Genomic DNA, 57,671 nt, shown 5'->3' with positions numbered 1-57,671 from the left:
CGGCAGGCGCCGGAAGGTCGCGCAGACTCCAGCGCCGGGATTCTTCGGGATGGTCGTGGTGGACGACCAGGGCAGCTGGGACATTGGGGGCGAGAGAAACCTGGAAGGAGTTGGCTGGCTGGGAGAATCCGACTCCGGTACCTTTCAGGTAGGCTTCCTTGCGGGTCCAGCAACGGTAGAAGGCCGTGAGCTGTTGTGCGGGCTCCAGGGCAAAGAGTTCCTGCTGCTCTGACGGTGCGAAATAGCGCTCGGCCATGGGGCGAAAGTCAAGATCTCCGCGGATTTCCTCCAGATCGACCCCGACTTCGCTGCCTGCCGATACCGCGATTACCAAGTACTTTCCTGCGTGTGACAGGTTAAAGCAGAGCGAATCCGGCTCCAGGTGCTCCGACAGGTGCAACTTGCCGAACTCCCCCTCCGAAAGCAGCACCCTCTGTGGCACTTCCCCCAGATAGTTCCCCAGCAATTGACGCAGACGCCCCCGGCTGGCCATGGCCTGCTGACGTTTGAGCGGGTCGAGCAAGCGTTCGCAACGGGCACGTTCCGCCGAGGTGAGGAGATCCCTTAAACTGTTGAGTTCCTGGTCGGTGCAGTCGAGAGGCAGCAGGTGCAGGTGCACCTGGTTGGGGCGGGGGAGTGCCGGGAGGTGCTGCGCCACAGGCGCGGCCGGGATCAAGGTCCCTCCGGCCGGAAGCTCGCTTTGAGAATTTTGAGCCCTTCCTCGATGGAGATGCGCGGCTGGTAGCCCAATTCTTCCCGGGCGGCGGAGATGTCGAACCAGTGGGCGGTGGAGAGTTCGCTGGCAACGAAGCGGGTCATCGGCGGCTCGCCGGAGAGCCGCAGGGTCTTCCAGGCGATTTCGCAGATCGTGCCGATGGTGTGGGCCAGATAGGGCGAGATGCTGCCGGTGACCGGCGCCACGCCAGCGGCATCCAGGATCCGGTTCACCATGTCCCACAGGGGCACCGGTTCGCCGTTGGAAATGAAGTAGGCCTTCCCGCCGATGGGGCAGCCGGGTTCCAGGCGGTCTGCGGCGTTCAGGTGCGCCTCGGCCGCGTTGTCCACGTACACCGTGTCGACCAGGCAGGGGCGCTTGCCGATGCGGCGCAGTTTTCCCGCCTTTCCCTTGGCGACGATGCGCGGCACCAGGTGGTTGTCGCCGGGGCCCCAGATGAGGTGCGGCCTCAGCGCTACCGTTGCCAGGTGTGAAGAGTTGGCATCCAGCACGAGCTGTTCGGCAACTGCCTTGGTGTGCGGGTAGTGCGCCTCGTAACTCGCTGGGTAGCGCAGCTTTTCGTTGCCCCCCTCGATGTCGGAGCCGTCAAAGACCACGCTAGGCGAGCTGGTATAGACCAGGCGCTTGATCTTGAGCGAGCGGCAGGCCTCCAGCACGTTATGGGTTCCTTGCACGTTCGCCCGGAAAAAGTCCCGGTAATCCCCCCAGATTCCCGCCTTGGCGGCCACGTGGTACACGATGTCGCACCCTCGGATCGCCTCGTACACCGCCTCCGGGTTGGCGAGGTCCCCGTGGTACTGCTCGACCCCCAGGAACGAGAGCTGCTGGTACTTTCCGCGGGTGAAGGTACGGACCTCATCGCCACGTTGGCGCAACTGGCGGACGATCGCGGTTCCCAGAAATCCGCCACCACCGGTTACCAATGCCTTCATTGGAGCCTCCTCGCCGCCCAGACCGCCAGTTTCTCGCGGAAAATCTTGGCGTTGTGCCGGATGTCGACCGGAAATGCCGGGTGGAACAGGATGGTCTCGATATTGTGGGTATGGATGTGGTCGCGGGCGATGGTCAGAAGTTCGGCGCGCACCGCCTCCTGGTCGACCTTGATCCCTTTCTCCAGCTCGACGCAGAGTACCGGGCGCTGCTCGCCGCGGGGGCCGACCCCGACCAGCGCGCTGCGGAACACCGCCGGATGCGTGTTGAAGACGGCCTCGCAGGGGATGGTGAACAGTGTGCCGGAGGCGGTTTCCAGGCGGTGCGACTTGCGGCCGCAGAACCAGACGCGTCCCTCTTCGTCGCGCCCGCCCAAGTCTCCCATGCGGTGGAAGAACGAGCCGGTCTCCGGGTCGGCGATCTTGGAGAGATGGTCGGCGTCGGGGCGGTTGTAGTAGCCGCGGGTCACCTGGGGACCCTGGACGACGATCTCGCCGATCTTGCCGGTCGGTACGCGCAGGGATTCATCCCAGTAGTAGATCGGGTCGTCGGTGATCTCGATGACCTCGAGCCGGACCCCCTCGACGGGACGACCAACACAAACCCCGCCGCCGGCATCCGTGATGCCGCGGGTGCTTCCCAGGATCTCGCCAGAGCCGATGGAGCAGACCGGCAGCGCCTCGGTAGCACCGTAGGGGGTGAATACCTCGGTCCCCGAGGCAAGCAGCGAGGTGAATCGCTCCAGGACCGCGGCAGGAACCGGGGCGCCGGCCGAGATGGCGCGCTTGAGCGTCGGGAGTTTCACTCCGTGCTTCACCCCGAAGCGGCTCACCCGGTTGATGAGCGCGGGGGAGCCGAACATCGTGGTGACCCCGTAATCGTTGATGGCGTCGATGATGCTGCGCGGGTTGACCGAGCCGGGGCGGGTGAAATCCATCTCGGGAATTACCGCGGTCATTCCCAGGGCCGGCGCGAACAGGGCGAAGAGCGGGAAGGTGGGGAGGTCGATCTCGCCGGGCTGGATCCCGTACACCTGGCGCAGCGCCTCGACCTGGGCGGCGAAGTTGCCGTGGCTGTACACGGCACCTTTGGGGGCGCCCGTAGAGCCGCTGGTGAACAGGATAGCCGCGACGTCGTCGTGGCGGGTCGGCGCCGGGATGAACGGCTGGTCGGAGGCGTCACGGTTGATCAGGTCGTTCAGCGTGCAGCCCCCCCAGAAAAGCCGCGGTCCCACCGTCACCAGGGTCCGGATCGACCCCTTGCCCCAGCCGAAGAGGAGCCGTGCCAAGTGCGCCTTGGGGATGCCGATGAAGGCATGCGGCTCCGCCTCGGCGAAGCACTTCTTCAGGTTCTTGATCCCCAGCCCCGGATCGATGAGCACCGGCACCGCGCCCGCCTTGAACAGCGCGAAGGTGAGGGCGAAGAACTCCGGGCTCGGGGTCACCATGAGCACCGTGCGGATGCCGCGGCAGATGCCGACGCTCAGGAGGTTGCGCGCGATCCGGTCGCTCATCAGGTTCAGCTCGGCAAAGCTCAGCCGGCGTCCCTGCTTGGGGAAGATGATCGCGGTGGTGTCCGGTTGACGGCGCGCCATCTCGGGGAGATGGGCGGCGATATTGACCAGGGATTCGTTCAGCATCGGCTCTCGCTGGCGGGCACCGGGAAGGTGGTGTCCAGGAAGTTTTCGATAAGCGGGATGACCTCGTCTTTCATGTCTTCCAGAATGTAGTGGCCGGCATCGGGATAGCGGTGCACCTGGGCCTCCGGGAAGCGCCGGATCCATTCTTTCAGGAAGGTGGGGTCGAAAACGAAGTCCAGCTCGCCCCAGTAGATGGAGATCGGCAGACCGCGGAATTTTACCAGACTATCGGCCACCTGGCTCACCAGGTCGAAGTTGCGGTCGCCGGAAAACAGCGGGATGTCCTGCACAAAGCGCAGGGTCGCAATCCGGTTTTGCCAGGAGTCGTAGGGCGCGCGGTAGGCCTGCTGGAGGTCGCGGGGCATCGGGTTCTTTTTGCAGCCCACGATGGAGGCGCCCACGCTGAAGGCGTTGAAGCCGCGCACCAGGAAGCTCCCCAGCGCCGTGTCCCGGCAGATCTTGAGTCCCAGGGGGAAGGTCTTCTCCTTGGGGAGGTGGAAGGCGGCAGTGTTGAGGAGCACCAGTCGGCCGATCCGCTCCGGGTGCCGGGCCGCGTAGGTCATGCCGATCATGCCGCCCCAATCGTGCAGGACCAGGGTGATCTTTTCGGTGATCCCCAGGTGGTCGATCAGGCGTTCCAGGTCGTCGACCCGGCGCGAGAGGGTGTAGTCGTAGCGCTCGTCGCCGGGCTTGTCCGAGAAGCCGCAGCCGATGTGGTCCGGTACGATGCAGCGGTAGCGGTCGCGCAGGGCGAGCACCAGGTTCCGGTAGTAGAAGGACCAGGACGGGTTGCCGTGCACCATGACCACCGGGGCGCCGGTGCCTTCGTCCAGGTAGTGGTAGGAAAGCCCGTCGAGGTCGAGCCGGTTACCGGTGAACGGGTAGTAGTTTTTCAGCTCTGCGGTAATCACCAATCCACCCCTAACATCATGCAGTTAAGCCCGCTGCCGATCCCCAGCATGGCAACCTTGTCGCCCCTTTCCAGGATCTCGCGTTCGTCGGCTAGAGCCGCGGTGAGCGGCAGGGACACCGTCCCCATGTTCCCCAGGAACTCGTAGGTGGTGAAATCCTTGTCCAGCGGTATTCCCAGCGTCTTCAGGATGGCGCTTTGATGGGCGCTCCCAACCTGGTGGCAGACCACGCGATCCACCTCGGAGCTTTGCCACCCCATCTCCGGGAGGAAGCGTTCCCAGGTGCGCATGCCGAGTTCCACGCCGAAGTTCATCACGTTGACTGCGTCGGTGCTCATGGACTGCACGAAGCCCCCCTTGCCGTCGGGGGTGACCCCCCACAGGCAGAGGGCGTGGTGCTCAGGTGCTGCCAGCGTCATTCCGCCGCGCAACCGGCGGCGCTGCGAGCCCGAGAAGGAGCCGTCGGTGAGCAGCACCGCGACCGCACCGGAGCCTCCGGTCAGGGTGGCAAGTGAGGATGCGAAGTTTTCCATGCGCTGGTCTGCCAGCATGCGGGTGATCATGATGTCGTTGATGTCCCGGGCGCTTTCGCAGGAGACCACCAGGCCGGCGCGGATCTGGCCGAGTTCGATACGGTTTGCCACCTCGAGAATACCGTTCAGTACACCCAGGCAGGCGTTCGAGAGATCGAACACCGCGGTAGCGCCCGAGACCCCGAGCTTGGCGGCGACCCGGCAGGCGGTGGCGGGTTCGAACTGTTCCCGGCAGACCCCGGTGTAGACCAGGGCACCCAGGTCTGACGCGGCGATGCCGGCGGCGCTGAGCGCTTTCTTGCCAGCCGCTGCGGCACCCTTAGAGAGCGGGAAACCAGGTTCCCACCAGCGCCGCTCGCGGATGCCGGTCAGCGCCTGCAGCTGCCCAGGTGCGAAGTGAAGCGCCTTGTAGAGCGGTTCCAGCCGCGACTCGAGTTCAGCCGAGGTAACTACCACCGGGGCAAGCTCATAGCCGAAAGATTCGATATATACCTTGGAATACTTCATTGAGCACCTTAACTGCTGTAATGTCATTTGGTGTTAAATCACTTTAGAGCTAACTCTCCCCCTCCCTTGACGGGAGGGGGCAGGGGGTGGGTAAAGCTGCCACGTAGCGCTATGGCCAGTTCATGGGGTCTCCCCCGCTTTACCCCCGCACCACCTGCACGGTGAACTCGTTCATCTGGTAAATCGCCCTGCCGTCCACCAGGAGGAAACCGGCGGCGGTCAACAGGCGCTCTGCGTCGTCGGCAGCCGTGATCCAGCAGACCACCGTCACTTCCTTGTTGGTCGGCACCACCTGGCCGCGGTAGAGCCAGCGATGGCGTTTTTCCAATGCTACCGAGGCAAACTGGTCGCCTGCCTGCCAGCCCCAGCGTTTGACCGCCGCGAACTTCATGAGCTGCAGGAACGATTCGAGCCCCAGCGACCCCGGGGTTACCGGATCCTCGTAGAAGTGGGCCTTGAAGAACCACTCCTCCGGATTCACCACCTTGATCCCCTTGACATAGCCGAGCCCGGCAGGGCCTCCGTCCGGCACGTACATCTCGATGCGGTCGATCATGCGCAGCATCTGGTCCGGGAAAGGCGGTTCGACCGGGTAGGGGAGGCTCACGCCGCGCGCGACTTCCTCTGCCGTGGGCTGATACGGTACAGCCTCGCGGATGCCGATCTGGTTCGCCAGCGCCTCCTTGGCGAAGAACCCGAACATGGTCTCGCCCTCGTAGATGACGCCCAGTTGGTCGGCCACGCTGAAACCGAATTCCTGGATGATCATCCCGCCGCTGGTGGCGACCTTGGTGAGGGTGGCCGTGGCGCTCAGGGTGCCGCTTTGTGGCGTCACCGCACGGTGCTGTACCGCGTTGCCACCGAGGTTTCTGAACGAAATGTCGGTCGGGCTGTTGAGAGCCGAGCCGACGTAGGCGGCCAGCCAGCCGCAGGGCTGCAGCGCGGCCTCCAAAAGGACCGAGAAGGGCATGCGCGGCTGGCGCTCGACGGCGAAATACCACTCGTTGACCGGGATGTCGTACTGCGCCTCGGCCATGGCGCCGGAAACCATCTGCCACGGCTCGCCCTTAAGGGCAGTGACCCGGTCCATGAACTGAAACGGCGGACCGGGAAGACGGGCGATCTTACGCTCGGCATCGAAGATCCGGTAGCGCTCGCCGAACCCTTCCGAGGGTTTGCCGTTGCTGTAGGCGAGGATCTGCTCCTTGGTGTAGAGCGCCGGTTTGCGCTGGTACTGGCTGGCCGGCACTGCAGAGACCGCGGTCGCGACCGGCACTGCTGCCTGGCCTTTCCCCCAAAGCTGGAGTAGCAGCTCCCGGTTGGTGCCGGAGAGGCGTGCCGACATGTTGGTGATCTCGACAATCGGCTTGCCGTCGGCGTACATGAGGGCGTCCACGATGGCGTACGGCTCGGGGCGGAAGCCCAGTTCGCGCACGGTGACTTCGTAGCGCACCACCTTGGTGGACTCCAGGACCTGTCCACGGCAGCAGAGCTGGCTGGCGACACCGGGAACCGGTTGCCAGGTGGCACCCTGGGTCTCCGCCACCCAACCCATACGCAAAAGCAGGATGCGCAAGGTGTGCATGCAGCATTCGTACATGAGGGTGCCCGGCATCACTTTGTCGTCGACGAAGTGGCAGGTGATGAACCAATCCTGGGGATGGATATCCGCCTCCGCCTGGATGAAGCCCATCTGGTAGCGGCCGCCCTGAGGGTCCAGCTCCACGACCCGGTGCACCAACTTCATGGCGCCGCCCGGGATGGTGAGGGGATTACTGACCGGGATCCCGGCAAACGATGGACCGAAGCAGCCGGCCAGGTTCCCCTGGCGCAGCAGGTCGAGCTGGGCCGCACTGTAGCTCTCGCGAGCCATCGGCACCAGGTCGGTCCAGTCAGCCGGCCGCTTGCCGGTACGCGGCCGCAGGTCGAGGGCGCCGCGCACGATCCCTTTGCCGGCGTCCAGTTCCTCGGCACTGAAGAACCCGGCGCAGCCGTTACGCATCGACATGAGCGGCTCGCCGTTCACGGTCGCCTCGAAGTGGAAACGGAACAGGTAGGTCTCGCCCTGGCGGAAGAAACGTTCGATCCGGATGTCGTAGTGGATGGTCTCACCCGGTCCGGGTAGTTCCCGGTGGAAGGTGACCACGGCGTCGAGCAGTCGGTACACCGCCAGGCCGCGGGTGATGAAATCGATCCCGAGGTAGCCGGAGAGGAAGAGGTCAGCCTGACCAGCCTCTACCGCGATGCAGGTGGGGATACGGCCGCCGTCCAGGTACCAGGCGCCCGGCAGTACGTCGTGCTCGGTTACCACGCGGCCGCTGGTCATCGACTTCGGTTCGCCTTCAACCGACATGATGCGGTCTACCAGCATGAGCGGCTCGTCAGGGAGGCGCACGCGGGTGGGAAAACTGTCCGCCTCGGCAAAGGCCGGTCCGAGCATCTTGCCGACCGAGCCGCGTGCGAACTCGAAGCACATCTCACGGTCAAATGCCGGTGCAGGTCCGGCCGGCCGGGCCTGAGTAGCTGCGGTGAATATGGCTGCAGGAACACTCGTGCTGGCAACAGGAACCGCGGTCATTGCGCCAGCCTCGTTCCCGGCAGCAGGTAGTGCTGCCAGACCACCGCCTGCCAGAATCTGTTCCTGAAGCATGATCTGAAGTTTAAGCGCATGAGCCATTGAATCGGCGAGGTTTTCTGAAACTTTCAGGTATGCTTCGTGTGCCTTGAGACGGGCTTCCTGCGCTGCGGCAAACTCTGCCAAAAGGGGAGTGAGGGAAGCTGCCGGGGCCGCACCAAGGGGCGTAGCCGTGGCTACCGCGCCTGCTGTGCCAATGGCAATATGAGGCTGAGCGGTGGCTGCCACTGACTGAGACGCTGCTTGTGCCGGGGCAATGATAGATTCAACGGCAGTACCAGATTGGCTCGAGCCTGCTGCAATCGGAGCAGTTTTACTGCCGATAAGTATCAGTGCAGGTGGCGGGTTTACCTGTGTGTGGTGCGGTGTCGGAGCCTGATTCACCGGTGCTTCCATCCTTGTTGCGGTTAAGGTGCTGACGGTGTTAGTCGCAGACTCTGTCCCTGTAGCGGTGCCGGGGCTGGTCTCTCTTTCAGATCCGGATGCCAGACCGGAAGGTAGCGTCGGGGAGAAAGGTGCGTAGCCGGTGGCAAACCTGAGGCTGGCCTGGTTTGCGCTGCTGCTTTCCCCGACTTTCAGAGGGGTTGCCGCGTAGAGAGGCTCGAGGCTTACCGGTACCCGCTCGGCCACCAGGTGGGCCAGCAGGCGCAGGATGGCAGAGACGGGCTCCACGCCGGGAAGACACGCGGACCGGGCCAGGTGCGGCCGGCCAGCCAGGATCCGTCCGATCATCCTGCTGCAGGATCCGCCGGGACCCATCTCCAGGAAGTAGCGTACCCCTTCCTGGTAGGCAGCCTCGATCACCTTCGGGTAATCGATACCGTCGATGGCCTGGTTCAGGATCGACTCCGCGGCGCTACGCCGGTTCACCTGGTAGGCGCTGCCGGCGGCACCGCTGTAGAAGGTGAGGGCGGGATCGGGTTGCGTGGTGAACAGGTGCAGGTCGTGGTAAGCCTGCGCCACCTGGCGTGCCACCTCGCAGTGTACAGTGGTGACCCCCTGTAGCGGGAAGAACCGGCAGTCGAGCATGGCGACCAGGTGCTTCACCCACTTGCTGTCGCCGCCGATGATGCACTCGTCCGGGGTGTTCACGATGAGCAGGTAAACCCGGGAGGTTTTCTTAAGCGCGCGGCGCACCTCGCGAGCCGAGGCATCGACCACCCCGATGCTCCAGCTGATTTCCTTGCCGGCAGCTTCACCCCAAGCCCGACGTGCCGCCCGGCACTCGCCAGCCAGATCGTGGGTAAAGAGCGAGGAAGCGCGCATGCGGGCGAGCATCAGGTCGCGCTCTTGCCAGGTTCTCGAGGCGAAGAGTCCCGCGGACTCGCCCAGGCTGTAGCCGATGATCGAGTTGGGAGTGATGCCGAAGTTGCGCACCAGGTCGCTGACGGCACAACCGGTAGCAACCTGCCCGAAAATGACCGCAAGATGGTTCTCGTGGACCTGCTCGATGGGGGTGCCGTTCCAGAACTGTTCCGGTTGGAACTGATCCCTCAGGTAAAGGTTCTCAGCGTCCTGGCGGCGGAAGATCTCCGGCCAGCGCGCCGAAAGTTCCATCCCCATGCCGACGAAGTGGTTGCCGGAGCCGGGGAAGACGAAACCGATTTTGCCGGACTCACCAATGGGGTTTGCGCTGAAGAAAACCCGGTCGCGCAAGGCGGGAGGGATCAGCGCTTCGGCCTGGGCCGCGGTGGCGTTCAACAGGCGCTCGCCCTGCGAGATGAGTGCTGAGAGTTCCTCATGGTTGCGTGCAACCAGCGAGACCGCCAGGGGATGCTGGACTTCCTGCCGGTTCTGATGCCAGTTCGCAGCTACCTGGTACAAGTCGGCGGTCGCTGCAGCGGCAGCCTGACGGCGCAACGCGGCGAGTCCCTTCTCCAGTTCCTTCTGGTCCGCTCCGGTAATGCAGAACAGGCATTCCTTGAGCGGTCCCAGCGGGGCGACCCGGTCTGATGCCGAGGGGGGTGGTGCCGTGTCGCATCCTTCGAGCACCACGTGGCTGCAGCTGCCGTCCACGCCGAACACCGAGACGCCGGCGTGGCGAGCGCCTGCAGCGCGGTTTCTGAGCCAGTAGCGCGACCCGGAAGGGAGGAAAAGCGCACCGTCTCCGGACACCTTGGCAAGTGGCCTGGCAACCGCCTTGTGGGGCGCAGGGATGATCTCCTGGTACAGCGCGAGGCAAGCTCGCACCAGGCCAGCCAAACCGGACGCCGCACCGCTATGCCCGATCTCGGACTTCACGCTGCCGACTGCAATGCTGCGTTGAGCCGGCAGGACCACCGGTGCGTCTTGCTCGGATTCGGCGGGAACCGGCGCCTGGGCGCCTTTATCGAAGAAGGTCGAGAGTGCCGCCGCTTCCATGCGGTCCTCGGCGGCGTTGCCGCTGCCGTGTGCCTCGAGATAGCCGACCTGGGCCGGCTGGACCCCGGCCTCGCGGTACGCCCGTTTCAGCGCCTCGCCGTAGGCCGCCGCACCAGGCAGCATCGCGTTGCCGCTGGTGGATCCGACCCCCTTGATGACCGCGTAGACCCGGTCGCCGTCGCGCTCGGCATCGCTGAGCCGCTTCAGGACCAGGCAGGCGGCACCTTCACCGACGGTACTGCCGTCAGCGCGCTCGTCGAAGGGCGTTGCCGCTCCGCTTGGCGAGTAGGGGCGTCCGAGATGCTGGCCGAGTGCCGCACGCAGGTCGCCAGCCAGGTCGACGGCACCGGTAAGGGCACGGTCGATCTCACCGGCCTGCAGTTGGCGGACGGCAATCTCCAGGGCACGCAGGCCGGAACTCTCTTCGCTGGACATGGTGAAACTGGGGCCGCCGACCTTGAACTCGCGGGCTACCCGGCTCGCCACCACGCTCCCCAGGGCTCCCATGGTGCGGTTCGCGGTCAATGCCGGTCCGCTCTGTTCGCGCAGCTGGTCCACCCATTGCGCAAAGCCCTGCTCGTCGAGGTTGAGGCCCAACTCCTTGGCCCAGACTTTCGCTTTTTCGGCGATGGACCAGCGGAAGGCGAAGTTGGTGGAGTTAAGATCCAGGGCGATGCCGATGAACACGCCAGCGCGCAGGTTGTCGGTACGGTCCAGTCCGGCATCGGCCATGGCGGCGGCCGCGGACTGCAGCATAAGGAGTTGTTGCGGCAGCATCTCCTCCATCTCGCGCGGCGGGATCCGGAACGCGGTGGGGGATAGCTCAAACTCGTCCAGGTAATAGCCGGAGAACGGTGTTCCTTTCAGCTGTTCTTCGGCGAACCAGGTGCTCTTTTCCGCCCCCCACCAGTCTTTTGGTTTGGACGCAGGGACAGAGCTGTCGCCACCGAGGACCCGGCGCTGGAAGGCATCCAGGGACTGCCAGGAGCCAAATCGGGCGTCCATGCCGACCACGGCCACCGGTTCGAGCATGGAAATCTCGTGAACCTCGATACTTCCCGAGGTCGCAGGTTGCTGCGGCGCGGCCTGCGGCAGCCATTCCTCAATCAGCAGGTGAGCATTGATACCACCGAAACCGAAGGCGCTTATCCCGGCACGTCGCGGAGCGTTGGCTGAACGGCGCTTCCAGGTTTCGGTCCTCTGCAGCACCCTGAACGGGCTCTGCTCCAGGCCGAAACTGGCAGGGGCCGCCTGGAATCCAGCGGTAGGCGGCAGACTCTCTTGCGCCATGGCGAGGAGCACCTTGGTAAGGGCGGCGCCACCGGCTGCGGTCAAGAGGTGGCCGATATTGGACTTGACCGAACCGATAACACAACTGCGGCCGGCTGCCCCCTCTTTCCAGAGTTCCTTGAGACTTGCCACCTCGGTGGCATCGCCCACCGGGGTTCCCGTGGCGTGGCACTCGATGAGGTCCACGTCCTGCGGCTGCCAGCCAGCCTGTGCGTAGGCTGCACGCATGGCACGCAACTGCCCCTCCGACATCGGCGCGAGAAGGCTGCCACCCACGTCGTTGGAGAGACCGATTCCCCGAATGATCCCGTAGATGTGATCGCCCTGTGCGATGGCATCCTGGGTCCTCTTCAAAAGGAAGATGCCGGCCCCTTCGCCGACCACCAGGCCGTCGCCGGCCGCGTCGAAGGGCGAGCAGATGCCGCGCTTGGAGAGGGCGCGCAACTGGGAGAAGCCCATCTGGGTGTAGAGTGGATCGGGACGCGATACGCCGCCGGTCAGCATGGCGTCGGCGCGGCCGGAGAGGAGTTCTTCGGCGGCAAGTTTGATGGCGTAGAGCGAGGAGGCGCAGGCGGCGTCCAGGGTGCAGCAACCGCCGCCCAGCCCGAGTGCGGCCGCCAGGATGCCTGCGGGAAGCCCGGCTACGTAGCGGTTCAGGGGATCTACCGGGGCAGCGGGGAGTGCCCGACCGAGAAGCTTTTCCTCGAAGGTGCGCCCCAGGAACAGGCGGGAAAGCTCTGCCGATTTTTCGCTGGGCAGGGCAAGGTTGCCGATGACGACGCCCACCCGGGAGCGGTCCAAGCCGCTGGTCACGCCGGAGGCGAAGGCCCGGGACCCTGCGTGCAACAAGAGATGGAAGAGCGGGTCCAGCCCCTTAAGGAATGCCGGCTCCAACTGCAAACCGGGTATTTCGGTCGCCGAAGGGAGGTTGTCGATGAAACAACCGTGCCGGGAGTAGACGTGGTCCGCCTTTCCCGGCTCTGGATGGAAGGCCTGTTCAGCGGGGAGTTGCCAGCGCCCCGGGGGTACTACCCTGGTGGCGCTTCTGGCGTTACTGATGTTTTCCCAGAAAGTACTGAGCTCGGGCGCGTCGGGAAAAATCCCGCCGATGCCGACGATCGCAACGGATGGGGACTGCATGATCAGGCTGCCCCCAGGTTGACGGGAACGGGACGCGGCAGCTGGTTGCGCTGGAACGCTTGTTTAAGTGACGGATCGATGACGCACTCGTACCCTTCGAGGCGTGCCACCAGTTTCCCGGTGTTGCGGTCCAGGAATTCCATGTCGGCGGCGGCGCCGTGGGCGCTCTCCGAGGTAACGCGGATCACCACCTGGACTCCTTCGCGCGGGAAAGCCTCCTGGAACTGGCGGTAGCGGCCGGCGAAGCAGGGGAGGGAACCGGCGCCGAAGCGCTCGAAACTCCAGAGGATCATCATCTGGAAAGCGCTGTCGATGACCAGCGGATCGGTGAGCCAGGTGCTTCTTAGCGGTTGTTTGATCCAGGAACCCGGAGCCGGCGCCCCTTTGACGATCGCGGCGATTCCCTTGGCGGAGCAGCCGTCCACCTGCTCGATGCCGTGCAGGTCCGGGCCGTGGAACAGGCGCTCGCGGTTGTAGATCACACCGTTTTCCGGGTGGTACGGCGTGCTGGGAACTTCGGTGATGGAACGGATCCCTTCCGGGAGCCGGGTCGCCAGCACGATCTCGGCCTTGGCGTGCAACAGGAAACGGTCGTTGGGGCCGCGGCTGGAGAGCTCCACCGGAACCAGGAAGAACGACTCGCGTTTTACGGCGCGACCTGCCATGACGTTGAGGGTGAAGCTGCTGTTACCTTCAAAGACGACTCCCTTGCAGATGCGCAGGTCGTTGAAGCCGTGGAAGCGGAAGCCGGGGTTGCCGTGCAGCGCACCGTGGGCCAGCCACTCAACGATGACCGCCATGGGGAGCACCGCCTTGCCGTCCAACACGTGCGAGCGCAGGAACGGGTAGTCGGAGATCTTCAGGGTGAGCGAGAAGGCTTCCTGGAGGGTCTGCTGTTTGGTCGCGCTCGGCGCGGGAACCGCCAGTTCAGGAGTGCCCAAGGTGGCGAGGCAGACGATCTCCACGGGCGCATCGCCGGCGGCGATCTCGCGGGCCAGGAAGGCGCCCCCCTGCTCCAGGCCGATGACCCCGATCCCTTCTTCGGCGAAGACCTTCTTGAGGGCCGCGTTCACCATGCCACCGTCCCAGGGGCCCCAGTTGATGCTGACTGCACGGCAGTTCTCCCGGCGCCGCGCCTCGGCCTGGGCGACCTTGTTCAGTACCTCGTTGGCAACCGCATAGTCGACCTGGCCGACCCTACCGTAGCGGCCGGTGCTGGAGGAGAAGAGGGCGATGAAGCGCAGGTCGTCGTGGTGGGTCACGTTGAGCAGGGTACGCAGACCGTCCACCTTGGTGCTATAGACCTGCTCGAACTGCTCGGGTGTCTTGTCCACGATGAGGCGGTCGGCGAGCACCCCGGCGCCATGCACGGTGCCGCGGATCGGTCCGTGGCTGCGCCGCACCTCGTTGAGCAGGAGCTCCATGGCCCCTTCGTCGCGGATGTCGATCGAGCGGTAGCTCGCCTTGGCGCCAACCTTGGCGATGCGGGACAGGGTGGAGCGGAGTTCGCGGGCAGCGAGCGTGGCCCGGTAGCGTTCTTCAATTTCCCGCGGATGCAGTTTGCCGGTGGCGTTTTGCAGGATGGCGCGCTTGATCTCTGCTTCCTCGGAGAGACCGGAGAGCCACTGCGGCTCTTCCGCAGGTTCCGGGCTGCGCCCCAGGAGGACCAGGTAGGGACGGTAGGCCTCGGCGAGCGCGAGAGCGGCTTCTGCGGTGACCCCGCGACCGCCGCCGGTGATAACGACAACCTCGCCCTCTTTTACCGGCGCCGTAGCGGCATTGGGGGCCGCCGGCAGCACGGTCTGATTCAGTGCGTAACGACCGGTGGGCTGGAGACCGACTTCAAGCGGCCCGCGACGGAACAGCTCAACAGCGACCGCGCCGGCAGCTTGTGGGGCGTTGGGGAACTCACCCAGGTCGATCGCCTTGCAGCTCACCTCGGGCCACTCGCGTGCCGCGGTTTTGGTGAGACCGGCGAGACCACCAGAGAGCGGATCCTTGATTTTACTTCCCGGGGTGAAACCGAAGGTGCCGTCCAGCCGGGATACGGTGACGCAGACGGCGCCGTCGGATTCGGCGGACTGGTTCAGAGCCTTGGACGCGTTTTTGAAGAGCTGGAAGGCGTTTTTCAGGAATTCATCGTCGGTTCCGGTGACCGGGGCGCAGATCACCAGACCGGAGAGTTTTCCGGTGGGGACGATCTGGGTCACGTTGTGCGCGTCTATTTTGCGTACCGTGCAGCCGTGGTCCAAAAGGATGCTGCAGAGTTCTGCGGTGAAGGCGGAGTCGTCGTTGGTAACCCAAATTTCGCCGTCGTTGGCAAGGATCACCGCCTCCTGGTTGGCCTCTTCATCGAGCAGAACCGGCACCACGGTGCTCCTCTCCAGGTCGGAAAGTTCGGCCTGGACCGGCTGCTGGGGTACAGGTGCAGGGACCGGTGCCGCGGCAACCGTTTGGGTGGCAACCTCGGCGACGCTTGCCGGCGCGACCGAGAGGAATGCTGCGATATCTCCAAGAGTACGCAGGGTTCCCAGCTGCTCCGGGCCGATAGCCGGTGCTCCCGGCAGGCGTTCCTGCAGTGTGGAGAGAATCTCGACCCGCTTGATGGAGTCGATCCCCAGGTCGGAATCCATCCCCATTTCCAGTTCGAGCATGTCGACGGGGTAGCCGGTTTTCTCGCTGACCACCTCGAGGAGGACGCCGGTTACCTCGGCACCCGTTGCTGCAACCGGAGCAGAAGTGGCAGCAACTGCCTGAGGCGCGGGTCCGGTCGCCAGGTACTGTGCAATTTCACCAAGGGTGCGCAGGGTCCCCAGGTGTTCAGGGCCAATGGCCGGGGAGCCGGGGAGTCGCTCCTGGAGGGTGGAGAGGATCTCGACGCGCTTGATGGAATCGATCCCCAGGTCGGAATCCATCCCCATTTCAAGCTCGAGCATTTCCTGCGGATAACCGGTCTTTTCACTCACCACTTCGAGGAGCGTCGCGGTCACGGTGCCGAGATCATTACCCGTCTGGGGAGCGGTCGCAGAAGGAGCCGGAGCCGGGGCCTGTGCGGCGGCAGCGACGGGGAGACCGGCTGCCAGATGGCCGGCGATGTCCCCCAAGGTGCGCAGGGTTCCCAGGTGCTCGGGGCCGATAGCTTGGGATCCGGGCAGGCGCTCCTGCAACGTGGAGAGGATCTCGACGCGTTTAATGGAGTCGATACCCAGATCCGAATCCATCCCCATGTCCAGTTCCAGCATCTCGACCGGATAGCCGGTCTTCTCGCTGATGACCGCCAGCAGGGTCTCGGTGATGGGGAGTGACGGCACGGCGACACCGGTTGTCACCGGTGCCGCCGTTGCGGGTGCGGCAGCAGCAGGAGTGATGTTCCCGGCCGAAAGATGCGCGGCGATCTCGCCAAGGGTGCGCAGGGTTCCCAGGTGCTCCGGGCCGATGACCGGGGAACCGGGGAGGCGCTCCTGAAGGGTAGAGAGGATCTCGACGCGCTTGATGGAATCGATCCCCAGGTCGGAATCCATCCCCATATCAAGTTCCAGCATCTCGATGGGATAGCCGGTTTTCTCGCTGATGACAGCCAGCAGGGTCTCGGTGACGGCGAGGGCAGGCGCGGTGACAACAGTTGTCGGCTGGGCGCTGGCCACCGGAGCGGACGGTGCGGCCGAAGGGGCACCTGCAGAGAGGTGCGCGGCAATCTCGCCCAAGGTGCGCAGAGTACCGAGGTGCTCGGGGCCGATGACCGGGGAACCGGGGAGGCGTTCCTGCAGGGTGGAGAGGATCTCAACCCGTTTGATGGAGTCGATGCCGAGATCGGAATCCATCCCCATGTCCAGTTCAAGCATTTCGATAGGATAGCCGGTCTTCTCGCTGATCACGGCAAGCAGGGTTTCGGTTACCTGGCCGGATGCTGCGGCAGGAACAGCCGGTGCTGCGGTGGCAACCGGACGTGCCGCAGCAGGTGCCGCAGTTGCAGCAGGAACATAGGTCGGTGCAGGTGCGGGAGTCGGAGCAACTGTATTGACGGTCGGCGCGGAAACCGGTGCAGTGAAAGCTGTCGGGGCGACGGTAGCAGCTGACATTGGCGCCATTGGCTGAGTCGGAATCGCCGCGGCCGGCTGGGCTGCCATGGTGAAGCCGGCTGCGGAGCCCATCAGCAACTGGTGCTGCTGCTCCAAAAGCGTCTGGAACGTTTTGGCAGCCTGCTCCTGGCCCTCAAGGAACCGACGATGCAGCTGGGCGGTCTCCTCCTGCATCTTCTGCAAGAGCGCCATGCTGTCGCGGGTGACCCGCAGGGACTCGGAAAGTGCCACTGTAGAGGCTGCCGGTGCCGTAACCGGGGCCTGGACGTACTGGGGCGCGTTGGCCGGTGCCTGATAAGGCATGGTCTGCGGGGCCGCCGCGGCAACCGGGGTCGGCTGAAGCGCGGGTGCCGGGGCAGTCACGGCTGCTGCAGGGGCTGCCAGGACCGGCTTCGGTGCCGTCGGTGCCTTCTTCGGCTTCGGCTTCACGTAGTTGGCGCCGCTCAGCGGAATGGTAAGTGCCGGTTTCCTCCCGGAAGGCTGCGCCGGCCGGAAGTCGCCGTCCCAGGCGCCGAGCTGTACCGGATAGCCAAGGGCTGCAAGCTGGGCCAGGGCCCGCGCCAAGTCGAGAACGCCGGAGCGCTTGCCGGAAGAGGCATCGAGAGCCAGGGCCTGGTGCGGCCGGTCGCCCAGGATCGCCTGGACCAGGCCGGTCAGCCGGTTGCCAGGGCCGACTTCGACGAAGGTGCGGATGCCGGCAGCGTACATCGCCTCGATTTCGGCTACGAATTCTACCGGCTTGGCCAGTTGGTGGGCCAGCAGTTCCTTGGCCTTGGCCGGGTCACTCGGGTAGAGATCGGCGCTGGTATTTGCGTAGACCGCGGTCCGTGCCGGCTGCCAGTTAAGCTCTTTCAGCGCCGCCAGAAATGGCTGGGCCGCGTCGGCGACCAGGCTGCTGTGGAAAGCGGCGGCCACGGGAAGCTGTTTGTTGGTGATGGAGCGAGCGCTGAATACTGTTGCGGCGCGGACGATCTCGGCACTGTTGCCGGAGAGCACGCACTGGGTGGGGGCGTTGCGGTTGGCGATGACCAGGTCGAGCTTTTCCTGCTCGAGGACCTCGCTTACCTTGGCAAGCGGCGCAGAGACCGCGAGCATGCTCCCCTTGTCGCCGCTGCCGTCGCCCATCAGGCGCCCGCGCAAGCGGGAGAGGGCGTGCAGGTCGGCCGGGGCGAGTGCGCCGGCGGCGCACAGGGCGGTCAACTCGCCATAGCTGTGGCCGGCCACGGCATCCGGGGTAAGCCCGAAGGCGCGCAGGATTTCCAGGGCGCCCAGGCTGGTGGCGCCGATCGCGGGCTGTGCGGCCTGAGTGGCGCGCAGGGCGGCTTCCTGGGTAGCTTTCGTTTCTGCGTCAAAGGCGGATGCAGGATAGATGAGGTCCGAAAGGAGTTCGCCACGCTCGGCGAAAAAGCCTTCGTTGGCCTCGGTGAGAGCGTCGATCAGCTGCGGGAACCGGCAGGCCAGGTCGTTGAGCATCCCGGTGTACTGGGAACCCTGACCAGGGAAAAGCATCCCGAGTTGTCCGGGCTCGGCTGCGCAGCTGTAGTAGGCGCCGTCCGGAGTCTGCCAGGAGCCCTGGGCGTTTTTGGCGAGCATTGCCTGGGCGTTTTTCACCAGGGAAGCGAGGTTGGTCTTGTTGCGTTCCACGACCAGGGTAAGCCGGCAGGCTGCCGCAGCGTCGAAGGACGCACGCGAGGCCGCTGCCAGGGTGCGCAGCGCGGTCCAGTTTGCCTCCGCCGGAATCTCGGCCAGATTCCCGGTAAGGGCAGTAGCGTCGGCGCCTGAGAGGGCAATGATCTGGGTGTTGCCGTCCCAGTCGGTAGCGGTTCTACGGGAACCATACTCCTCGAGGACCACGTGGAAGTTCGACCCGCCGAAGCCGAAGGCGCTCACCGCTGCGCGGCGCGGGGTCTCGCCGTGGTTCAGCCAGGGGCGTTTCTCGGTGGCGAGATAGAACGGGGAGTTTGCCGAAACTATCTCTTTTTGCGGGGTCTGCACCTTGATGGTCGGTGGGATCACCTTGTGGTGCAGCGCCAGGGCGGCCTTGATGAGGCCTGCGGAACCGGCAGCTGCCTTGGTGTGACCGATCTGCGACTTTACCGAACCAAGGCAGCACCAGGGATGGTCAGCCTCGCCGTACACCTCGCGCAGCGCACTTACTTCGACCGCGTCGCCCACCTTGGTGCCCGTGCCGTGGGCTTCCAGAAGGCCGATGCTCTGAGGGGTTACCTCGGCGTTGCGGTAGGCGTTTAACAAGGCCTTTTTCTGACCCGAGGCGCTCGGGGCGTAGATGGCGTCCCCTTTGCCGTCGCTCGAAGAGCCTACCCCGCGGACCACCGCGTAGATCTTGTCGCCGTCGCGCTCGGCATCGGCCAGGCGCTTCAGGACCACGATACCCAGTCCTTCGCCGAGAATGGTGCCGTCGGCGGAGACGTCGAAGGGCTTCGCATTACCGCTCGGCGAGAGCGCCGGGGTTTTGCTGAAGCACATGTACATGAAGATGTCGTTGAAGGTGTCGATACCGCCGGTCACCACGATGTCGGCCTTGCCCGAGGCGAGTTCCAGCGAAGCGAGGTGCAGCGCGCTGAAGGAACTCGCGCAGGCCGCGTCCACCACGCAGTTGGTGCCGCCCAGGTCGTACTGCTTGCTGATCCGGCCGGCTACCACGTTCCCGAGAAGGCCGGGGAAGGAGTTCTCCTGCCAGGGGACGTACGAGTCGGAGATCCGCTCGACCACGTCCTCGGCGACCGCGTCCTCGACGCCGGCGTCTTTCAGCGCCGAACGCCAGATCGGGTGCCCCAGGCGCGCGCCAAGGGGGATGACGAGTTCGAGCGTGCCGGTCACGCCCAAAATGACGGAAGCCCGGCTCTTGTCGAACTTGCTGCCCGGACCGTAACCCGCGTCCTTGAGCGCCTGGCCCGCCGCCACCAGTCCCAGAAGCTGCGAGGTGTCGATCGCTTCCAGGATGTTGGGCGGGATGTTGAACTCCATCGGGTTGAAGTCGACCGGGGTGAGGAAGCCGCCACGGTGACCGTAGGTGTGGTCGGGGGCCTTCTGGTCTTTATTGAAGTAGGCGTCGACGGACCAATGAGTCGGCGGGATCTCGGTGATGGCATCCACGCCGTCCATGATGTTGGTCCAGTAGGCCTGCCGGTCTTCCGCCTGCGGGAAGAGGCAGCCGATGCCGATGATAGCCAGGTGAGTGCCGTTGCTGGTGCCGGTCTTCGTATCGTCAGTTTTCAACAAAGGTACTCCTTGATCTGTGCGATTTCGAGGGGGTGCTGGTCAAGGGCCTCCTGCGGCAGGGAAATCCCCTGGCTACGCAGGAAGTTGGCGCGGTTCAGTCCGGCGGCTCCGTGCAGGATGTTGAGTGCCACGGTGACCACCTTGCGCTGCTCCGGTGCCGCCAGGAAGGTCCCGGCGGTCCACTCGTTGAAAGCGCCCATGGAAGGGCCGCACCAGACCTGGTAGTCCATGCGGCGTTCGGTCTTGCCGTCTTTGGCCCAGTGAGCGGCCATCCCCAGGTACCAGCGGAAAACCAGCGCCATCTGGTGCTTGGGATCGCGCTCGCTGCGCTCGACCTGAGCAGGATCGCGTTTCAGGAAGTAGGCGCGGGTGTCGCGCCAAATGTCGTCCAAGGATGCCTGGAAGAAGGTCTTCTCCAGTTTTTCGCGCTCTGCAGCCGGGATGTCCTCCAGGCTCTTGTAGCTGCGGTAGACCTCGTAGAGCTTCTGGGCGCGCATCGGGAACATGGTGCCGCGCTTTAACACCTGGACCGTGACCCCCATCTCGAACATGTCCGCAGCCGGAGCCATGGTGACGTCGGCCTGGCGGGTTTCGGCGAGCATGGTGCGTACCAGGTCCGAGGTCCCGGATTCGATGCAGGCTTGGTTCACCGAGCCGGTCATGATGTAGGCAGCGCCCATGGCAAATGCGGCCGAGGCGGAGGCCGGGGTCGAGATGCCGCCGGCGAGGCCGACCCTCAGTTTGCAGTCGTAGCCGTACTGGCGCTCCAGCTTGCTGGCGAGCGAGAGGATGGTCGGGAAGAGTGCGATCGCCGGACGGTTGTCGGTGTGGCCGCCGGAGTCCGCCTCGGCGGTGACGTCCTGGGCGAGCGGGACCAGCGCGGCGAGTTCGGCCTGCTCTGCGGTGAGCGAGCCGTTGGCGACCAGCTGGCGCAGCAGTTTTTCCGGGGCCGGCGAGAAGAACTTGGCTGCCAACTCCTCGCGGGAAACTTTGGCGATGATCCGGTTCGGGGTAATGATGCGGCCGTCCGGGGCGCGTCTGATGCCGTGCAGCCGGTAACGCACCAGGGGGAGGGTGAGCGCCAGGAAGGCCGAGGCCTCGACGATGCGCACCCCTTTACGGATAAAGAGCTCGGCGAGTTCGCGCTCGAGATCGGGCTCGTGAGGCGAGTGGATCAGGTTGAAACCGTAGGGGAGATCGCCCAGGGAGGCGTGCAGACGGTCGGCAGCGGCCTCGACCTGGGAGAGTGGCAGACCTGCAGCACCGAAGAAACCGAGCATCCCGGCGCGCCCGAGTTCCTCGGCGATGGCTGCGGAACTGATCCCCTTGGCCATGGAGCCCGCGATGTAGGGGTAGCGGATGCCGATCTCGCGACAGAAACCGGGATCGCCCAGGTGTTCCGGCAGGGAGGGAGGCGCGAAGCCGGCCAGGGTGTGGCCGTTTTCCAGACCGCTTCCGAAGTGGCCGACGCCGCCCAATTCGGCAGTGACGGTCCCTTTCTGCTCGACGAGGTACAGGGGGCGGCGCACGTGGCGCAGGGCCTCCTTCAGGCTGAACTGGCCGGTGCCGGGGGAATCGGCAGGGGCAGACCAGGATCCGAGACGCTCTTTTCTGTCAGCGTGCTCGGAGGTGTCACACCAGGGCGAAAAACGATTCAAAGATGCTTCTCCTGTAGCCGGCGAATCTGAACGGACGAGATTTGATTGTACGGCGACTCTTGAAGGACAGAGCTCGGGGTATGGAGTGGGCGCAGAACAGGAAGGTGCGCTTGTCGATACGATGCTGCCTGACCTTTTGGTCATGAAGGTGCTGCCCACTATAAACAGAGCATTTTTATATTAAATCGCACCAAAAGGCAAGCAAAGACGCAGCTTAAGCGCTCTTTTTTTCGATCTCTGAATGATGCTTCGTGGTTAGGGTATACGCTTTTTTCTCTTAAGGTCGATCGCCTTTGTCACATAGGGATACACCCGGTTAGTGATGATCTGGTAGCCGCTGGCAACGGGATGGATGCCGTCTTGCTGGTTCAGTGCGGGAACTCCGGCTACTCCCTCCAGGAAGAAGGGTATGAGAATGAGATGGTGCTTCTTGGCAACGGTTGTGTAGTTGGCCGCGAATTCCTTGGTGAAAGTAGGGCCGAGATTGGCGAACATGCGCATCCCCGCCAGCACCACGGTCACCCCCTTAGCCTGCAGTCGCGTCACCGCCTTGTCGATGTTGGCCCCGGTGACCTTGGGATCGACACCGCGCATGCCGTCGTTGGCCCCGGTCTCCAGGATGACGATGTCCGGCTTGAGCTTGAGGATCCAGTCCACCCGGGACAAAAGCCCGCTACTGGTCTCGCCGCTGATCCCGGCGTTGACCACCTTCCAGTGGTAGCCGTATTGGATGAGTTTTCGCTCCAGTTGTGCCGGGTAGGCGTCCCGCTCCGGCACCCCATAGCCGGCGGTGAGGCTGTCTCCGGCTGCCACAATGGTCCCCTCGAAGGGGGCTGCCTGGGCCGGTTCCACCAGGAAAAAACAGAGTTGACCGAGAGCGAGGGATATCACTGCCGCTAAAAGGTTTTTGAGTTTCATTGAGTATCTCCTGAACCCAGGAACTCCGGGAAGGCTGAAGCTGCCACCATTTAAGGCAAGGGCGTTTTCGATATGTAGGGGCGAATAATCATTCGCCCAAACTCTCCCGTATGGGAGAGGCGGCCGAAGGCCGAATCGGTTGTCTGGTGGCTCCTGCATATCTTACGCGCCTGCCGGCGCGCCGGGCGAATATTATTCTCCCCTACGGAGTGGACTGCACACTGTTTATTCGTCGCTCTGCTCGCGCAGAAAACCCGCCGGTTTGTGCCTGAGTACCGGCAGCGAAGCGCCCAGTCCAACCACCAGGACCAGCACCGCCGTGGCTCCTAAAAGGCCGAGGCTGGTGCCGGGGTAGGGGTGGTAGTCGAGTTCGAGCCCTTTGCTGCAGATTGCCCAACTCCCCACCTGTGCGATCAGGAGCGCGATGCTGCCGCTTGCCAGCCCCAAGACGAGACTCTCCGCTGCAAAAACCGTCGCCACGAAACGCCTGCGCGCCCCGAGAATGGTGAAGTAGACCGCCTCCTGAATGCGGGCATACCTGGTTGCGAAGATCGAACTTACGATGATGAGAACGCCGGCGGCAATGCTGAACGAGGTGAAGAAGCGCACGATCGTCGAAAGCCGGGCCATCAGGTGTCCGAATACCGAGACGGTCTCTTCCATGTTGATCACGCTGACGTTCGGGTAGCGGGCCACCAGTCGGTTCTGCAGTTCAGGGATCCTGTCTTTGGGGACACGTACCGCACAGAACAGGCTCTGCGGCGCATCGGAGAGAAGCGCCGGCGGAAACACGAAGTAGAAAAACGGGGTCAGCCCGCTGCCGCTCCGGGTCCGGATGCTGGAAATACGCGCGGTAATGGGCATCCCCTGGATCTTGAAGCTGATCCGGTCCCCAACCTTCATCTGGTGCATCTTCACCACGATGTCCAGTATCGAGACCTGCGGCTCGTTCCAGTCTGCCCGGAACAGGCTGCCACCTTGGCTGATCTTCTCGTCCTGCAGCAATTTCTCGTAGTAGGTCAGGTTGAATTCACGACCCAGGTTGTCGCCCCGGGAGCGGCGCTCCTGCTCGGGATCGATGGGGCTGTCGTTGATAGCGGTCACCGTCCCCCTTATGATGGGGAAAAAGCTCGCACCGCTCCCAACCAGCCCCGCAACAGCGTCCTTCTGGTCCGGTTGGATATCCACCAGGAAAAGGTTCGGTGCGTCCGACGGGTACGAATCGATGAACGAGGCGTCAAGATTACGTTCCACCAGGCTGATGGTGAAGATAACAGCAAGGGCCGCTGAGAGGGTGACCATGATGGAGCGGGTGGCGCTGCGGGGGCGGAAAAGACCCTTGATGGCTTGGCGCAGGGCCAGGTTACGGGGATCCCGACTTTTCAGAAATCGTAAGAGTAAAGAGCTGAGCAGGAAGGCGACAAGGATGAGCCCGGCCATGGAGAGGACGAAGTATACCCCGGTCTTCAGTTCCCTGATCCGTAACAGGACCAGCGACAGAAAGAATGTTGCGCCGAGCGCCGTGATCACCCAGGTGGAGCGGTTCGAGAAGCCCGGGGACTCCTCCTTGCCGAAGATGGCTCGCGGCCTCACTTCCTTCAAGCGGTACAGGGGGAGGGCGGTGAAAAGGAGTACCACGAAGAGGCCGATCAGCATCCCCTCGCCGATGGCCCAGGGCGACAGTGTCAGTTCCACCCGTGCCGGGACCAGGCCATGGAAAAGGGCCGGCAGAAATTCCTGAAGGAAAAGGCTCGCTGCCAACCCTACCAGGGTTCCCACCAGCCCCAACACGAGGGTGAGCGCACAGAAATGACCAGTGATGTAGCGGCTGCGGGCACCGACAGCCTTCATGACGGCTATGGTCTTTTCCTGCTGTTTCAAAAGCGCAAAAAGGGTGCTTTGAATGCCGAATCCGGCCAAGAGCAGCGTAAAGATCCCGCTTAAATCGAGGAAAAAAAGGAGGTTGTCGAAAAAGCGTTTCACCCGGGAGTCGGCGCTCTGGTAGCTGTCGATGCGGATGCGACTCTCTCCGACTGCGGCACGCAGTTGGGCCAGGAGGCCGTTTAGTTCTCCGGCGTGCAGGACCTTGGCGAGAGTAATGTACTCGACACGGCTGGCAAAACCGATAAGACCCAGGGAGTTGAGGTCGGCTGCGGGTACGAAGACCCTGGGGCCCAGGGAAAAGAGGTTCACCGGTCGGTCGGGCTCCTGCAGCACGACGTCCTTTATGGTAAGGGTGGCATTGCCAACCGAGAGACGGTCGCCGACCCGGAGCTGGAGACGGTCCAACAGGCTCTGCTCTACGACGAGACTGCCCGGGGTGAGCACCTGGCGGAAGTCGCGTCCTGAGGCGAGCAGCACCCGTCCGTAGAAGGGGTAGCCTGGTTCGACGATCTTCAGATCGCACAAAAGCGATCGGCTGCCGGCGACGGTGCGCACCACCGAGTAGAAATCATAGTAGCGGGCCGTGGCGATGCGTCCCTGGCGGGTGAGTTCGTCCAGGCGCGTCTGCAGGGAGGCGGGAATAGGAGCGTGGGCATGCACGATCAGGTCGCCTGCATGCAGTGCCTGGGCGTCGCGCAACAGCGAGGCCTGCACGCTGCGGCTGAAACTCCCCAGCGAGACCAACGAGACAATGGAGAGCGCCACGCACATGACGAAGATGGCGCCCTGGCGCCGGGCGCCGGCGATCTGGCGGATGACGAAGCGGAGGCTAGACACGGGTTTGATCCGAAACGATCCTGCCGTCTTTGAGGGTGACGACCCGATCCGCGCGCCCTGCGATCTCCGGGCTGTGGGTCACCATGAGCAGGGTGGTGCCGCGCTCGCGGTGCAGTTCGAGTAAAAGGTCGAGGACCGCTGCACCGTTGACCGAGTCGAGGTTGCCGGTTGGTTCGTCGGCAAAGACGATGCGTGGGTTGTTGATGAGGGCGCGACAGATGGCACAACGCTGCTTTTCGCCGCCGGAGAGCTGGTTCGGGAAGCTGGTAAGACGGTCGCTCAGGCCCACTCGCGTCAGGAGTGCCTGCGCCCCCGGGCGTGCCTGGGGATCACCGCGCAGCTCCGCTGGAAACATCACGTTCTCCAACACGTTGAGCGAGGGAACCAGGTGAAACGACTGAAAGACGAAGCCGAACGTAGTGTTGCGCAGCGGAGCGAGTGTATCCTCGTCGAGGTCGGTGATGTCACGGTTCTCGATGAAGACCCTGCCGGCATCGGGGCGGTCCAGGCCAGAAAGCAGGGTCAGCAGGGTCGATTTCCCGCTGCCGCTTTCGCCGGTTACCACGACGAACTCGCCGGGCGCCACGGTTAAGGAGACCGAGTCGAGGACGCAGATACTCCGCTCGCCGATCCGGTAGTTCTTGGTGAGCGCTTTGGTTTCGATGCTGTTGTGCATGATGATCTTTCCGGTGCAGGTTGGTTCTGGCAGGTCTCTCAACGTGGAGTCGCCAGATCCTGACGGCAAAGCCGCAGTGCACTACTGTAGCACAGACACCAGGTATTGGCTAAGGTTAGGCCTACTCAGGAAGAGACTAAATAACACCACAAGGGAAATGAGGCCCCCGTGTGTGCCGTCAGGAAGATTGCCGGCGGAATTTCGGCGAGACGCGGATTATTGACAATTAGTATGCCCGGTGCTCTTCCCAGGTAGATCTTTAGCCAACACCAGATCCAATACGTCCCCCACTTTGGAAAAGGGGGTACTGGGGGGATTCAGCTCTGTGGCAAAGGAAGAGTCGGCAGGAACCTGCACCAAATCCCCTCTGTTTCCCCATCGCAAAGGGGAGGACGTGAGGGTGGCTGGGTTGCATCCGGGATCAATGCAACCGATTTGCCATACGCAGATCCTTATTCCGGGCTAAACGGGATGAAAAAGCTCTTGTCGGTCTTGCAGATCGGGCAGGTCCAGGCTTCGAGCAGGTCGTCGAAGGGGGTCTCGGGCGGGATCTCGTTGACAGGGTCACCAACTGCGGGGTTGTACACGTACTGACAAACGGTACAGATCCATCGTTGCATCGGATTCTCCTTTTGGTGCAGTGAAGGTTCGCTGGTGCCTGAGGTCCCGGCCTCTTGCTGTGCCAGGACCTCATTGCAGTGCTCCTTACCAATTAACGCGACCCGGTTCACGTTTCACCAGCAGTATGGAACACGGCATCCGGCGAATCACCGCGTCATTGTCGCGGCCAAACAGCAGGTGCTCCAGCCGACCTTCCTCATGGGCCAAAAGGACCATCAGGTCGATCTTCTCGTCGTTGACCACTTTTACGATCTCGTCAATCGGGCGTCCGTCCTTCACCAGGACCTTCAAGGGAAGCCCCGCGTTCATCTCACGTTTGAGGAGCTGGTCCAACTCTTCCCGTGTTTCATCCTGGACGCTCGCATAGGTTTTGTGATGGCTGTCCGGGAAGGGGAGGGGAGCGTTCAGGGCCTCCATGGTCACCGGGTTGGAGACCAGGTGCAGCACGGTTATCTGGGAACCGTACTTCTTGGCCAGCGATATACCGATTCCAACTGCATCGCGGCAGTACTGACTGAGTCTGCTGACTACCAGTATGTGCTTGATCTGTTCCATGACGCCTCCTTTACCGGCTGCCATCGAAACTCTCGCGTCCCATGAGAAGAGCGGACCGGAAAGTTGGGTGAAATCACCCACCTAGGTGGTGTCCGGCTACTGCTTCCGATTTTTTAATTATTAAGGCCCTCCAAGTATAGTTCATTGCCAACCTGCGGCAACTTGATATAACTATTTTGGTCCTGATAGCCCCATCGGTGCAAGATCGATCTCGCAGTTGCCTATGTCACCTGGCCCTAGCCTTGTCCCGGTTACATCAGCCGGGCACAGAGGAGGTACCACATGCATCGCTCTCTCAAGATTGCTGGAGTACTGTTGGTTGCCCTGGTCTTTAGCTCCTGCTCTTCGATCTCTGTTGTCGAGACCTGGCGGAACCCGTCATTGCACCCGATTCGTTTGCATAAAATGCTGGTGGTCAGCATCACCAAAAAAGATGTGAACCGTCCCGTGTATGAAGACGTCATGGCGAGTGAACTGACTAAACATGGTATCGATGCGATTCCGAGCCATACCTTGATCCCAAGTGGAGTCAGACCAGACCGCGGGGTGCTGGACCGTGCCGTGAAAAAGGCGGCGGCGGATTCGGTGCTGACCGTGCAGACCACCAAGGTCGAGCGTCAGACCGCAATCGAGCCTGGCTATGTCAATACCTACCCCGGGTACTGGTACCCCGAGGCTTTCCCCACCTGGGATCTTTACGGATATTACGGCACGATGGCCGGCCCTACCTACATCTCGACCTACGATATCGCGACCCTGCAGATCAACGTGTTTGATACCGGAACCGGAAAACTCGTCTGGGCAGCCACCGTCACCAGTTACGAACCGGATAACGTGATAAGTGTGGCGAAGGATCTGGGTAACATGGTGTACGAAGCCCTCGCCAAGGAAAGGCTTCTCTAAGCGGTTCGATGGCGGTCGGCCGATTCCTGGGTTTTCCTGCCTGGGGTGACTTATGGCAGTGCGTGGCAAGGTAGGGTTGGGGGCAGTCGCAAGATTTCTGGTACCGGCTGCGCGAAAGGCACTAATGAACCTGCTGGAAAGGAGTCGCGATGTTCCGCTTTTGGGCCCTACTGTTCTTGCTGGTGACTGCCGGGTGCGGTGAGGGAGAAAACGCGGTTGCCGTAACCTCGGTAATGGCCGACACTCGGGGCACCTACCGACTGGTCACCTCCCAGGTCGAGATAACCTCGGCGAGCGGAACCACGCGATTTGCCAGTTTCAGTAGTGGAACGCTGCGCCTCAAGGAAACCGACTATACCATGAGCCTCGCCGGCAACGGCGGGTTCACCGCCTCCGGAAGCTACCATCTCGGGGCCTCCGCCAACACCGTTCTCAACAGCCGGCAAGGCGCCTTTTCGCTCTCCTCGAACCTGGCGCCTTCCACTCTTGCCGGAAGCTATTTCGCCCAGCCAGATTTTTATCTCACCTTGAACTACGTCCCGTATGCTCTCGTCGATTCCTCAACCGTAGTTAGAACCGAGACCTGGCGCAAACTGAGTGATTCGCCGCGCTACGGCCTGGATTGATCCAGGTGGACGGACCCGGTCTCTCCCAGCGTTTACAACGTTCGTTCTTCCAGCGCGAAACTCAACTGGTGGCTCGCGAACTCTTGGGGAAGCTGCTGGAACGTCGGGTGGGAGGCGAGGTGCGGGTGGGGAGGATCGTGGAGGTGGAGGCCTATCTTGGGCCGCAGGATCTCGCGGCGCACTCCTCCAAGGGGCTCACCAAGCGTACCCGGGTGCTCTTCGGACCACCGGGGTACGCCTATGTTTACCTGGTGTATGGGATCTACTGGTGCCTCAACATGGTGACCGAGGAGGAGGGGCATGGGACGGCGGTCCTGCTGCGCGCGCTGGAACCGGTGCAAGGAATCGAAATGCGGACCCAGGGGCCCGGTCTGCTCTGCAAGGCACTCGGGATCGACGGCTCCCTGAACGGACAGGACCTGGTCAGCGACGAACTGCACCTGGTCGACGCGCCGCTCCCTGACCCAGAGCAGATCCAGGCCAAGCCGCGCATCGGCGTCGCCTACGCAAAGGAGTGGGCGGCTCTCCCGCTCAGGTTCTATCTGAAGGGTAACCCATACGTCTCGCGGAGTTGAGAGGACAACATCCCCCATGCAGTTTCAGCCTTTGGAAACCAGCGGAAGGCAGATTTCCACCTCGAGTCCGGCTTCGGGCAGGTTCCGGGCAACGACCGAACCGCCGTGCAAGGCCACGGTCCGCTCTGTGATGGCAAGGCCGATTCCCGTCCCTCCGCTTTGCCGATCGCGCGCCTCGGCGACCCGGTAGAAGGGGCGGAATATGTCGTCGAGCTGCTCCTCGGGCACCCCCGGCCCGAAATCCCTCACCCGAATCAAGGCCTGCGGTCCCGGGGCCTGCTGCAGGGTAACCGTAACAGAGCTCCCCTCCGCGGTGTAGCGCACCGCATTTCGGACCACGTTTTCCAATGCCCGCCGCAGAAGTTCCCGGTTCCCCACAACAAGCAGCCCCCTTTCCGGGTGATATTCGACATGCCGGTTGCCGGCACACGCCTCGAAGTCGGCGTCCTGAACCACTTCGGCGGCCAGTTCAGCCACATCGACTTCCGTGCGCTCGGCCCCGGTGTCTCCGTCCAGCCGGCTCAAGGTCAGCAACTCGCCGATCAACTGGTTCAGGCGCTCTCCTTCTTGCTGGATGCGTTGCAGGGGAGGCTCGGCCGATTCCGGCGACTGCTGTCGTGCGATCTCAAGGGCCACGTTCATCCGGGCCAGCGGCGAGCGCAGCTCGTGACTTACGTCGCGTAACAGCTGACGGTGTGCGTTGACCAACTTCTCGAGGCGGCTCGCCATCTGGTTGAAATCCTGGCCCAGGCCAACTATCTCGTCCCCCTTTCCCCTGCTTTTGATGACAACCCGCGTTGCCAGGTGGCCGTTGGCCAGTTCCTGGGTGGCTTCCCTGAGCCGCCGCACCGGAGCGGTCAGACGCCAGGAGAGCCCGTAACAGACCGTGCCGCTCACTACGAAGGTGATCAGCATCTGCAGCCAGAATTCAGGAGGAAAGGGCCTGGGGAAGCGGGGGGGCGGGGGATTGCCGGGACCGGGGCCGGGCCAGCTTTGGCTGGCCACCAGGTAGCGTGCTCCGGAGGGTCCTGTTATCGGCAGCACCAGAAGGCGTCCAGGTGCCTGCACTGCTCCAGGTGCAGCTTCCTGCTTTCGTACTGCCTCCCGTATCTGCGGCGGCACGTCGCTACTGAGGGCGCTACCGTCTGCTTTGAAGAAAAAGGCCTGGAGGTGTTTGGCCGGTCCCGGCATGCCGGCTGGTTGAGGGGGAACACTCGGTGGCGTGGGCAGCTTCCCTTCCTTCTCGAAACTCGCAACGGCTGCCGTACCGTACAAGGTGAGGACCTCGCTCATGAACCCGGTTCGTTCGGCATCCCAGCGTCTGCGGTGCTCCTCATGCAGCGGTTTCAGGCGCAGGTTGAAGGCCAGGAGGAAAAAGACCACTCCCGACAGGATGGTGGCGAGCCAGAATGAGAAAAAGAGTTTGCTGAAGATGCTATGCATGGAGATCCCTACAGGTTGCGGTGGCGCTCAGCGGCGGAAAATCCGTACAGGTAGCCGATGCCGCGAATAGACTTGATGCGGTCGTTGCCGCCGACACCGGGTCCGAGTTTTCGGCGCAGGCTACTGACGTGGACGTCGATGCTGCGATCGAAGCTGCCGAATTCCCGCCCCAGTGCCTGTCGGGTCAGGTCTTCCCGGCTCAGTACCGTTCCTGCCTGACGCAGCAGTGCCTCGCACACCGAAAACTCGATCGAGGTGAGTTCCACGGTTTTTCCGGAGCAGACCACGGTGCGCATGCCCAGGTCCAGGGTGACGTCGCCTACCTCGAGGATGTTGAGCCGGGTCTCGCCGGCGGGCTGTGCCAGGCTGCGCCGCTGGATCGCACGCAGACGCGCCACCAACTCGCGCGGATTGAACGGTTTGGGGAGGTAGTCGTCGGCGCCCATCTCCAGTCCGACGATGCGGTCCACCTCTTCGCCACGGGCGGTGAGCATGAGGACCGGCATTTCGGAGCCCTGACGGATCCGTCGCAAGACCTCGAAGCCGTTGAGTGAGGGGAGCATCACGTCCAGAACTGCCATGGAATAGTCGCCGGTCAGGGCGCGTTGGGCACCCTCGGCGCCGTCATTGACGCTGTCGACCCCGAACCCCTCGGTGGCCAGGTAACTGCTCAGCAATTCACAGAGTCCCGTGTCGTCGTCGATGATCAAGATCTTCTTTTGCATCAGGTTACTCCTACACCTCGAGATGGTCGCAGTATAACCATAAACCCTCTTCGGAATTTGTTAAGAATTGTAAAGAACGTCCTGGCAGTATTGCACAAATATCCATATCTCTTGACCCAAATTTACCCCGCCCTGGCGTAGTCTTCGATCATCGTTTAAGCATGCCTCATACAGCCCTCCTGAACCTAGAAAGCTTTGGGAGTCACCAGGTACAGGTAAGCCAAAGAAAGGAGACAAACCATGAAAGCTAAACTGGTAGTAGTGTTGGGTTCAGCACTGATTTTGGGTGGAGCTCTTTTGTGTCAGGCACATCAGGGACCTGATTTCCAGGAACACGAGGTTGGTGGCAGGCCGTCTGCTGGCCCGTTCCCACCCATGGTCGCTCGGGCTCTCGACCTGAGCGATTCCCAGAAAAAGCAGATAGAGAGCATCGTAAACGAAGAGCGCATTTCAGAACGTGTGCAACGGGGTAAGGCGGAGGCGCTGCATGAAAAGCTGCACGAGGCTGAGCGTGCTGCAAGTTTCGACGATGCTGCGGTTCGTAGCACCGCCACTGCACTGGCCGCGCTCGATGCGGAACGCATGGTTTCCCATGTCAAAACAAGCTTCAGAATACTTTCGCTGCTGACCGCATCCCAGCGTGCCCTCGCTGAAAAGCTGCGGCCGCAGCCCGGCGAAATGCCGCCTCCTCCCAACTGCCTCGAGAGGGGCCCGAGACAGGAAGCTGACCCCTGGGAAGGGCCGGGCCCGAGGTAGAAACTGGGTTCGCTGTCGTTTGTATCGCATGCACAATCGACGATTTTCTGTCAACCGCAGCGACAGATCACGCGTTTTATTCACAAGAGTTTTGCCGGACGCCATCACCAGGTCAGGATGGCAATGACATAGTGCTGCGCCACGCTGATTCTACACTTGCCGGCACTGACAACGCCAATCGGTATCCAGGCACCACCCTGTGAGCAACGCTCCTGGCGCTGCCGGGAACACACAACCACGATCACCAGGAGCGCTGCACCTGCCTTGCAGGTGGCAGCAACTAGCAGAACGGAGCGATCATGCGAAAAGACCCCATCCTGTTTGTCGACGACGACATCCTCTACCTCAGACTGGTAGAGAGTATCGTGCGGCAACGAGGCATCACTGCCTATTACGCGACCAGCGGCGAAGAGGCCCTCGAAGTCCTGCGCGTGCACCCTTGCGACGCCATGGTCACCGACCTCAACATGCCGGGGATGAACGGTTACCTGCTTGGGGAGCAGGCCAAGATGCTGCTGCCCAACCTGCATATCGTCATGGTTACCTCCGAGGCGAGCCACCAGGTATGCCGGCAAGCTGCTCTCTCCGGTATCGCCCAGGTTCTCGAAAAGCCGGCAAGTGTAAAACAGGTACAGGCCGTACTTCAGGCGGCAGCACCCTGGCTGCTTACGGTGGAGGCGTTTCCGGTGCCGGACACCAACGCAGCAGTAGCCGGCCTTAGCTATGCTCTTTAACAACGGCCAGTTTTGCTCCGATTCTAGCCACTTTGTGGTAATCGGCATTCGCTGTGGCTAGTGATTTCTCTGCCTCATCAGTACTCGGCGGTCTGTTCTTCCCGTAGCGCCCCGTCCTCCAGCCATTTCCCACCCCCTTTGATGTTCCCCGCTTCTGCCCACCGTCATCTTCCGCCTTGTTGCTGCAAGGCGGAAGGTACCCTATCTGTATTAGTGCAAACTAAGAAAGCTCAGCTATAATCTGGAAGCGCTTAAAACCCGATGACGGAAGGCTCCCGATGGCTCAAGGAAATCAGGGCGATACCTACATAGCTGGTGCGGAACTCTATCGGCAGTTCTTTAACCAAATGCCAGAACCTGCACTGATTCTACGGGTGGCACCCGGTGAGCAGGAACCGCATGTGCTGTTGGTCGATAGCAACGGACCAGCCAGACAGTTAATGGGTGGAGATCAGCCAGTGCCTGCTGATACGCGGGCTGGCCGAGTGCTCCCTCAGTCCCTGGAGGTTCCTTTCCTGGAGCATGCCCGTGATGTGCTTGAATCCGGGCACCCGGTTACCTTCGGGTTCCAGGCAACCTCTGGGTGGTACCTGGTGCAGGTCCATCCCGTGGGCGATGGATTTCTGGGAATGATGCTGACCGATGCAACTGTGCAGAAACGGACTGAAGAGGCACTGGCTACGCTGCGGAAGCTGAGCGCTTCGTTGCACGCCACGGCCAGCCTGGAATCGATCCTGGACCAGGTGGCACGTGAGACCCAGCAGCTATTGCGGGCCGAAAATTGTCTGGTCGCCTTGTGCAGCCCCGATGGCTTTTCCAGTTATCGTTACCTCCGGCAGGGGAGCGCTGCAGCGTGTCAAAGGGTGTGGCAGCCGGGGCCGGAGTTGCCGGGGCGCGTGGTATTCAGTGCGCAGCCCTACCTCAGTATCGACGCCGAGCACGACCCTCACATCGATCCGTGCCTGGCGGGTCGTCACGGGGTCCGCAACGTCATAAGCACTCCGCTTTTGGCCAGTGACGGCAACATGATCGGGTATCTGGAGGCGCAAAACAAGCTGGATGGCGCTGTCTTTTCCGGGTTCGATCTGGAACAACTCAACTCCGTAGCCCAGATTGCAGCCCAGGCAGCCAAGAATGCCCAGGACCTCCAGAAGATGACCAAGGATGCGAGTGAACTGGAGCAGCGGGTTGCCGAGCGAACCGCGCAGTTGCAGGAGGTAAACGAGGAACTCGATGCCTTCGCCTTTTCGGTATCCCACGGTCTGCGTGCGCCGCTGCGCGCCATCGTCAGTTTCGCCTCGATTCTCCAGGACCAGCACGAAGGGGGAGGGGATCCCGAACGAGACGCGTTCCTCGGGAGGATCATCGCCGTGGGACAGGACATGGACCAGTTGATCCAGGATCTGCTCTCCTACAGCCGACTGAGCAGCGACGAGATGGCCCTGCAGACGGTGCGGTTGGACGCGGTGCTCCAGGAAGCGGTGGACCAACTCAGTCGCGCCGGACAGTCCGGTAACATCGAACTGCACGGGGCCATAGAGTGGCCAGCGGTGCACGGCAACTTTACGGTGCTGGTCCAGGTGGTATGGAACCTTCTTTCCAACGCACTCAAGTACGTGGCACCGGGGGTGCAGCCCAGGGTGCAGGTGTGGGCAGACCTGGTCCAGGACACGGTGCGGCTCTGGGTGCAGGACAACGGCATCGGTATCGCGATGGAAAATCAGGAGCGTATCTTTCAGGTCTTTGAGCGGTTGCACGGCGTGGAAAGCTATCCGGGTACCGGGATCGGCCTTGCCATCGCACGTAAGGCGGTGCAGAGGCACGGTGGGCGCATCGGGGTGATCTCGCGACTCGGTGCAGGGAGCCGGTTCTGGATCGAGCTCCCTGCAGCACTCGAAGACCGTTGACGACCGGCACCCCCTTGAGGATCGGAGGCTGAACCAAGACGAACAACAACCTCTCCTAAGGGCGACAGAAAGTGGAAAAAGAGCCTCTATGCTGGAGCGAGAGCTACCGGAGACCGTCCTATGAGCTACGTACACCACACCATTCTCCTTCTGGATGATAACCTTGACGATTCGCGTTTTACCCGGCTGGCACTGCAACGCGTCGGCGTGATCGCCCCTGTCCAGGCCGTCGGGCGTGTGGAGGATGCCAAGCAGTATCTCTGTGCTGAAGGGTGTTACGCCGACGGCGAAAACTATCCGCCGCCCGATTTGGTCATGCTCGACATGATGCACTGCAGTTCCGGGCTGGAATTTCTCAGCTGGCTGCGCAGTCATCCCGCCCTCAGGCGCATCCCCGTCGTGGTGCTCAGCTCCTGCAGCGAGATCGCCGAGATAAACCGCGCCTACGAACATGGCTGCAACTCGTACCTCGTGAAGCCCCCCTCCTTCAACACCCTGTTGGTCATGATGCAGACCCTTACCCAGTACTGGCTCGGGATGAACCAGATACCCGAGCGCAGCACCGGTTTCAGGAGCTGACATGGAGCGTTTGAACCTGCTGCTTGTCGACGACAACCCGGACGACCGCACCCTGGTGATCCACGAACTGCAAAAGGAGTTCGCGGGACTCGCCGTCGATCAGGTCTACCAGGCAGAAGCCCTGGAACAAGCCCTCCAGGCGCGGCGCTTCGACCTGGTCATCACCGATTACCGGCTCAACTGGAGCGACGGTCTCGAGGTGTTGCGCCGGGTGCGTGCCGTCCTGCCGGACTGTCCGGTGATCATGTTCACCGGCACCGGCAACGAGGAGATCGCGGTCGAAGCGATGAAGTGCGGGCTGGACGACTACGTGGTCAAACATCCGAAGCACTTCAAACGGCTTCCCGCAGCGGTCCGCGCCGCACTGGAGAAGAAGCGCCAGCACCTCGCCCTGGTTTCCAGCGAGGAGGAGTTTCGCCGCGTGATCCGCTGTTCTCCGGTCGCCATGGCCATTTATGACGATGAGGAACGTATCATCTTTCTCAACGAAAAATTTGTGAGGGTTTTCGGCTACACCCACGACGACCTGAGGGATCTCGACGACTGGTGGGAGCGGGCCTATAGCGACCCCGACTACCGGCAACAGGTGCGCCTTACCTGGCAGCATGCCCAGGAAAAGGCGCAGCGCACCGGCAACGACATCGAGCCGCACCGTTACCGCGTGACCTGCAAGGACGGCACGCAGCGCGTCGTGGAGATGCTCGGCTCGATCATCGGCAACAAGCACCTGGTCATCCTCAACGACATCACCCAGCAGCGCTACGCCGACGAGCAGCTGCTACAGCTCGGTGCCATCGTGGAATCGACCGACGACGCCATCATCGGGATGAACCTGGAAGGGATCGTGCTGAGCTGGAACCGCGGTGCGGAGAGGATCTACGGCTACAGCCGCGACGAGATGAAAGGGCACTGGTACGGCCAGGTACTGCCGGAGGGGGCGGACAACGAACTGCAGCAGATTCTGGAGAGCACGCGGCAAGGTGACCACGTGGAGCACTTCGAGACCCTGCACCGCAGAAAGGACGGCAAGATCATCAATCTCTCCCTCACCATCTCACCCATCGTCGATGCCGACGGCAACGTGGCCGGTGCCTCAACCATCGGCTCGGACATCACGCACCGGGTGAGCCTGGAACAGCAGCTGCGCCAGGCGCAGAAAATGGAGGCGCTGGGAACCCTGGCCGGCGCCATCGCCCACGATTTCAATAACATCCTCACGGCCATCATCGGGCACGCGAGCCTTTTGGACCTCAAGCTGGAAAAGCACGACCCGCTCGCCGAAAACGTGCACCAGATACTCGAGGCGGCCAGTCGCGCGGCGAACCTCACCCAAGCCCTACTCGGATTCAGCCGGAAAACCCCCATTGAGACCAAGCCGGTGAGCCTGAACGGCATCATCAAGAAGGTGGAGCGCCTGATCGTCATGCTCCTCAAGGAAAACGTGGCCTACCAGGTGAACCTCACGACCGAGGACCCGACCATCCTGGCGGATTCGGGACAGATCGAGCAGGTACTGATCAACCTCGCCACCAATTCGCGCGACGCCATCCCCTCGGGCGGCGCCATCCGCATCAGCACCGCGGTGGTCGACCTCGACGAGCAGTTCGTGAAGCTGCACGGCTACGGTGTCCCCGGGCGCTACGCGAGCCTCAGGTTCAGTGACAACGGAGTGGGGATGGACGAGCGGGTCCGGACCCGGATTTTCGAGCCGTTTTTCACCACCAAGGAGTCGGGACGCGGTACCGGGCTCGGCCTCGCCATCGTGTACGGCATCGTGAAGCAGCATAACGGCTTCATCACCTGCTACAGCGAGCCGGGGCTGGGTACCACCTTCCAGATCTACCTCCCGGTCACCACGCGCGAGTCGGTGCAGCGGGTGAAAGGGCCGGAAGCCCCGCCCAAGGGGGGACACGAGACCATTCTGGTCGCCGAAGACGACGAAGCGACCCGGAACCTGGACCGCAAGATCCTCGAGGCGTATGGCTACCGGGTCATCGAGGCCGCCGACGGCGAAGAGGCCATCGCGAGGTTCCGCGAGCACCAGGACGAGATCGACCTGTTGTTCCTGGATTCGATCATGCCGCGCAGAAACGGCCGGGAGGTCTACGAGGAACTGATCAGCTTGAAGCCCGGCCTCAAGATCCTTTTCACCAGCGGCTATCCTGCCGACGCCTTGGGCGGACTGCAAGGAAAGGAGTTCCGCCTGATAGCCAAGCCGATCCTGCCGACCCACCTGCTAAAAACCATCCGCGACGTTCTGGACGAGCACTAACGCCAACCGTAGCAGGGGATCTGGGGGAGGGTGCTACCGGACTAAAATGATTGATTAAGAGGAAATTCCAGAGGGCTTGTGGTTTCGTTACTGGTGGGGGCTGAACTTAAGAGGGATGCTCGTGAGCTTACGTGCCGCGGCTATATCTCGATCCGGAACTCTGCTCCTTCCTCGGTGTTGCGGACCGCGAGCCGCCCCCCCATGTTGCGCTCGATGATCGATTTCGACATGAACAGCCCCACGCCGGTCCCCAGTTGAGGGCCCTTGGTGCTGAAATAGGGGTCGAAGATCTTGTCGATGATCTCGTCGGGCACCCCACCGGCGTTGTCCGCGACAGTTACCACGGTGGTCTCGCCGTCGCGGGTTATGTGGATGGTCACTTTGGGGGCGGGGCACTGGCGTTCCGCTAGCGCGTCGCGTGCGTTGATCAGGATGTTGATGAGGACCTGGGCAAATTCGTTGGGGTAGCCATGGATGACCAGGTCCCGGTCGGCGTGCAGCTCGATGTCGATGCGGGGCGTCTGCAGGCTGCCGCGGATCAGGGAAAGGGTACCGGTGACCGTATCCCTTACGTTGAAGTCCACCTTCACCTTGTCAGGTTTGAAATAGTTCCGGAAATCGTCGATGGTGCGGGACATGTGTTCGATGAGTTCCATCGCCTTGCTGACACTCTGGGATACGAAGGCCCGGTCGAAATGACCGAGGTCGTAAAACAGCAGGAACTGCTGCACGGTTAATCCCAGCAGGTTCAAAGGATGGCGCCACTGGTGGGCGATGTTGCCGATCATCTCTCCCATGGCGGCTTGCCGGCTCTGCAAGAGGAGCAACTGGTCCTTCTCCCTAAGCTCCGCGGTCCTCAGGTCGACCCGGTTTTCCAGTTCCGCATTGAGCCTTTTCAGGTCTTCCTCCGCGCGCTTGCGCAAAAACGCCTCCACCACCGCCGGGGCCAGCAGTTCCAGAGACTCCTGCTGCGCCTGGGTGAACCCCCCCGGCCGGTTCGCTACGGCAATCATGCCGGTGATTCGGGAGTTCCTGAACAGCGGCACCCCCAAAATGGAGTCGAGGGGAGGGTGGCCATTGGGAAGGCCGATCCGGTTTGGGTGGTTGAGCAGATCGTTGCAGTAGTGGGAGCGCCCGTCACTGATGACCCTACCGTAAATCCCGTGCACTTTGAACTCGCAGACGCTGGCTCGGTGCCCTTGGCAATCGAGGGTGTCGCAGGCATCCCACCCTGGGTTACTGACCGCCAGTTGCTGAAAGCCGTCCTCGTGTATCTCGCCGATGAACCCGAAGGCGCTCTGGGTTAGGTGCTGAGCGATCCCGAGGCAGGCCTGTGCCAGTTCATGCTCGGTCGGCGCCGTCAGTGCCGCCCGCAGCACCGCACTCACTGCTTCGAGGACCGCGTTTTTCCGGCGTATCGCCTCTTCCATGGTTTTACGCTGGGTGAAATCGGTAAGGGTTACTACGCAGCCGATGATGGCACCCTGGCTGTCGGTGAGACTGGTCGCGTTGAGCAAAAGCTGCAGGTGCTGGCGAGCTTGGGTTGGGAATTCTACTTCGGCGCACCGGGTGCAGTCGCCTTGCAGGGGAGAAAAGATGGAGAAAGGCTGGCCAGAGACAAAACGCAGCGGGAACAGCTCGTTGAAGGGGCTCAACAGCGGATTGCTGCCGCACAGTTCATGGGCAACCTGGCTGGCCCGGATCACGATGCCGCGCTCGTCGCAGACCACGATGGCCTCCCCGGCCTGCTCGATGATCGAACTCGCCAGGCGTTCTGAGGCGACGATCTCCTCGGTTTTTTTGCGCAGCGTAAGATCGGTGATCACCACGCTTACGCCATGTCCACCGGGGACCTCGAAAGGGCAGCAGCAGAGGATGACCGGGATGCTCTGCCCCTGCTCGGTGATGAGGACCATCTCATCGGAAGCGCCCCCCGGCTCCGGCTGCGCCATGAGCGCGTTGAGCAAGGGGCGCTGCATGGGCGAGAGGTACCAGGCAAGCTTGGTGCCGATCAACTGCGTCAGTTGAACGCCGAGCAGGTCAGCCAGACGCTGGTTGCCGTAGAGGATGGTGCCGTCTTCCGAGAGGGTGGCCGCACCTTCGTTCATGGTCTCAACAAGCACACGGTAGGGGTGATCGGCGCCTTTGAGGGTGAAGACCTGATCTCCGTCGGAACCCGTCACCACGAAGGCATCGACCTGTCCGCGGCCGATGGCCCGAAGGGTCTCCTCGGCCTCTTCGAGGCGGTTTTTTAGTTCAACCACTTCCTGAAACGGGACAGCGTTGGGATATTCGCAGGCCATAACTCACCTCGAACATGAGACGCCGAGTCCGCTCAACAGTCGGTCGGTGTGGGAGAGGTCTCCGATAAAGCGTCGGGCGGGGGGCGGGGTCTGCTTCACCAGGGTAGGGACGGCGACAATCTGGTATTCCTTGGCGCACAGTGGCTGTTGGTAGATGTCGATGATTTCCAGGTGGTAGCGCCCCGCCAGGTGTTCCTTGCAAAAGGCGCGGATGTTTTCGATGGCGCGCAGGGAGTTCGGCGTCATTCCGCTCACGAACAGTCGGAAATCGTAGGTGGCGCAATCGAAGGGGGGTCGGGTGGTACCGGTCCCGGTAAGACGCTTGTTTTTCTGTGCGCTGCGCGTGTTGTCGTTATCCCTCATGACATCCCCTCGTTGTACCAGTTAAAAGCCGCTAGCTGCCCGAAACCGTCTCGAAGGGGGTAGGGGAGGCTTCGGGTAGCTCATCGGACTGCCGGTTTCTGGCCACTGAACGTGTGGTTTGGGCAAGATGCTCGCGGCGCAGGTGTTCGCGCTCGATAGCGCGTTCGAGCTCATCTTTTTCCGATTGGAACTCCAGCGTCAAGGCGGCAATCTGGGCCTCGAGAAGCGACTTTTTCCTCAGGATCTCCCGCTGTTTGCGCTCGATCTCCTGGGCGCGTTCCAACGCCTCGGCACGCTCCCGTGCCTCCTGGGCGATACGCCCGGAGCCGGTCAGCACCCCTCCCGGACCGAGGTAAACGTCGAGCAGCTGCACGCCCTGCGAGGTGAGGCAGAACTCACGCACCTGGTTGGAATGCTCCATACCCCGCGACTTGAGGATGAAAAGGCCCCGGTTGCGCTCCCCGCTCCCCTCGATGACCTGCAGTAAAAGCCAGGTATCCATCACCGACGAGATCCCGATCTCCGTATGCTCCAGAGTTCCCCCTGCCACGGTGAGGTCGGTGCAGAATGCGGTGATATTTTTGAGCTTTAGGTAGTCGATAAGCCGGGAGAGCATTGATTTCGCCTCGAAGGGGTTGGCAGCGGTCACCATGTTCGATATGGGGTCGACCACCACGACGTCGGGGCGATAGGTCTCGACTGCCTTGTGCATGGAGACGAGGTGCATCTCCAGCCCGTACATGGTGGGGCGAACGTTGTTGAACTGCAGAAGGCCCGCTTCCAGCCAAGGGTTGAGGTTGATTCCAATGGAAAACATGTTGCGGACGATCTGGTTGCGTGACTCCTCGAACGAGAAGTACAGGCAGCGTTCGCCCCGCCGGCAGGCGGAATCGACGAAATGGGCGGCGAGGCTCGACTTCCCGGTCCCCGCGGTACCGGTCACCAGGACGCTGCTCCCCTTGTAAAACCCCTTGCCTCCGAGCATGGTGTCAAGGCGGGGCACCCCGGTCGAGACGCGCTCCGTGGAGGCCGGGTGTTCCAGGCCGATGGAGGATATGGGGAGCACCGAGATCCCTTGGTCGTCGATGAGGAAGGGGTACTCGTTGGTGCCGTGCGAACTGCCGCGGTACTTCACGATGCGCAGGCGTCGAGTGGCAATCTGTTCGGTCACCTTGTGGTTGAGGAAAATGTCGCAATCGGCCACGTACTCCTCAAGCCCGTAGCGGGTAAGGGTATTGGCCCCCTGCTCGCCGGTTATGACGGTGGTTACCCCCTTGTCCTTGAGAAACCGGAACAGCCTGCGCAGCTCGGCGCGCAGCAGGGCGTCGTGCGAGAATCCGGAAAAGAGCGACTCGATGGTGTCCAACGCGACGCGCCGGGCTCCGATGCTGTCGATGGCATGAGCCAGGCGAATGAAGAGACCCTCGAGGTCGAACACGCCGGTCTCCTCAATTTCGCTGGCGTCGATGTGGATGTAGTCGAGGGCCAGCACGCTCCTGCCCACCAGTTCAACGAGGTCAAAGCCAAGGGACGTGAAATTTTGGGCCAGTTCCTCGGACTTCTCCTCGAACGAGATATAGACCCCCGGCTCACCGAACTCGGTGGTGCCGCGCACCAGAAACTCCATGGCGAGCAGCGTTTTGCCGCACCCCGTCCCGCCACAGACCAAGCTCGGGCGTCCCAGGGGAAGACCACCCCCGGTGATCTCGTCGAGCCCCTTGATGCCGGTGGGGCACTTCGCGATCGGGATCGCCGCGACTGGAAGGCTCTCTGCCTTCGGTTTCATGGTTCCTCCGTTGGCTGTTCCGCCACTTTTACCGGCACGGGCCGGCTGTGGGGCCAAATCCAGGCTACATTGTAAATTGCTTATGAGAGTGTTGCAACCAACCGGATGCCGGATACCCTATGTAGCGATGTCTTTCCTGTGCCAACTATCCGCCAGCTTCGGTACCACGGTGCCGTTTCCATGGAGAAAGCTATGACCGATGGCCGCGATGCTCAGCATTTTTCCCATCAAACGATGGGCCCTCTGCTCATTGTGGAAGACGACAAAGATTCCTGCGAGATGCTGGTGCTTATCGTGAGGCGACTCTACCCGGAACTGGTCACCTACTGTGCGGGGGACGGCAAAACCGGCTGGGAGCTCTTCAGACAGCACGCACCCCAGATCGTCATCACCGACCTGAGCATGCCGGAGATGGACGGCTTGCAGTTGGCCATAATGATCCGCTCCCAGCAACCGCGGACCAAGTTGATTGCCCTCAGTGCGGACTTGGAACGGGCTGTCCAGCAACGCACCGGCCACGAGACGCTGGTCTTCGACCATTTCCTGGCGAAGCCCTTTCACTTCAAGGCATTGATGGCAGTCATTGACGAACCGGGCCCTGCCTGAACAGGTGTGCCGGCAGGGTACCTTCGCCCCTGAAAGGTAAGGATGCGGCTTTGACTGAATCGGGGCCGACAGTCGTGAGGCAGGTTTGACAACCAGACAGTCATCGCTAAACTAAGAAACCGTTAATCTCGGACTGCTTCCGTCACTGCCGTCGGCAGTGAGACGGCCGAGCTACCGGGGGAAGTATCTTCGGCTGTCTCGGCCGGTCTGCTGTCTGGGGGCCGAACGGCTACAGTCAACGGAGTGGGAGATGAGGGACCGCCTGATAGTGCTGGTTGAGGACAACGCCGACGATGCCTACCTTGCCATGCGGGTGATCGGCAAGGTGTGCGCGGACCGCGTCATCGTGGCCCGGGACGGGGAGGAGGCGAGCCAGTTGCTGCAGAATATGGCGCTGGACGGCATGCATCGACAGGTGCGCTTGGTGCTGCTCGACCTCAAACTCCCCAAACTGAGCGGGATCGAGGTGCTCCAGGCGATCCGTTCCAGCGAGCTTTTGTGTGGTCTGCCGGTGGCCGTGCTCACCTCGTCGGACAACGACCTCGATCAGGAACGCTGCCGGGCCCTCGGCGTCATCGACTACATCTACAAACCGATGACCGCCGACCGCCTGCAGCGGGTCCTGGTGCAGGACAAGGAACCTTGATGGAGCCCCAGCCGGCCCAGAGCCAGCACTCCGGTGCTCCGGCCGACCTCAAGGGCCTCTCCCTCCTCTACGTGGAGGATGAGGCCGAACCCAGGGGGATGGTGAGCAAGATGTTGCTGCTCAACTACCCAAACCTCACCGTGTATCCCGCTGAGAACGGCGCTGCCGGACTGGCGACCTTTCAGAAATATCTTCCCGAGATCGTGGTGACCGATATCAACATGCCGGTTATGGACGGCATCCAGATGTCGAGGGCCATCAAGGAGCTCCGGCCCGACGCCCTGATCATTGCCGTTACCGCCCACAGCGACACTTCCTATCTCCTCAATGCGATCCAGATTGGCATCCACTATTACGTGCTCAAGCCGATCAACTATGACGAGCTGTTCTCCGCGCTGGACAAGGTACTCGACCAGGTCGCCCTGCGACAGCTGGTCGAACGCCAGAACCGGCGCATCAGCGAAAGCGAGCGGCAACTGGCCCTCGCTCAGCGTATCGCCCACCTGGGGAGCTGGCAGTGCGAACTCCCCGGCGGCCTCATGACCTGTTCCGACGAGATGTACCGCATCCTCGGCCTGCTACCCGGGGGGGCGCAGGTGCGCCTCGAACGGTTTCTGGAACGGATGTCCCCCGAGGATCGCGCGTTGCTGCAGGAGGAGCTCGCTGCTGCGACCGCCAACGGGCAACCGCTGGAGGCGCTATTTTGCCGGGTACGCCGCGAAGATGGCAGCGAACGGATCCTCAAGATCGAGGCAACCGTGATGCCCGCCGCGGAACACGTCCCGGTCACCCTGGTCGGCACCGCCCTGGACGTCACCGAACTCAAGCGCGCCGAGGAGGAGGTGCGTTCCCTGACCGATGCGCTGGAGCGCCGCGTGCTGCAGCGCACCTCGCTGTTGCAGGCAAGTCTTCAGGAACTCGAACATTTCAGCTACCTGGTTTCCCACGATCTGAGGGCTCCCATAGCGCGTCTCGAAGGGTTCTGCCGTGCCCTGCTGGAAGACTGCGGAGAGTGCCGCAGCGACAACTGCCGTATCTACGCCGAGCGCGCGGTGCGGGTGGTGCGCCAGATCAAGAGCATCATCGGCGCTTTCAACGATCTCAGCCACTTTACCCGCTGCACCATGGAAATAGGTGAGGTGGATCTCAGTGCCCTGGCACGCGGCATAAGTTCCGATTTCCAGCGCACCGAACCCGAACGTAGCGTCGAGGTCAGGATCGCCGAGGGGCTGGTGGTACAGGGAGACGGGCGTCTTTTGAAGATCGCACTGGAGCACCTCATCGGTAACGCATGGAAATTCACCTCGAAAAAGCTGCAGGCCTCGATCGAATTCGGGGCCCAAGGGCATGAGGGGAGCCCGGTCTATTTCGTGCGCGACAACGGTGCCGGGTTCGACATGAAGTATGTGGACAAGCTTTTCAAGCCGTTTCAGACCATTCATAGTCCCGGCGAGTTCACCTGGAGTGGCACCGCCATCGGCCTTGCCACGGTGCACAGCATCGTGCTACGCCACGGCGGCACCATCTGGGCCGAGGGGGTGGTCGATAAGGGTGCGACCTTCTTCTTTACCCTGGCAAGCGACCCCGAACCCGGCAGTTACTACGAAAGAACCCATTAGCCCGCAGGCAAGCCGCCGCCACGGTGGCAGGAAAAAAAGGGCAGGCCATGGACGAAAAACGAGCCATAGGGAGTGCTAACGCACAGGCAATCTTGCTGAGGGCGCTCCTCGACCACTCGACGGAGGCGGTCATCACCGCAAACCGGGAAGGGGTAATCCGGCTTTGGAGTCGGGGGGCCGAACACCTCTTGGGGGCGGGAGAGGCTCAGGCGCTAGGCCGGCCCCTCCTGACCCTGGCGGCACCTGCCGGCCGGGAACCGCTCTGCGATGCGCTGGATCGATTGCGGCGCGGAGAAGGGGTGCAAGCCCTCGAGGTTGAGTTGCTGGCGCAGGACGGAGGTGCGTTTTCAGCTAGGGTGACCCTGGTGCCCCTTGAGGATGGTTCCGAGGAGTTGGGCACACTCGCCCTGCTGGCAAGGCGCGATACGGTACAGGAACGGCTGGAAGAACAGCTTCGCGAGACAGAGCGCCGCTATAGAAACCAGATCGAACTGGCAGCCGACGCTATCGTTGTCCTGCAGCAGGGACGTTTCGTCTACGCGAACTGTGCCGCCCTGGGGCTCTACGGCGCTGATTCTCTGGAGCAGCTGCAGCAGGTAACCGTTCTTGACCTGGTGCATCCCGACGAGCGCGCCGAAGTGCGCGACCGTTACTGGCACCTGATCGAGGGGGTGGCCAACCCCTTGCGGGAGTGCCGGCTCTTGCGGCTGGACGGACAGGTCGTTCCCGTGGAAACCTCTTCGGTGGTGATCAACTACCAGGGTGAAACCAGCATCCAGGTGATCGCCCGTGACATTTCGGCTCGCAAGCGGGTCGAGACCGAGCGGGAACGGCTGGTGCAGGAACTCGCACTCCAGCGTGCCCAGTTTGAGGCCGTGCTCCGCCAGATGCCGGTCGCGGTGGTGATCGCCGAGGGTCCCACCGGCAGGATTGTCTACCACAACGAAGCCTCCGAGGTGATTTTCCGCAGCAGTTTCCCCCGTGTCGAAAAGGTCGGGGATTACCTGCAGTGGGAGGTGACTACCATGGACGGCAGGCGGCTTGCCGCGGAAGAATTTCCCATGGTGCGCGCACTGTTGCACGGCGAGCGGGTTATCGGGGAGGAGCTCAAATTTGTCAGGGGGGACGGGAGCCACGCGGTGGTTAGCATCAATGCAGCTCCCATTTCCGACCCCGGCGGGGAGGCCCGCTCCGCCGTCGTTGTCTACACCGACATCACCGAAAAACTCGCGGCGGAGGAAGCCCTGCGCCAAAGCGAGGAGCGCCTCGACCTCGCGCTGAGCGGCGCGGACATGGGGTGGTGTTCCATGGAACTGGCTACGAGACGCGGCCTTTGGAGCCAGCAGCACTTCGTGCTCCTGGGATACCCGGACCCGGGGCCGGGAAGTGCGCCCGCCAGTATCGCGCAGTGGCAGGACCTGATCGACCCCAAGGATCTGCCCCGGGTACGCCAGGCTCTGGAAACCGCCCGGACCGGGCGCTCCCTGTTTCGCTCCGAGCACCGGGTCAGGCGCGCCGGCAATGGTTCAACGATCTGGGTCTGCGTGCTGGGGCGCTTCAACTACGACCGGGAGGGGGAGGCGACGCATTTCATCGGCATCATTTTCGACGTTACCGAGCGCAAGATGGCAGAGGAAAAAATCGGCGAATCGGAACTGCGGCATCGGCTCCTCTTTGAAACGAGCAGCCAGGGGATCATCTACCACGACGCGGACAACCGGGTAATCACGGCGAACCCGGCCCTCTTGCGGATGATCGGGAAGAGCGAGGCGGAGCTGGTCGGCAAAACGGTCGGTGAATTCGGTCTCAAGCTGGAACGCGAGGACGGCTCGCCCTTTCCCGAGAGCGACATACCCTGTGCCATCTCCTTGCGGACCTTGAAAGAAGTACGCCAGGTGGTCCTCAGGATGTACCGCGAGGAAACCGGCGATTACCGCTGGTTCAGCATCAACGCCGTTCCCCTGTTCCATCCCGGCGAGCCGCGCCCCTACCAGGTCTACGCCACAGTGGAGGACATCACCTCGAGCAAACAGGCCGAGGCGGCGCTCCGGGCGAGCGAGGCGAAGTTCCGCTGGCTGTTCGAGTCGAACCTCATCGCCATCTTCTTCTGGAAGGCAGACGGCACCGTGACCGACGCCAACGACGCCTACTGCGAGCTCCTCGGCTATTCGTCCCAGGAGTGCCACGAAGGGCTGCTCAACTGGCTCGAGGTAACTCCCGAAGACCACCTCTCCCGCGACTTTGCAGCTCTGGAGGAGATCAGGACCCGCGGTCTTTGTCGCCCCTACGAGAAGGAGTTCCTCAACCGCGGAGACGGACACCGGGTTCCGGTCCTCTGCACCGGCGCCTTGATGGTCGGACAGGAGAGTGACGGCATCGGCCTCGTCATCGACCTGACCGATCTCAAGCGTGCCGAACAGGCGCTCAAGGATGAGGTCGCCGAAAAACAGCGTGCGGTGGATGAGTTACACCGCCAACAGCAGATGATGATCCGCCAGGCACGCTTCGCCGCCCTGGGCGAGATGATCGGAAACATCGCCCACCAGTGGCGCCAACCGCTCAACACCCTCGCGCTCCTCATCCAGGAACTCCCCTGGCACTACGACCACGACCAGTTCAGCCGCGAGTACCTGGGTTCCTGCGTGACCCGCTCCATGCAGGTCATCAACCACATGTCGAAGACCATCGACGGGTTCCGGAACTTCTTCGAACCGGACAAGGAAGAGGTCGATTTCCAGGTCGCGGCTGTTTTGGCCCAGTCCGTCTCCATCGTGGAGGCAGCCCTCGCCGAGTTGAAGGTGGTGATCGAGGTTCACCCAGATCCGGACCTCTATCTGCATGGCTGTCCCAACGAGTTCTCCCAGGTCATCCTCAACATCCTGATGAACGCGAAGGACGCCTTCCTGGAGCGCAGGCCCCCCGATCCCCGGATCGTGATCAGGCTCTTCAGGGAAAAGGGGAGGGCAGTGGTCACCATTGCCGACAACGCAGGCGGCATCGCTACGGAGATCATGGACCGCATCTTCGATCCTTACTTCACCACCAAGGGGCCGGACCGCGGCACCGGTATCGGGCTTTTCATGTCGAAGACCATCGTGGAGAAAAACATGCACGGGGCACTCAGTGCGACCAACACCGAAACGGGCGCGGAATTCCGCATCGAGGTTTGATATGGCACCATTTCCCTACACCATAAGCGACATCTCGCTGCTGTACGTGGAGGACGAACCCGAGGCCCGCGGCATGCTGAGCCGCATGCTGTCGCTCAACTACCCGGGGCTCAGGATACATGTCGCCGAAAACGGCATCGCCGGCCTGGAAATCTTCCGGGAGTTTCGCCCCCAGATCGTCCTGACCGATCTCAACATGCCGGTCATGAGCGGCATCCAGATGGCGCGCGAGATCAAGGCGCTGGAACCCGAGGTTGTGACGGTGGCGGTAACCGCCTACAGCGATACCTCGTACCTTTTGAGCGCGATCGAGACCGGCATCCACAACTACGTGCTCAAGCCGGTGAACTACGCCGACCTGTTCCGGGTGCTCGATACCATCCTGGAAAAGTTGCTGCTGCAGCGCCTGGTGGACGAGCAGGACGAGCGGATCCGCCGCCGGGAACAGCAGCTGAGCGTGGCCCAGAAGGTCGCGCACCTGGGGAGTTGGGAATGGGATGCCGCCACCGGCACCGCGACCTGGTCCGACGAATTCTACCGGATCTGCGGCATGGAACCGGGACAGGCACCAGCCTCCTGGCGTTCCTTTCTGGCCATGGTGCACCAGGAGGACCGGGCAACCGTGGAGCGTGCCCTGGCCCGGGCCTTTGAGCTGCGCCAACCACAGGTCTCCCAGTATTTTCGGCTGGTACGGCCGGACGGTTCGATCCGGGTGATCAACGCACATTCCGAGCTTATCTGCGATGATGCCGGCCGGCCCCGCTCCCTCATCGGTACCTGCCACGACGTAACCGATTCGGAGACGGCCCAGGCCGCCCTGCGCGCCTCCGAGCAGCGCTTCCAGAAGATATTCCAGGCTACTCCCGACCTGTTGTGCATCACCGGCGCCGAGGACGGCACCTATCTGGAGGTGAACGAGGCCTTCCTGGACGACCTGGGGTGCCGCCGGGACGAGGTGCTGGGGCGCAACGAGGAAGAGCTCGGCATCTGGGCCCGGGAAAAGGAGTACCACGGGGTGTTGCGGGCGCTCGAGGATCTCGGCGAACTGCGCGACCTGGAGGTGCATCTGCGCACCAGGCAGGGGAGGGTGCTCTCCGGCATCGTATCGGCTCAGTACCTGGACATCAACGGCAAGCGCTGCATCCTCACCCTCTTCAAGGACATCAGCGAACGCAAGAGGATCGAGGAGGAGGTGGCCCGTCTGGCGAGCATCGTGGAGTCCTCGGACGACGCCATCATGGCAACCGACGGCGACGGCGTGATCACACTCTGGAACCTCGGTGCCGAACGGATTTTCGGGATTTCAGCCGATGAGATCAAGGGGCTTCCCCTCACCGCGCTGGCGCCCAACGAGCGTAAGGATTACCTGAGCCAGCAGTGCCAGCTTTGCCGTAAAGACGGGAAGGCCGGCCACCTCGATCTTCCCTACCAGCGCCGGGACGCCCGCCAGATCCAGGTTTCCATCACCCTCTCCCCGCTGCGCGACAGCAACGGGACCATCATCGGGCTTTCCGGGATCGCCCGGGACGTGACCCGGCGCTCCGAACGGGAGGAGACCAACCGGCACCTTGCCCTGCACGACCCGCTCACCGACCTCCCCAACCGTAAGCTTTTCATGGACTTTTTGGCCCTCGAGGTAGCCCAGGCCCGGCGCAACCGCAAGTCCCTCGCCGTATTGTTCCTGGACCTGGACCACTTCAAGCAGATCAACGACACGCTGGGGCACGCCGCGGGCGACCTCCTTTTGCAGGCGGTGGGGCAGCGGCTCAAGAGCTGCGTTCGGGAATCAGATACCGTGGCGCGCATCGGCGGAGACGAGTTCAACGTCCTGATGCCCGACCTGCACCAGACCGACGACGTCGGCACCGTGGTCGGCAAGATCATCGGCGTCTTCGAGACCCCCTTTTTGCTGGACAACGTGGAGGTGGCCGCCTCGACCAGCATCGGGGTGAGCATGTTCCCCAACGACGGCGACAGCAGCACCGAGCTGGTACAGAAGGCGGATTCCGCCATGTACGTGGCCAAGCAGCGCAGCGGCAACACCTACCAGTTCTACAACGCCGAGATCAACACCCGCACCGCAAAGCGCCAGAAACTGGACCGCCAGTTGCGCCAGGCCATCCATGAAAACCAGCTGCTGCTCGAGTTTCAGCCGCTGGTGCGCATCGCTACCGGCAAGGTGGTCGGTGCCGAGGCGCTGCTACGCTGGCAGCATCCGGAAGAAGGGCTGTTGCTCCCCTCCCAGTTCCTCGGCGTCGCCGAGGAGACCGGGGTCATCCTGCCGCTTGGCGAGTGGGCCCTGCGCAGTGCCTGCGCCCAGATGAAGCGCTGGCAGGATGACGGCCACCAGTTCACCATCGCCGTCAACCTCTCCAACCGCCAGTTCCACCGTCCCAATTTCGTGGAGAGCACCCGGGACCTCCTGGAGGAAACCGGACTTGATCCGAGCTCACTCGAGCTCGACCTCACCGAATACGCCATCATGGACGACCTCGACTCTTCCATGCGGCACATGCGCAGGCTCACCGACCTCGGGGTCCACTTCACCGTCGACGACTTCGGGATCGGGTCCTCTTCGCTGCAGTGTATCCGGCAGCTCCCCATCGAGCGTGTCAAGATCGACCGCAGCTTCATTCGTGACATCCTCACCCAGTCCGACGACCTTGCCGTGGTCAATGCCGTGATCTCCATGTCGCACAACCTGGGAATGAAGGTGAATGCGGTAGGCGTGGAGTCCCAGGAACAGCTGGAACTGATCCGTTCCAAGGGGTGTGATGAAGTCCAGGGGGACGTGATCAGCAAGCCACTCCCCCCCGAAGAGTTCGAAGTGTTGGTGGCGAACCTCTAGCTGCGCGCACTGCGGTAAGCATTTTCCACCCCCGGTGCGCCGCTTCACCACCCGCCTCAGCTCACGGCACACGCCGCGGCACGCCCGGTGCCGCGCCCTTTTCCCCCGTCTTCTCGGGGGCCTTCCTTGCCTGTCCCAGAATCCTCTGTTATAACTTCGCTGTTGCCACACTGCTATGCCATAAAACCCCTGGAGCCTTCATGCATCAAGTGGATCACGACCCCTCCGGTCTCGTCCCCGCCGAGCGCGATGCCTGCGCCATCATCTGTCACATCAACAAGGCTGGCCGTCCCTCCCACGGTAACGTGCAGCGTACCATCGACGCCCTGGTCAAAATGGGGCACCGCGCCGGCGAGATCAACGGCGAAGGGGACGGCTGCGGCATCCTGACCGACCTCCCGCGCCTTTTGTGGAGCGAGGTGCTTGCCGGGGCCGGAAAGGCGCCGGAACTGGTGGAGGCCCCCTCCTTCGCGGTCGGCCACCTTCTGGTCGCGCGCCAGGCGCTCAGCGAGGATCCCCGGCTGCCCGCCCGCATCCTGGAGACCTTGGCGGAGCGGGGCTGCACCCCCTTGGTGGACCGCCCGGCGCCGGTGCGCAGCGAGGTGTTGGCGGCGCGGGCCCGGATCTCCGAGCCGGTAGTCTGGCAGGTCGCCCTCACGGTTCCCACGCCGCAGCAGGCTGTGCGGGATCTTTTCGAACTGCAGCTCGACCTCGAGACACGTTACCCCGTTCACGTGGCCTCGCTCTCTACAGAGGTGGCGGCCTACAAGGTGCACGGGGCGCCGGAGTTGCTGCCGCGCTACTACCCGGAACTCAAGCGCCGGGAGTTCCAGTCCTCGGTGACCATCGGTCACAGCCGCTACTCCACCAACACGCTCCCCACCGTTTTGCGCGCCCAGCCCTTCGCCCTCTTGGGTCACAACGGCGAGATCAACACCATTGCGAGGTTGCGCGAGGAGGCCCGGATGCTGGGGATCGGGCTCCCGCTCGGAGGTTCCGACTCCCAGGATGTCAATCGCACCCTCGAGGGGCTCATCTGCCAGTACGGTTTCACGCTCTTCGAAGCGATGGAACTCGTGTTCCCGCCGGTGTTCAGCGCCATGGACCGGATGGAGCCTGAACTGGCCGGGATGTACCAGTGGTTTAGGCGCTTTTTGAGCGCGAGCGCCCAGGGTCCCGCGGCCATTATCGCCCGGCATGGCGACCAGTGCGTTTTCAGCGTGGACGCCATGGGGCTCAGGCCGCTCTGGGTTGGTGAGACCGAGAAAGAATTTTTCGCCTCGTCGGAACTGGGTGTCGTGCCCCACGAGGAGATCCTGGACGACCCGAAGCCACTCGCCCCCGGCGAGAAGATCGGGGTGCGCCTGAGGGGAGGGGAGGCGCCGCAGGTCTTCCAGCATCAGGAACTCAGGCAGGAGATCTTGTCCCGGTTCCGGCGCCGCACGAACCTCGTCGCACAGGCGAAGAGCCTGGTAACCGGTCCGGAAATTTCCCGCAGCGAAAACGACGTGGTGCCGCGCTCTCAAGGGACACAACTGGTCCGGGAAAGTCTGCTGTCGGCGCTCGCCTGGAAGTCCACCGACCTGCACAACCTGGCCGAGATGGCCCGTAACGGCCAGGATCCGGTCACCTCGCTAGGCTACGACGGCCCGCTTGCCGCGCTGTCGCTTTCCCGGCAAAACCTCTCGGACTACTTCAAGGAACAGGTGGCGGTGGTCACCAACCCGGCGATCGACCAGGAGCGCGAGAATGAGCACTTCTCCACCCGTGTCTACCTGGGCCCGCGTCCCACCCTGCGCGGCCCCCGGCAACGGGCGGTGGAGCTTGCGCTCCCGCTGGTGCTCGGTGGCGCACGCCAGGGGCTCCCCTCGGGTGAGGGGCAGCTTGCGGCCGCCTTCGGCACCTGCACGCTGGAAGCACTCATGGAGGGGTTCGGCCGGGGCAAGACGCGCCAGATCGGCTGCCATATCGCCCGGGGCGAGACCCTCCAGTCGGCCCTGGAGCGGATCACCGGGCACGCAACCGTCGCGGTCTGCCGCGGGGTGACCCTGCTGGTGCTGGACGACGCCCAGGCCTTCGCACGCGGCAACAGCTTCCTGGACCCGTACCTGGTGGTCGCGGTGCTGCACAAGGCGCTCAAGGAGACCAGTGCCGCCGGTGGCGCCAGCCTGCGCCGCCAGGCCTCCATCGTCTTGCGCTCCGGCGCGCTGCGCAACCTGCACGACCTCATCTTCGCCCTGGGGATGGGGGCCGACGCCCTCTGTCCTTACCTGATCTGGGAACAGGGTTCCTTCGAGGAACACGGCAAGCGTAACCTCCTGGGTGTCCTGAAACGGGGGCTGGAAAAGGTGATCTCCACCATGGGAACCCACGAGATCGGCGGCTACGGGAAGTACTTCGCGTCGTTGGGACTCTGCTCCTACCTCGCTGAGATCTTCGAGACCCCGAATTTCTGCGGTTCCCGCCAGGGCGGTCTGAACCTCGAACGCCTGGAGGCGGAGAACCTGAGCCGCACCGCCCAGGCGCGCAGCCGCGAGCCGGTACCGGTGCCGGTGCAGTTCCGCCTCTACCCGCGCATCTGGAAGATGGTTGGCCAGGTCGCCAAGATGGAGGAGAGCTACGCCGACCTGTCGCGCCTGATCCAGCAACTCGAGGCGGAGCATCCGCTGGCCATCCGGCACCTGGTCGACCTGCGCTACCAGGAAGAGTTGAGCGTGGACCCGGACGAGGTGGATACCCGGGTAGGAAACCACGACCTCCCGATCCTCTTCTCGGCCATGAGCTTCGGCTCGCAGGGGGAAACCCCTTTCCGGATCTACGCCGAGGCGGCGCGGCGCCTGAACATCATCTGCATGAACGGCGAGGGGGGCGAGATTGCCGACCTGCTCGGGAAGTACCGGGCCAACCGCGGCCAGCAGATCGCCTCGGGGCGCTTTGGCGTCAGCATGGAGTTCCTCAACTCCGCAGATGTCCTGGAAATCAAGGTAGGGCAGGGGGCCAAGCCCGGCGAGGGTGGGCATCTCCCCGGCTTCAAGGTAACCGCCAAGATCGCGGCGGCCCGCAACGCGACCCCGGGCGTCTCACTCATCTCCCCCTCGAATAACCACGATATCTACTCGATCGAGGATCTGGCCCAAATCGTCGAGGAACTGCGCACCGCGAACCCCACCGCCCGCATCTCGGTAAAGGTCCCTGCGGTTGCCGGGCTTGCCACCATCGCCCTGGGGATCGTCAAGGCAGGTGCCGATATCATCACCATAAGCGGCTATGACGGCGGCACCGGGGCCGCGCGCAAGCATGCGGTCAAGTTCGTGGGGCTTCCCGCCGAGGTCGGCGTGCGCGAGGCGCACCGAGCCCTGGTGGAGGCGGGGATGCGGCACCGGGTGGAACTCTGGGCGGACGGCGGGGCCCGCACCGGTCGCGACGTCCTGAAGCTCATGCTCCTGGGGGCCAACCGGGTCGGCTTCGGCACCTTGGCCATGGTGGTGATCGGCTGTACCACCTGCCGCGGCTGTCACCTGGGGACCTGCCACGTCGGGATCGCCACCCAGATCGAGTCCCCCGAGGAGGCCGAGCAGCGCGGCCTGAAACGCTTCGTACCGCGGGTTTTGGAAAACGGCGTCATCTACCAGACCACCTTCTTCCGGGCCATGGCGCGCGAGATCAGGATCCTCTCCGCGAAGCTCGGTTTCCGGCGCACTCAGGATCTGGTCGGCCGTGCCGATTTGTTAGAGCAGACCCGCGGTCTGGACCGCATGGACCTCTCGGACCTCCTGGCGCCGGTGGTCCCCGGCGATCCGCACCAGTTCGACAGCGAGGTCCGTATCATCCGGAAGCCGCTCAACTACCTGACCTCGCTCATCTCCGGGCTGGTGGGCGACGCCTTTGCCGCGGGAGAACAACGGGTGCGCTACGACGACGACTCCGCCAGCAGCTCGGACCGCGCCATCGGGACCCACCTGGCCGGTACCATGGTGCGCGGTTGGCAGGAAGGGCGCTTTGTCGCCGAAAGCCAGGCGCTGCTCCAGTTCCACCACGACTCCATCCCCGGAAACGGCCTGGCTGCCTTCACCGTTCCGCATATCGACATCCGGGTCGAGGGGGGAGCCCAGGACGGCGTCGGAAAATCTGCACGCGGCGGGACTATCGTGATCCTCAAAGGGGAGAACCGCTTTGGAAACCGGGTGGGCGGCTCGGTTGGGAAGGGGCTTGCCTACGGCGCCACCGGCGGGACCTTCATCGTCCAGGGGGACGCCGACAGCCGGGCCTGCGTGAGGCTCTCGGGCGCCGACGTGATCTTCGGCGGAAGGATCCGCACCCGTGTCGACGACAGCCTGGGGAACCTGGCGGGGCGCGCCAACCTGAAGGGGTTCGCCTGCGAGTACATGACCGCGGGGCGGGTGGTGGTCTTAGGGGACCCCGGTCCCTGGCTCTGCTCCGGCATGACCGGCGGCGTGGTCTACTGTCACCTCGACCAGGAGATGGGGTTCGACCGCGATGCGCTCAGGCGACGCCTGGCCCGCGGAGCCGGTGTGGAGATTCGCGACCTCGACGAGGAAGACCTGGACCAGGCAGAGGAACTCCTCGGGCGCTACGAGCGGGAGCTTTTCCACTCGCACCAGGAAGAAGAGGCCGATTGGCTGGCCCAGGTGGTGGCGCGCCTGCGCAGCCGGTTCGTGAAGATCCTACCCGAGAAGTTCGCCATGATGCCCAGCAGCACCGAGTAGCGCCGTGTTGCCGGCCGAGAAGCACCACCAGGGGGTTCCATGGATCAGCCCTTGTGCCTGATAGTGATGCCGTTTGGCAGGAGAAAGGATGCTACCGGGCGTTCCGTCGACTTCGACGCGGTGTACGAGCGTCTGGTCCTTCCGGCGGTGCGTGCCGCCGGTCTGGAGCCGGTGCGTGCCGAAGATGCCCGCTCGGGAGGCGTGTTGCAGGGACACAGCTACCAGAGGATCATGCACTGCGACTACCTGGTCGCCGACCTCACCACGGCCAACGCCTCGGTCTACTACCAGGTGGGGGTACGCCACGCCGTACGTCCCAACTCCACGGTACTGATCCTGGCGGCGAAGAGCGCCCAGATCCCCTTCGACCCGGACCGGCTGCAAGGGGTGCGCTACCGGGTTTCCGCCCAGGGGCTCCCCGAGCACGAGGCGCGCTACCGGGCCCTTTTGACCGAGCGGCTGGTGGCCTCGCGCCAGGGGCCGCCCGACAGCCCGCTCTACCAGGCCGTTCCGGACCACCCGGTGTTTGCCGGGACGCCGCCTCTCGACTTGCGGGACAACCTGCAGCACAGTGCTGACCTCAGGCAACGTCTGGCCCAGGCCCGCTGCCAGGGAGGGGAGGCGGTGCGCGAGGTGGAGCGCCAGCTGGGCGATCTGGCTCTTTGCGAATCCGGCGTGGTAATCGATCTTTTCCTCTCGTACCGGGCGGTCAACTGGTGGAACGAGATGATCGACCTCTCCAAGCGCATGCCGCCGGACCTGGCTGCGACGGTGCTGGTGCAGGAGCAGCTGGGGCTCGCCCTGAGCCGTGCCGGTCGCGGGGAGGAAGCGGAACACGTCCTGCGCGACCTCATCTACCGGCGCGGGGCCTGCAGTGAGACCTACGGCCTTCTTGGGCGGGTCCTTAAGAACCGCTGGGAGAAGGCGCTTAACGGCGGCGAGAAAAAGGCCGCCAAGGATCTCCTGGATCGTGCCATCGACGCCTACCTGAAGGGGTTCGAGGCGGACTGGCGCGACGCCTATCCCGGGGTGAATGCGGTCACCCTCATGGAGTTGAAGGAACCGCCCGATGCCCGGCGCCGCGAGATCCTCCCCGTGGTTTTCTACGCGGTCGAACAGCGCATCCGCTCGGGTGCCGCCGACTACTGGGACTACTCGACCCTTCTGGAGCTGGCCGTGCTCGGACTGGACGAGGCCAAGGGGATCGACGCCCTGGGACGGACCCTGGCCTGGGTGCGCGCCGCCTGGGAGCCGAAGACCACCGCCCGAAACCTGAGGCTGATCCGCGAAGCACGCCTGCGCCGCGAGGCCGAGATACCCCCCTGGACTGAGCGCGCCGAGGCGGAACTCCTCAAGGCCGCTGAGCGGGGGACCGCCCGTCCCTGATGACGCGGACCGTGGAGGGAAGGACCGCCCGCTGTCAAGGTGTCGCTCCTTTTCGCCGATAAAACCCATGGGAACTCTTCTCCTGCCGGCCACCTGACCTGGGCGGGCTGTTCATTAGATATTGACCTTGACATGTACGTCAAGGATACCTATGCTGGACACAGACGTGTCCTCGTGCCGGCTTTACCATGGGTACTCGTATGGACCAGATTCCCTACCAATCGCTTCCCGATGTGCTGCGCAAACATGCGGCCGAAATGGGTCCCAGACCGGCGATCAAGTTCCGCAAACAGGGAAACTTCGTCGTCCTCAGCTACGCCCAGTACTACGACCGGGCCCTCATGGTGGCGCGCGGGCTCCGCAAGCTGAACATCCGGCCCGGTGACCGGGTCGCCATCCTCTCCGAAAACCGTGCCGGATGGATCATCGCCGACATGGGAATCCTCTGCGCCGGTGCGGTCACCGTGCCGATCTACCCCACCAACACCCCCGAGCAGGTTGCCTACGTTTTGACCCACTCCAAGGCGAGCATCGTCTTCGTCTC

At 63.1% G+C, this 57,671-nt stretch carries 34 protein-coding genes (2 of these 34 only partly in view); 16 read left to right on the top strand and 18 right to left on the bottom strand.

Annotated features, from left to right (window positions below):
- From H7688_RS17620 to H7688_RS17560, 13 genes are all read right to left on the bottom strand, one after another.
- Positions 1-676, bottom strand: the 5' portion of a protein-coding gene (locus tag H7688_RS17620) for a 4'-phosphopantetheinyl transferase family protein (protein WP_246329868.1). The gene continues 68 nt to the left of window position 1, outside the view; 676 of the gene's 744 nt are visible here — the first part of the coding sequence; its start codon is at positions 674-676; its stop codon lies off the left edge, out of view.
- The gene (locus H7688_RS17615; protein ID WP_183362509.1) at positions 673-1,668 is read right to left on the bottom strand and encodes an NAD-dependent epimerase/dehydratase family protein; all 996 of its coding nucleotides are present in this window, start codon (positions 1,666-1,668) and stop codon (positions 673-675) included. The genes H7688_RS17620 and H7688_RS17615 overlap by 4 nt, the downstream gene beginning before the upstream one ends.
- Positions 1,665-3,305 carry a fatty acid CoA ligase family protein gene (locus H7688_RS17610; protein WP_183362508.1) on the bottom strand — a complete coding sequence of 547 codons (1,641 nt, stop codon included), beginning with the start codon at positions 3,303-3,305 and terminating at the stop codon, positions 1,665-1,667. Before H7688_RS17610 ends, H7688_RS17615 begins: the two co-directional genes overlap by 4 nt.
- Positions 3,299-4,213: an alpha/beta fold hydrolase gene (locus tag H7688_RS17605; protein WP_183362542.1), complete on the bottom strand. Its 915-nt coding sequence runs from the start codon at positions 4,211-4,213 to the stop codon at positions 3,299-3,301. The genes H7688_RS17610 and H7688_RS17605 overlap by 7 nt, the downstream gene beginning before the upstream one ends.
- Complete coding sequence (locus tag H7688_RS17600) at positions 4,213-5,256, bottom strand: 3-oxoacyl-ACP synthase III (protein ID WP_183362507.1); 1,044 nt, start codon at positions 5,254-5,256, stop codon at positions 4,213-4,215. Before H7688_RS17600 ends, H7688_RS17605 begins: the two co-directional genes overlap by 1 nt.
- A 139-nt stretch (positions 5,257-5,395) precedes the next feature.
- A complete protein-coding gene (locus H7688_RS17595; RefSeq protein ID WP_246329867.1) occupies positions 5,396-12,682 on the bottom strand; it encodes a beta-ketoacyl synthase N-terminal-like domain-containing protein in 7,287 nt (2,428 codons plus the stop codon).
- 2 nt (positions 12,683-12,684) lie between these two features.
- Entirely contained in the window at positions 12,685-20,001 is a 7,317-nt protein-coding gene (locus H7688_RS17590; RefSeq protein WP_183362506.1) for a type I polyketide synthase, read from the bottom strand.
- A complete protein-coding gene (locus tag H7688_RS17585) occupies positions 19,998-21,662 on the bottom strand; it encodes a PfaD family polyunsaturated fatty acid/polyketide biosynthesis protein (protein WP_246329866.1) in 1,665 nt (554 codons plus the stop codon). The genes H7688_RS17590 and H7688_RS17585 overlap by 4 nt, the downstream gene beginning before the upstream one ends.
- Before the next feature lie 255 nt (positions 21,663-21,917).
- Positions 21,918-22,580, bottom strand: coding sequence for an arylesterase (locus tag H7688_RS17580; protein ID WP_183362505.1), 663 nt, complete (start codon positions 22,578-22,580; stop codon positions 21,918-21,920).
- A gap of 225 nt (positions 22,581-22,805) precedes the next feature.
- Positions 22,806-25,301 carry an ABC transporter permease gene (locus H7688_RS17575; RefSeq protein ID WP_183362504.1) on the bottom strand — a complete coding sequence of 832 codons (2,496 nt, stop codon included), beginning with the start codon at positions 25,299-25,301 and terminating at the stop codon, positions 22,806-22,808.
- Positions 25,294-25,977 (bottom strand): ABC transporter ATP-binding protein, encoded by a 684-nt coding sequence (locus H7688_RS17570; protein ID WP_183362503.1) that lies wholly within the window; start codon positions 25,975-25,977, stop codon positions 25,294-25,296. The genes H7688_RS17575 and H7688_RS17570 overlap by 8 nt, the downstream gene beginning before the upstream one ends.
- A 452-nt stretch (positions 25,978-26,429) precedes the next feature.
- Positions 26,430-26,597 (bottom strand): rubredoxin, encoded by a 168-nt coding sequence (locus H7688_RS17565; protein ID WP_183362502.1) that lies wholly within the window; start codon positions 26,595-26,597, stop codon positions 26,430-26,432.
- An 85-nt stretch (positions 26,598-26,682) separates the two neighbouring features.
- Positions 26,683-27,153, bottom strand: coding sequence for a universal stress protein (locus tag H7688_RS17560; protein WP_183362501.1), 471 nt, complete (start codon positions 27,151-27,153; stop codon positions 26,683-26,685).
- Between the two features lie 282 nt (positions 27,154-27,435).
- On the opposite strand from H7688_RS17560, the gene H7688_RS17555 reads away from it, so the two are divergent.
- The 3 genes from H7688_RS17555 to H7688_RS17545 all read left to right on the top strand — a co-directional run bounded on the left by H7688_RS17555 (position 27,436) and on the right by H7688_RS17545 (position 29,257).
- On the top strand, positions 27,436-28,056 hold the full coding sequence (locus H7688_RS17555; protein ID WP_183362500.1) for a DUF4136 domain-containing protein: 621 nt from the start codon (positions 27,436-27,438) through the stop codon (positions 28,054-28,056).
- A gap of 149 nt (positions 28,057-28,205) precedes the next feature.
- A complete protein-coding gene (locus H7688_RS17550) occupies positions 28,206-28,682 on the top strand; it encodes a hypothetical protein (RefSeq protein ID WP_183362499.1) in 477 nt (158 codons plus the stop codon).
- Positions 28,683-28,687: 5 nt separating this feature from the next.
- A complete protein-coding gene (locus H7688_RS17545; RefSeq protein WP_183362498.1) occupies positions 28,688-29,257 on the top strand; it encodes a DNA-3-methyladenine glycosylase in 570 nt (189 codons plus the stop codon).
- A gap of 24 nt (positions 29,258-29,281) precedes the next feature.
- Here the strand turns inward: H7688_RS17545 and H7688_RS17540 are convergent, their stop codons facing one another.
- Together H7688_RS17540 and H7688_RS17535 are read right to left on the bottom strand one after the other, a co-directional pair.
- Positions 29,282-30,700: an ATP-binding protein gene (locus H7688_RS17540; RefSeq protein ID WP_183362497.1), complete on the bottom strand. Its 1,419-nt coding sequence runs from the start codon at positions 30,698-30,700 to the stop codon at positions 29,282-29,284.
- An 8-nt stretch (positions 30,701-30,708) separates the two neighbouring features.
- Positions 30,709-31,425, bottom strand: a complete 717-nt coding sequence (locus H7688_RS17535) for a response regulator (protein WP_183362496.1) — start codon at positions 31,423-31,425, stop codon at positions 30,709-30,711.
- A 240-nt stretch (positions 31,426-31,665) separates the two neighbouring features.
- Here H7688_RS17535 and H7688_RS17530 point away from each other — a divergent pair, with 240 nt between their 5' ends.
- The 5 genes from H7688_RS17530 (at position 31,666) to H7688_RS17510 (ending at position 37,673) form a co-directional block, all read left to right on the top strand.
- Positions 31,666-32,181, top strand: a complete 516-nt coding sequence (locus H7688_RS17530) for a Spy/CpxP family protein refolding chaperone (RefSeq protein WP_183362495.1) — start codon at positions 31,666-31,668, stop codon at positions 32,179-32,181.
- A 299-nt stretch (positions 32,182-32,480) separates the two neighbouring features.
- The gene (locus H7688_RS17525; RefSeq protein WP_183362494.1) at positions 32,481-32,915 is read left to right on the top strand and encodes a response regulator; all 435 of its coding nucleotides are present in this window, start codon (positions 32,481-32,483) and stop codon (positions 32,913-32,915) included.
- Positions 32,916-33,448: 533 nt separating this feature from the next.
- Positions 33,449-34,822, top strand: coding sequence for a sensor histidine kinase (locus H7688_RS22710; RefSeq protein WP_246329865.1), 1,374 nt, complete (start codon positions 33,449-33,451; stop codon positions 34,820-34,822).
- A gap of 120 nt (positions 34,823-34,942) precedes the next feature.
- Entirely contained in the window at positions 34,943-35,401 is a 459-nt protein-coding gene (locus H7688_RS17515; RefSeq protein WP_183362493.1) for a response regulator, read from the top strand.
- A 1-nt stretch (position 35,402) separates the two neighbouring features.
- Positions 35,403-37,673 carry a PAS domain S-box protein gene (locus H7688_RS17510; RefSeq protein WP_183362492.1) on the top strand — a complete coding sequence of 757 codons (2,271 nt, stop codon included), beginning with the start codon at positions 35,403-35,405 and terminating at the stop codon, positions 37,671-37,673.
- A gap of 140 nt (positions 37,674-37,813) precedes the next feature.
- On the opposite strand, the gene H7688_RS17505 is transcribed toward H7688_RS17510, so the two are convergent.
- Genes H7688_RS17505 through kaiC form a run of 3 tightly spaced genes read right to left on the bottom strand, consistent with a single transcriptional unit; the run spans position 37,814 to position 42,125 of the window.
- The gene (locus H7688_RS17505) at positions 37,814-39,976 is read right to left on the bottom strand and encodes a GAF domain-containing protein (protein ID WP_183362491.1); all 2,163 of its coding nucleotides are present in this window, start codon (positions 39,974-39,976) and stop codon (positions 37,814-37,816) included.
- Between the two features lie 3 nt (positions 39,977-39,979).
- Positions 39,980-40,339 (bottom strand): circadian clock KaiB family protein, encoded by a 360-nt coding sequence (locus H7688_RS17500; protein WP_183362490.1) that lies wholly within the window; start codon positions 40,337-40,339, stop codon positions 39,980-39,982.
- 31 nt (positions 40,340-40,370) lie between these two features.
- A complete protein-coding gene (gene kaiC, locus H7688_RS17495) occupies positions 40,371-42,125 on the bottom strand; it encodes a circadian clock protein KaiC (RefSeq protein WP_183362489.1) in 1,755 nt (584 codons plus the stop codon).
- A 252-nt stretch (positions 42,126-42,377) separates the two neighbouring features.
- Between kaiC and H7688_RS17490 the strand changes: the two genes are divergently transcribed.
- From H7688_RS17490 to H7688_RS17455, 8 genes are all read left to right on the top strand, one after another.
- Complete coding sequence (locus tag H7688_RS17490) at positions 42,378-42,731, top strand: response regulator (protein ID WP_183362487.1); 354 nt, start codon at positions 42,378-42,380, stop codon at positions 42,729-42,731.
- Between the two features lie 250 nt (positions 42,732-42,981).
- Positions 42,982-43,377 carry a response regulator gene (locus H7688_RS17485; RefSeq protein ID WP_183362485.1) on the top strand — a complete coding sequence of 132 codons (396 nt, stop codon included), beginning with the start codon at positions 42,982-42,984 and terminating at the stop codon, positions 43,375-43,377.
- Complete coding sequence (locus H7688_RS17480) at positions 43,377-44,996, top strand: response regulator (protein ID WP_183362483.1); 1,620 nt, start codon at positions 43,377-43,379, stop codon at positions 44,994-44,996. Before H7688_RS17485 ends, H7688_RS17480 begins: the two co-directional genes overlap by 1 nt.
- Before the next feature lie 47 nt (positions 44,997-45,043).
- The gene (locus H7688_RS17475; RefSeq protein ID WP_183362481.1) at positions 45,044-48,166 is read left to right on the top strand and encodes a PAS domain S-box protein; all 3,123 of its coding nucleotides are present in this window, start codon (positions 45,044-45,046) and stop codon (positions 48,164-48,166) included.
- 1 nt (position 48,167) lies between these two features.
- Positions 48,168-51,014 (top strand): EAL domain-containing protein, encoded by a 2,847-nt coding sequence (locus H7688_RS17470; protein WP_183362480.1) that lies wholly within the window; start codon positions 48,168-48,170, stop codon positions 51,012-51,014.
- A gap of 200 nt (positions 51,015-51,214) precedes the next feature.
- Positions 51,215-55,741, top strand: coding sequence for a glutamate synthase-related protein (locus H7688_RS17465; protein WP_183362479.1), 4,527 nt, complete (start codon positions 51,215-51,217; stop codon positions 55,739-55,741).
- 39 nt (positions 55,742-55,780) lie between these two features.
- Positions 55,781-57,127: a TRAFs-binding domain-containing protein gene (locus H7688_RS17460; RefSeq protein WP_183362478.1), complete on the top strand. Its 1,347-nt coding sequence runs from the start codon at positions 55,781-55,783 to the stop codon at positions 57,125-57,127.
- Positions 57,128-57,327: 200 nt separating this feature from the next.
- On the top strand, positions 57,328-57,671 hold the 5' end (the start) of the coding sequence (locus H7688_RS17455) for an AMP-dependent synthetase/ligase (RefSeq protein WP_183362477.1). It continues 1,459 nt past the right edge of the window; 344 of the gene's 1,803 nt are visible here — the first part of the coding sequence; the start codon lies at positions 57,328-57,330; the stop codon falls past the right edge of the window.

This window comes from Geomonas limicola (assembly GCF_014193675.1).
In the GTDB taxonomy this organism is placed as follows: Bacteria; Desulfobacterota; Desulfuromonadia; order Geobacterales; family Geobacteraceae; genus Geomonas; species Geomonas limicola.
Note: the sequence above shows the minus strand (reverse complement) of the source record. Positions and strands in the feature narration are given on the sequence as shown.

Coding starts and splice junctions, on each gene's coding strand:
- H7688_RS17615 (WP_183362509.1), bottom strand. CDS start 1,668: ATGAAGGCATTGGTAACCGGTGGTGGCGGATTTCTGGGAACCGCGATC.
- H7688_RS17610 (WP_183362508.1), bottom strand. CDS start 3,305: ATGCTGAACGAATCCCTGGTCAATATCGCCGCCCATCTCCCCGAGATG.
- H7688_RS17600 (WP_183362507.1), bottom strand. CDS start 5,256: ATGAAGTATTCCAAGGTATATATCGAATCTTTCGGCTATGAGCTTGCC.
- H7688_RS17595 (WP_246329867.1), bottom strand. CDS start 12,682: ATGCAGTCCCCATCCGTTGCGATCGTCGGCATCGGCGGGATTTTTCCC.
- H7688_RS17580 (WP_183362505.1), bottom strand. CDS start 22,580: ATGAAACTCAAAAACCTTTTAGCGGCAGTGATATCCCTCGCTCTCGGT.
- H7688_RS17570 (WP_183362503.1), bottom strand. CDS start 25,977: ATGCACAACAGCATCGAAACCAAAGCGCTCACCAAGAACTACCGGATC.
- H7688_RS17565 (WP_183362502.1), bottom strand. CDS start 26,597: ATGCAACGATGGATCTGTACCGTTTGTCAGTACGTGTACAACCCCGCA.
- H7688_RS17560 (WP_183362501.1), bottom strand. CDS start 27,153: ATGGAACAGATCAAGCACATACTGGTAGTCAGCAGACTCAGTCAGTAC.
- H7688_RS17555 (WP_183362500.1), top strand. CDS start 27,436: ATGCATCGCTCTCTCAAGATTGCTGGAGTACTGTTGGTTGCCCTGGTC.
- H7688_RS17550 (WP_183362499.1), top strand. CDS start 28,206: ATGTTCCGCTTTTGGGCCCTACTGTTCTTGCTGGTGACTGCCGGGTGC.
- H7688_RS17540 (WP_183362497.1), bottom strand. CDS start 30,700: ATGCATAGCATCTTCAGCAAACTCTTTTTCTCATTCTGGCTCGCCACC.
- H7688_RS17535 (WP_183362496.1), bottom strand. CDS start 31,425: ATGCAAAAGAAGATCTTGATCATCGACGACGACACGGGACTCTGTGAA.
- H7688_RS17530 (WP_183362495.1), top strand. CDS start 31,666: ATGAAAGCTAAACTGGTAGTAGTGTTGGGTTCAGCACTGATTTTGGGT.
- H7688_RS17525 (WP_183362494.1), top strand. CDS start 32,481: ATGCGAAAAGACCCCATCCTGTTTGTCGACGACGACATCCTCTACCTC.
- H7688_RS17515 (WP_183362493.1), top strand. CDS start 34,943: ATGAGCTACGTACACCACACCATTCTCCTTCTGGATGATAACCTTGAC.
- H7688_RS17510 (WP_183362492.1), top strand. CDS start 35,403: ATGGAGCGTTTGAACCTGCTGCTTGTCGACGACAACCCGGACGACCGC.
- H7688_RS17505 (WP_183362491.1), bottom strand. CDS start 39,976: ATGGCCTGCGAATATCCCAACGCTGTCCCGTTTCAGGAAGTGGTTGAA.
- H7688_RS17500 (WP_183362490.1), bottom strand. CDS start 40,339: ATGAGGGATAACGACAACACGCGCAGCGCACAGAAAAACAAGCGTCTT.
- kaiC (WP_183362489.1), bottom strand. CDS start 42,125: ATGAAACCGAAGGCAGAGAGCCTTCCAGTCGCGGCGATCCCGATCGCG.
- H7688_RS17485 (WP_183362485.1), top strand. CDS start 42,982: ATGAGGGACCGCCTGATAGTGCTGGTTGAGGACAACGCCGACGATGCC.
- H7688_RS17480 (WP_183362483.1), top strand. CDS start 43,377: ATGGAGCCCCAGCCGGCCCAGAGCCAGCACTCCGGTGCTCCGGCCGAC.
- H7688_RS17475 (WP_183362481.1), top strand. CDS start 45,044: ATGGACGAAAAACGAGCCATAGGGAGTGCTAACGCACAGGCAATCTTG.
- H7688_RS17470 (WP_183362480.1), top strand. CDS start 48,168: ATGGCACCATTTCCCTACACCATAAGCGACATCTCGCTGCTGTACGTG.
- H7688_RS17465 (WP_183362479.1), top strand. CDS start 51,215: ATGCATCAAGTGGATCACGACCCCTCCGGTCTCGTCCCCGCCGAGCGC.
- H7688_RS17460 (WP_183362478.1), top strand. CDS start 55,781: ATGGATCAGCCCTTGTGCCTGATAGTGATGCCGTTTGGCAGGAGAAAG.